We start from the raw sequence: 55,919 nt of genomic DNA, 5'->3' as shown, positions 1-55,919 counted from the left end.
GTTCGCCATTGTGCTGCCGTAGCCAAGCGACGAACGCCGAGAATTCGGCGTTGCGCCACATCCATGTGGGGAAGCGCCGGAACGGTCGAGCCTCGGGCCGCGCGCTCGGGCGCCCGCGCACATGCTCGTCGATGATCGCGGCGTCGGGCCAGTCGGCCTCCACCGCTATGATGTTAAAGCCATGCCGTTCGACCAGACGTCGCGTGACCGCGGCACGCGCTTCATAGAATTCGGCGGTCCCATGGCTTGCTTCGCCGAGCAATACCACGCGCTTGTCGGCAAATCGATCGAAGGCTGCTGCGAAATCCGGGGCGTCCAACGTAGGTAGACGTACGGCCGAGGCGCGTATTAGCTCAGGCAAGGAACGTAATGCCGGCTTCGCTACGTCGGGCTGGGTCGGTTGAACATCCGGCTCCTCGCTCCAACCAGCTGCGCCGATTAACGGCACGAACATCACGCTGCCGAGATCTTCTTGCTCGAAACCTTCATTACTAATGCGCGTTAGCTTGACAAGACGCTGCGCTTCACGCGCATCGCCCACCGGCATGATCAGCCGTCCGCCGATTTTTAACTGTTCACGCCAAGCGGGCGGAATATCGGGACCGCCGGCCGCAGCGAGAATCGCATCGAAGGGCGCCTGTTCGGGCAGACCCACAGTGCCATCCGCATGATGCACGGTAACGTTCGTTACGCCGATCGCCAAAAGCAACGCGCGTGCATCGTCGGCCAGTTTTCGATGGCGCTCGATCGTTTCCACCCGTGATGCGATACAGGCTGCAATCGCCGCTGCATACCCCGAGCCGGTGCCGATATCGAGGACGTTGTCATCTGGCTGCAAGGCTGCTGTCTCGAGCATCAGTGCGACGATGTAAGGTTGCGAAATGGTTTGATTCGCCGCGATGGGAAGGGGGCTGTCCTCATAGGCAAACTCGGCAAGCTCCGGAGCGACGAAAGCATGCCGTGGCAACGTGCGCATGCATTCGAGCACCCGGACGCTCGTAATGCCGCGTCCCTTCAGTTGGCGCTCGACCATTTGGTCTCGGGCTTTTGAAAAGGAATCCATAGTCTTTTCGGTCTGAAGGGCAGAGATTGACACGGAAGCAAACGGTGGTCCCATTGTCCGATGCCTCATCCTCCGCTGGTTGAGGTCGAAAATAATGAAAAGGCAATAGGTTCCATTAGGCTCACAGCCAAGCGCGGGCGGCGAGGGCTACGCATCGAAATTGCAGTGCGCCGTTTCCCAGCTTCCAATGCGTTTTGCCGGCAATGCGCCAAGCTCACTGGTTTCGGCACGGTTTATGCGCGCCGAAAGGCCATTGAAGTAGAAAGGGTAACCCTATGAATTTCGATCACTACTTGGACAGACAAATGCACGCGCCTGATGTGGATCCAGATCCGCCCTTGCCGCCAGACAGCGAACCCGATCCGGTCCCACCAGATGGCGCGCCGCGTCCGATCGGAGATCCGCCCGGCACGAAACCGCCCGAACATGCCCGATACCGTTTTTTGCCGCGACTTACGGCCCGCTGCATTTGTACGCCAGTACGATCACGCAACGGGCGCTAGGAATGTGAGCTTGAGGACATTCTCAGAGCACAGCGGTTGAAGACCGGCGCGACGGGCGCCCAGTTCGTGTCGTCCTTCCGACGCGTGACGAGATTGATTCACTCGCGTCCAGACTGACGGTCGAAACCATTGACGAATAGTGAATAAGCCTCCGTGGTACAGCCTCTCGGATGGAGCAAATCCGCAGCGCGTTTCGTTCAATCGGTACGATGGTGCCGACGAACTGCGCCGGGAATCGATGCTCGGGCTCGGTAACGGGCTACTTTTTGTTCGAAGCAGTGCGCCAGAGCAGCGGCTTACACGCGTCGCGTCGCCGAAGAATGCGAAGCAAGCGGATCCCATACGCACTATCCCGGCATATACCGCGCGGGTTTATATAACTCGCTGTCGAGCGAAACTGAGGGCGAGCCCGTGCGCGAGACGTTCGTGCCGCGTCTGCCGGATGCGAGCGTGCTCGCAGTCAGACGCGCAGGTGGGACGTGGCTTGGCACCGACACAGCCGAAGTGCTTTGCTACCGGCAGGCCCTTGACACGCGCAATGCGCGCGTCTTGCGCACGCTCGTGCTGCGAGAGGAAGATGTGACGACGCGCATCGATGAAATCCGGTTCACGAGTTTCGCGAGTCCTTCAATCTTCGTCATCATGTGGCGGGTCACCGCTTGCGACTGGAGTGGTGAGCTCGAAGTCGTCGATGGTATCGACGGCGCGGTTCGCAATTCGATCAATGAAAGAGAACAACAGTTTGGCGGTCGGCATCTCGGCCAGCTCGTTCACCATTTGGGACCGGACGGCATGCTGGTGCTGACAGCAAAGCTAACGGGCGCAAGCGTGGATATCGCGCTTGGCACGCGCACGAAAGTTCACTGTCAAAACCGAGACAATTCCGACACCGTTCACAGCTGGGCCGATGAACAAGCCTGCTTCCGATCCTCTTGCTCGCGCGTGGACGAAGGCGGGACGGTGACCATCGCCAAAACAGTCACGGTACATACATCGCGCGATCCGCTTGTGCTTGATCCCGTCGAAACAGCGCTGGCTGATCACAACGCGTATCCTTACGCCGCATCGCGTGGACTTGATAACAACGCTTACACCAATGTCATGGCGATGTGGACGCTCCTCACTGCATGCGAAGCGCTCGAGCGCCTGTCAAAAGCGGATTATGCCGCGCTCGCCTGCCGGATTGCATTGGGCAAGGACGAACCGCGGCGCTGGGCAGAGATCGCGAAACTACTCTTTGTGCCCTTAACCGAAAACGATGTAATTGAGCAGTTCGAAGGCTTCGATAGTTTGCGCCGCTATCACAACCCGAGACAGGCAACACCGCCATACCAGCGAACCGATTGGGCTTCCGAGCGCAACGGTGACACTGTCGATGCATGGCAGATCGTCAAGCAGCCCGATGTACTGATGCTGTTTTACCTACTCGGCCAGCGACGCGTCGTTGCTCTGCTGCGCAACGCAGGCTACAAATTCAGCGAGGCCGCTGCGAGACGCACGATCGACTACTATCTTGCGCGCATCACGCAGGAGTCGACCTTGTCAAAAGTCGTTTGCGCAGGCGCGATCGCGCCGTCTGACAAGGAGCTTTCGCTACGGTATTTAAGGCCGCACACGCGACAGATTTCATGCCGAGGAGGGGCAGCGCGAAAAAGGGCGTTCACTTGGGCGCAATGTCCGGAGTCCTGGATGTCCTTGTGCGCCAGTATGCCGGCATAGAATTTGCGAACGACGCGATTTTGCTCAGGCCATGCTGGTCACAAGACTTACCGCCTGTCCGTGTGTCGCTACGATTTCAGCAGCAATTGCTTCGGCTGCATGCGACTCCCGAATTCACCACGCTGCAGGCAGATAAAAAGAACCGCCGGACAGTAAAATTTGCACGGGTCACATCGCCCACGGGCTCGCGCCTGGAGGAACCTTTTCGTCGATGTGCTAGCCGCCAAGGCACGGCCTATGCTGCCTTCTAGTTCACTTTCCTACCTCCCTAGAGGAGAACATCGTGCCATTAAAGAAAGGTACATCTCGCGATACGGTCTCAAAGAACGTGAAGACGGAAGTGAAGCATGGGAAGCCGCAAAAGCAGGCGGTCGCTATCGCGTTAAACGAAGCTCGGAAGTCGGGAAAAAAGATACCAAAGAAGGACAAGTAAAAGCCGCCGACCCGACGAACGATCGATTTCCGCCAAAGGAACCGGTAAGAAGCGACGTGCATCATCATGCCAATTAACCTGCTCACCCCGACCGGCGCCACTCAGCCGGCGGTCCGACTGTCGGGGCTGCTGTGGTGCCAGATTCGCTCCTGATATGCACTGCCCCGCAATGCTGCGAAAGAGCCGCCTCAAATCGGCGGAATGCCATCGCATGAATATTGAACTCCACCTATTGCTGGCGCGGAGCTTGCGCGCCAGCAATTTCCGTTTGCCTTCTTTCGGAGCGACAAAATGAGCGCAGACGACGTAAATTTGAGCAGAGCGGGCGCGAACGTCTTGGGCGGCGAAATCGGCGGAGGCCCTGGACCAGAGATAACGGTAGCGGCCACGCTCGCCGGCATTTCGGTCCATTCAGCAGAGGGCGAAGAAATAGGAAAAGTCTCTGACATCATGCTGGAAGTACGCAGCGGGAGGATCGCATATGCGATCCTGTCTGAAGGCGGTCTCCCTGGCGTACGGCCCAAGCTACATGCCATCCCTTGGAGTGACAGCGCGGTCGGAGACATCGCGCTCGCTCTCATTGTGGCGATTGTCCTAGCGCCGTTGGCGCATTGGACCTGTCTAATGTCGGCAAATAAAGGCATACTTTTTGACTGTTAAACCATTAACGGTCCCGGTAGCTGTAGCTGCTCAAAAATGCGATGTTCTACAAAGCGTCTTTGCAAGTTAGCGAGGAGAGAGAGTTTGGCACGGCGGCCGCGGCAGCGCCTCTCCTTCAACGAACGCCACACCGCACCGCATTGCAAAAGAGTACGCAGCGTCGGAGCTTGCGAAGTAGCCAAACGTGCCCAGTGACGTTGACTCGCCATCCTCTTCGAGAATGAACACTTTGGCGACATACAGATTTCCTTCTCTTTCAACTGACGCTTCTATAGCAACGTCGCCGTGCTGATAGCGATGCATCGTTCATTTTCTCCAGAAGGGTCAAACCGGATAGTCGAAAACAGTTTCACGAATTTTCTGCAGAGCCAGTATTTTGAACACCACGACGTAGGACTGACGCGGCATCGCCGACCGCTGCAGCCGGAAAACGACGCGCGTTGTAGGATCAGTGGCTTGCTGCTGCAGGGGCGCCGCTCGACGGACCACGGGAAAACTTGTTTGCGATGATCGTCGAGGCTGTCGGTGCCGATGCTGCATATCCGGAGCTGTCCCCGCACCGGTTTCTGAATTGCGTTTGCTCCCTGCGGTAATCGACAAAAATTACAAGAATGATTGCAAGCTGACTGGATTGTTCGGGATGGCATCGGACATGCTCTCACCTCACGGATTTCACCGAACCGACGCTTTAACGCTTGGGTTCGGACGGCGATGAGACGGAGGATAACGTGGACGCTGCATCACCTTCGGCGCTAGTAGCGAGATCGCCTAGGGCGAGGATACCTAACCTATCAGACGCTTGTCACGATTGACAACGGGCACCCTTCGAATCTGAGCGTCTTCCATTTTCTTTTGGACGTCGCTGAGGTCGTCGTCTTCGAAGCACCAGTTGACGGACTCTGTGACGACCTCTTGCACGGATGCGTCGGGACCCGGCTTGAGCATTCCTTCAACAAGGCCAGTCCACAGCGAGCCGGCCGTTGGCTAGAGGGCAGGGCGCCCGCGGGTGTGATGTTTGCTACATTCAGGAGAGCCGCCCGCGCATATCAACTGCGTCGACTTCAGCGTCAAGGGAGCCATCGTGCAACGCGAACCCGATCCGGCTAGCACGGACAAGTCCGTCCCCAGCACTTCCCGTACCGACTGCCAAGATGCGCCCGTCGACGGCAATGACTCTTCCGGTACAAAGCAGACGCAACTGGATCAAAGCGTGAAACCAACGCATGAGCCATCGGAAAATGCACTGCCCTCGACGCAGGAAAGAACGCTCTGCCGCCGGGATATTAGACCGTGATTCCATGGCAAGCGCTCATCGCGGCCGCGCTCAGTTGCGCAGTCGTCTGCTATACGCACTACGAGATTCCGGCGTTTACTCGCGGGACAGGCAAACGACACAGTGCACATCTCGTTCTGGTCGCAGTCGGCCTGGCATTCGGCGCGATGCGTGCGCATACGCTTGACTTTCCGACGCCGGGGTGGCTGATCGTGCTGCTTGGCTTCGGCGCGGCCATATGCCTGCCGCAGCGATCCTTGCTCTCAAGCGATTACGCGGTTCAGGAAAGTCGTGAACCTAGCGTCGCAGTGGTCAATAAGTACCGACGCTGAGCCAGCATCTGCTCGCATTTACCGCCGCGCCGCGGTGGGTACGGCGGTTGCGCCACAGTAGGGTATCCCATCGAGGAGGAAAATCATGACCGTACAGAATCCGACAACAGGCGCAGGCGGCCAAGGCGCAGACATTGTGGGTGGCGGTGTGGGAGAAGGACCGGGGCCGGAAATCATGGCAGCCGCTACGCTGGATGGCAATCAGGTTCGCTCCTCCGACGGCGAAGATATCGGCAAAATTTCGGACATCATGCTCGACGTGCGGGGAGGACGGATCGCCTACGCTGTGCTGTCCGAAGGCGGTTTTCTCGGTATGGGCACCAAGCTTCACGCCATTCCATGGAACGCATTGACGCTCGATACCGCAGAAAAGTGTTTCCGCGTCAATCTCACCGCCGAGCAAATCAAGAACGAGCCGGGATTTGACAAGGATAACTGGCCTTCAATGGCAGACGTACAGTGGGGCACGAACCTTCACCAATACTACAATCGTGAGCCTTATTGGACGGGTCGCGGAGGGATCGGCACTGGCGTCGGGGACGTTTGACGGTGGATTCAAACATTGCCGTCTGTATGAGTGCTGCCCAAAGTTCCGGGCCCGTACTATAGGAGGAATCAAATGACCTCGGTAGCTGAAGTGATGACACGCGATGCGGTTACTCTCGGTCCGACGGAGAGCATGCGGCAGGCAGCTAAGATTATGGATGAGCTTAACGTCGGCGCCCTGCCGATCTGCGATGGAGAAAAGCTCGTCGGCATGCTGACGGATCGCGATATCGTAGTGCGCGGCGTTTCCGCTGGAGCGAGCGTCGACACTCCGATCGAATCGCTTCTCAGTGAGCCGGTCGCCTGGTGCTTTGAAACTGACGATGTCGCGGATGTGCAAGAACGAATGGCCCGAGAACAGATCAGACGTATGCCGGTCGTCGACAATCAAAAGCATCTAATCGGGATCATCGCGATCGGAGATATCGCAACGAACGCGGACGGGCAGATCTCTTCGACTATAGCGGCGGTATCGGCGCCGTCGAAGCCGGACCGCTGAACGCGACAGGACGCAACCGCATGTCAGATCCGACTATCCCTGAAGCGCCTCCGACGAATGCACCGCCGCCTCATCGGCCGGCTGATGTGCCGGATGTCGGCTAGCCGGAGCGGGAACCCGGCCAGCAGCGCGGTACGACAGGAAATAATGTGCCGCCGACAGCGCCGCGTTTGCTTTCTTTTCGCACGCGGCGCATGTCGAACCTTCAAGGAGCGTGCGATGCGGTCACAGGTGAGCATGAGATCCCGACGGATTAGTCAACACCAACAAGCTTATTCGCAGCGTCAATAAGTACCGACGGTACCAAGCGTCTGTTCGCTTCTAGCGCAGCGCCGCCGTGTGCTACCGGTCTCGGATACGCGCGACTGATTCCTTCGTCGGTATGCTTGCAAGGTGCCCTTTCGGAGGCGGGTCGGCGCAAGGACGTGTTTTTGGCGATCCTGGCCCACGAAGGCCGGAACCCGCTGGTACCGATCCGTAACGACGCACGCGACTTGGAAAGTCTGCCACCGCAGATCCAGTGGAAGCAGGGGCATCGTTGAACGGCAAAGCCGTACCTTTCCGATCTCGTTGATGGCCTGCTCGACGCGTCGAGGAGCCCAGCCGCTCGCTGATGCGCGGCGGCGTCGACGGTCAGTCGGTCTCGCCAGCGAGCACGTTCGTGTGGATGGTGATCTGACGCGGCTCACCGGTCGTCTTCAATCTGCTCGACAACGCCATCAAATATCCGGCTGATGGCGGCGACATCCGCGTCGGGATTCAACTTGTACAGCATGCGGCGATGTTGCTCGTGGAGGACATCGAGATCGGGGTTCCCGCACGCGATTTGCCTCACATCTTCGATCCTTTCGTTCAGGCTGGTTTCGTAGGCCAAGAACACCCAGCATGGTCGGACTCGTTTTGTCCGGGCCTATTGGATGCAGATCCCGCTAAGAGGGACCGTTCGCCGATATACATTCTTGTGCAGCCATGGTACGAAAGTGTACTCGTCGTACGCGTTGCTGCCGATAACTATCCAGTTATGCAGAGCATTCGCCATGACATTTTTCTCCCTGAAACAATGATTTGCCGCGGAACGCCGAATTGGATCCCTGGATTCCGACCCGCAGTAGGCGCCTCCGGCGGATTGTCTTCGCTTGCTGAGATCGCCGCAAACGGTGTGCCGCGTCGATGCAGCTTGCCTCGCGTCGCGATCGGCAACCTTGGCTCGTCCGCATCCCCATCCGGTTCAGCAACGCGGCGATGTCCTGATCAGGCCATTGGGTAACCCTGCCGCAGATTGCCGCAGATAACTGAAAGCGCTTCGTCAGAGGTGCTGCACCCATTCCAAACTATCTACCGCTTTCTGCCTCGCGGGTACGCTCGATCGCAGCGCTTCTCGAAAACTTTAACTCGAGAGTGCCGAGTTTGGCACAGTCTTGGGGTTATGTTGCCGGTCGGAATATCTCGAAGGTGTCAGGGTCCTGCCTTTCGGTGATGAATTTCGCGAAGAAATTGGTTTTGGCGCAATTCACGAGAAATTCGGGCAGGCATTGCCGTAGTGCATTGGCGACGACCAACTCCGATGGAGGGATGCCGGGGCGGGTCAAACAGCCGGCCGAGCCTGATGCGGTGTTGGTCGTGGATGTCAAAGAGAGTGAACCAAACCGTGCGAGGCCATTTCGGTCGGCTTGACCGCCGTCATAGACGGCGTGACGGCGTCGTACCCGATCGGATCTGGCGCGTGGAATCTGCGAAGCCAACGAAAAGAGGTCAGCGAGCCCGGCCGGCACGCTGGCCGTTTCAGCTACGCTGGCGACGTTGCCACCCGATCGGAGTTGTTATGCGACTGATCATCGAGGCTCGCCTAGAGGGCGGGGAAACGAGTGAGACTGAAGCGACGATTGTTGCTGTGGTGGAACGAAAAGACCGCAGCCTCACCGACTTGGGACTCACGCTTGCCGAAGGTCGCGCCTTGCTCGCCGAGGTTCAATCGTTTTTGGTGTCCGAGCAGACTTCCGGGTGGCTGCAAAGCCAAATGGCATGCCACCGTTGCGGCTCGGTGCTGGCACACAAGGACGCCCGGTCGATCGTGCTGCGAACCGTGTTTGGCAAGGTCGACGTCCCGAGTCCGAGGCTGTGGGCGTGCAGCTGCGCGGCAAAGCCAGGGCAACCGCGCCGCTCCGTGAGCCCGCTGTGCAAGGCCGTTCACCAGCGTGTGACGCCGGAATTGGAGTACCTTCAGGCCAAGTGGGCCGCGCATCTACCCTACCGTCAGGCCACTGAGCTGCTTCGAGAGGTCCTTCCGCTGGACAAAGGAATTTCCTTCGGTAGTACTCGCCGTCGAATCCTCGCCGTCGGTAGCGCGCTGGACGCGAGATCCAGCGCGATATCGCGTCTGGACCAAAAGCGGTCAGCGCAGAGCAGGTTCGCGAGTCGACCACCGTCGGCTGCGTGAGCGTCGACTCGGCGTGGCTGAGCTTCAGCAGCAGCCCCAAGAGCCGCAAGGCGGCGCGCGATCTTGCGGAGCTGACATCACCTTGGGCGCAGAAGTTGACGCGGAATCGACATGTCAACGTCGTGGCAGGTCGTGCAACTCTTGCAGATCGCACCCCGCGTCTCTACGCGTAGGTGCATAAGCTGGTGCCATCGGCGCCCGCACGGCTGGACCAATTTCTCTTTGCAAGCGGCGTGGCTCCAGACGAACGAGTTACCGTGATCAGCGATGACGCTGGCGAATTCGGCAAGGCTGTGGACGGCAGCCAGCTCGCCAGGGGAAGGGTCCTGGACTGGTTTCACATCGCGATGAAGTTCAAGGCTGCCAAGAACTCGGTTTTAGGAAGCCAGACGATAGTGCCCCACGAGCGAATCGCTGCAGAGACGGAGATCGATCACGCCAAGTGGCTAGTTTGGCATGGAAAGGGCCGGCAATCGGTGTCCCGCATCGAGGCCCTCGATGCCACGCTGTTGGCGAAGGAAGGCTATGAGTTCTCGACGTTGTACTGGAACCTGCGCCGCCTGTACTTCTACATCGAGAACAATGCCGGTACGCTGATGAACTATGGCATGCGCTATCACAAGGGGCTACCGATCAGCAGTAGCATTGCCGAGTCCGCGGTGAACCAGGTAGTCAGCCATCGCATGGCGAAGAAGCAACAAATGCGATGGACGGACGAGGGAGCGCACTGCCTGGCACAGGTCAGAGTTGCTGTTCTCAACGAAGAATTTTCGGTTGAGAAACTCGCCTGGTTGACCAAGCCTTCTGCAGCTGCAAACTCGCCGAGTGCGTACCGAGCGGCGTGAACTGACGTCCCACGGTTTGGTTCACTCTCTTTGACATCCTCCCGCGTGAGGAGATTCGATCATGAGTGACGTCTACTTCGGAACAAATTTCTTTGCCGACCTCGAGCGCATGCAGCGGCAGCTCTCGGGACTGTTCGATGGTCTACCCTCCAGTCTACTGGTCGACCAGCATCGGCACCTTTCTACGCATTAATATTGGTTCGACCGGCGACAAGGCTGACCTCCGAACCGGCGACGCGATTGACGTCGATCAATAAGTGCAGTCGATGCCATGAGGATAACTTAATTGAACGGGGCGCTGCCGGGGGCGCGCCTGTGATCGTTGCATACGCGGCGGTGTTCGCGAGCAAAACGCGTAAGTAGGGAGGTCTTGGTCATGAACACGCGACGGATAGCACTTGCGATCGCGGCTGCCGCGGCCGTTTTCTGGTCAAACGACGCACTTGCAGCCAGTTCGCCAGTTAAGACTTTGCCTCTGCAGGACGACATCTGGATTACCGGGACTATCCAGCGGAGCAACGGGCAGTATGCGCCGGGCGAGTCTACAACGATCCTTCTGGATCGGCCCGCGAGCTCGCCCTGCAATAACAAGGTGATTACCGATATCCTGCTCGGCGAACGCGGCGCGCCAGCCCCGACTCTTCTGCTTCCCTACCTGGACCAGCGGGTCGTGGTCAGGGGGCGCGTGACATGCCCCAAATCAGGCATTCAGTTTTCGCCGCAGCCAGACATCGTTTTTCCAGTTTGGTAGAGAGGCTCCGATGTGCGGGCCGAGCCGACCCGTCGCTCGTTCGATTTTCGCTGTCACTCGGCTGCGGATAGAGAAGTCGTTCCCTGGCGCCTCCCAGGCTAGCTGGGGACAGCCTGAAAAACATTGGAAGCGCAAAGTTGTGCGCGTTACTGCAGTGGCGGCACGACGCCCAGCTTCTCCGCCAGCATTCTTTCGTAGACACCGAAGTGCAGATTGACTTCTTCCTGGGTGACCGCGGTCACGGAGAGATTGATCTGCGCGGGCTGCAGGCCCAAGACCGTCGCGATCGCCGCCTCTAGGTGCGGGGCGCATAACCGGTCGTCGGCGAACGTCGTGCCCACCGCAATCTCGTATGCAGATTCCGGTTGAAGTACCACTTCGACCAGCCGCGCGCGGGCGCTCATGTTGTTGTCGATCGCTAGCCGGATCACTTCGACCGCCGTGCGCATCGTCTCTGTCGGGAAACCCTTCGTCGCGCGCAGCCGGAGCCGGTGCCGGCCCAGCGTCAGCCAATCGTTCTCGAACTCCACGGTATCCTCCCATCATCTGTCAGGCGCGTCGTCAAGAATAGGGACTCGGTCGGCGCAATTCAAGCGGCGAAATTTCACCGCAGCTACTTGAAATTCTGCGCTGAGAGCCTATCTTCAATACCGCTCAGTCAGTCGCGCCGGCAACGGCGCGCTGCGTGTTTCGATTTGTTTGCGGTGCAGCATGGCAGACGGACTGGAGCGCGTAGACCAGTTCGTCTTCCTGCTGGTACCAGGAGGAAATGACCATGAGCGATCTCTACTTTGGGACTGACCTTTTCAGTGACTTAGATCATCTGCAGCGGCAGATGGCGGGCGTCTTGGGCGGCTTCCCTTCCAGCATCCGGTCCGGGCGTTCTGGCGCCTTCCCACAGGTGAACATCGGTTCGACCGACGACTCGATTGAGATTGTTGCGTTCGCGCCGGGAGTGGATCCTAAGACTCTTGACGTATCGATCGACCAGGGCCTGCTGAGCATCAGTGGCGAGCGCGCGCCAGCGCAACCAGATGCCGCCAGTGAGGACCTGCGCACCTATGCGCAGGAACGGTTCGTCGGGTCTTTTCGGCGGATGATTGAACTGCCGGACCATGCAGATCCTGACCACGTCACGGCGCAGTACGCCAATGGCTGCCTGACGGTCAGTATCGGCAAACGCGAGACGTCAAAGCCACGGGCCATCACCGTTCAGTGATTCCGTCGCAAAATTGAGGAAAAGATCATGAACGATACGACAGAACTTGCCAGAAAAGATGAAACCGAAGTGGCCCGGCGCGACGAACCGTCTCAACGTCAGGTCACTCTGACGCCGCCCGTGGACATTTTCGAGAACAGTCAGGGCGTGACCTTGTGGGCGGACCTGCCTGGTGTGACGAAGGACCGGCTCGACGTAAAGGTCCACGACGGTAATCTGTTTATCGAAGCCGAGGCGGTGGTGCCGACTCGGGAAGGGCTGCGCTTGCAGCACGCGGAGATCCGCCAGCCTCACTTTGCCCGAGCATTCTCTCTGGGGGCGGACCTCGACCCGTCGAAGATCGACGCCAATTTGAAGGACGGCGTGCTGAAGCTGACCATCCCGCGCCGGGACGAAGCCCGTCCGCGCCGGATCGAGGTGCGCACGGACTGAGTCGGCAAGCGGGGACCGGCGGCAGGAGACCTCGGAGGTGGCGGCAAAAGGGTCGCCACCCACGAATTCAGCGGCCATGCTGACGACTCAAAAGGGGCGAGCCATGAGCACCGATCCGAGAAAGTGGAACCCATTTAAGTTCCTGCGCGGGGGGACGCGCAGGTCCGACGCGGACAAGGACGAGGACCCGCCGGCCAGCGAACAGTGGCGGCCCCCGTGGCCTGACACGCCTCGATTTTTTTCGCGCGATCCGTGGCACGCACTCGAAGAGTTCTTTCACGACCCGTTCGGTGGACGCGGCGCCCTCGACAGATGGTTCGGTGACTTCAGTTCATCGCGCTTCCAGCCGCGTATTGACGTGGTCGATGAAGGGACAGTGTTACGCGTGACCGCTGAATTGCCCGGGATGGAGCGCGACGACGTGAACGTAAGCGTCGAGGATGGAGCGATCGTCTTACGCGGCGAGAAGAAACAGGATGTTCGCAGCGATGAGGACGGCTGCTACCGGCTAGAGCGGGCCTATGGACGCTTCACACGGACCATCCCGATGCCAGAGAACGCCGACCCCGATCGCGCCTTGGCTAAATTTCACAATGGCGTACTAACATTGACCGTGCCGAAATCGGAGTCAGAACGCTCCGCGAGTCGCACAATTGATATCGGGTAGGACGACCAAGCCGGGGGCGATTCTAGCGGCACGTTAAAAGGCGAGTTGGCTGTTAGAGCAGCGGACTCCATGACGTTAATGCGATTATTTGTTGAGGTAAGGAATACTGATAGACGCCATTATTGGGATAGCCGTTCAGGGGTAGAATCCTTTAATTTCCATTTACGAGAGAGGGAGAGGGCCGTGACACAAGCCGTTCCGCCCGATGACCACGAATCGGACAGCGAACCGGACGACGAGCGACACGACGACGTTAGAGGCACACCCGACGAGGCGCCCGGCGACGGGTACGAAGCACTGCCGGATTCTTCCGTCGCGCGCCTCGTGCACGAACTCGAACAGGCCATCACCGCGAGTCGCCGCACCATCGCCATCCGTTACGCCGCCCACGGCGTGACGCTGCCGGTGGCACCGACGCTAGACCGCGCGGAATTGATGGTGCTGACTGCCCTGGTGCAGACCTACGGGGTGGGGGTATTTCGCGATGACTTCAGCGCTGTGCGTCAGCGCATCGCGGAATGTGGTGCCGTGGTCGTCCTGCACGAGGTGGTGTTCGCGGATCGCCCGCCCTGGGGCATCCAACGCTATGGGGCGGGGCCCCGCGGTGGTTCCATAGGCGGCGTTGCAGCGCGCCTCCAGGAGGCGCGCCCGCTATTCGAGACGCTGTGCGAGCGGTTTCCCGAGACGTTTCTGATTCAAGCGCGCGCGCTGCTTGCTCGCTTAGCGAGGCGACCGCTGCCGCCTGAGCCGCCGCTCGAATCGGAGGACGGAGAGCGCGACGATGCCTGACGCCCGGCGCGCCGCTTCCGGGGCCTCCCCGGAGAAGCTCATCCAGAGACGCTCACGTCAAGGAAGCTGACTCTCAAGCGCGGTTACCTGACCAAGATTTCAGGCGCTGCGTGCCTACGTGCGGCGTATCGCGCCCGCGGTGATCGCGCGCACCTACTAACGCGACGAAGCCCTGAAGCCGTTTTCGCTGGACGTGTGCGGGGGCGCATAGGTTGAATCGATGTGACGATGCGGCCATGTCCGGTGGCCGATCGACTTCAGGCGGTCGTCCACCGGACATGGCCGCCAAACGGCTTTTTGACCGTCAAGCTGTTGTTCACGGACGTCACGCCCCGCACACCTTTAACGATTTCGGTGACCCTGTCGATCTGCGACGCCTCGACGACGGTCCCGCCGAGCGGTACGTTACTGCCCTTGGCGACGATACTGATGTTCCCGGCGCTGATCTCCTTGTGCTTCACGATGGCCGCGTAGACCTTCCCGCGCAGCGCGCCGACGGAGGTGAGGTTTTTTGTGCTATCGCCGATGACTCGACGCCCGGTGATCCGGCCTCGTCACGCTCCTCCGATGGACGCAGGTCTTCGCGCCGGGCAAGAGTGGCCTCGGCGCGGCGCAGTCCGGAATCGCCCATCAACAGAATCGCCGCGCGCGCAACTCGCCATTGACGGCGTCGTCCTCGGCGTCAGGCATGTCGGAACCGACGTCCGAACTCGTGCCGTGCGAACCCATCGCGTCCGAACCGAACCCTTCACAGCGCTCATCGAGTGCCGCCCGAACCAGCGCCGCATGCAGATCCTCGTCGGGATCGTTCGTGAAAATCTTCGGGCTATCGACATCCATGGCACGGTGCCGCCGCACGCGATTGTCGCTGTTTCATTTGCAACACTACTACTGCTTACGCAGTCTTCAGTGTGTTGCGTCCACCGGTTGAATCCGCCACCCACATCAGTCACTCAACTTCACACGATGCAGCGACCGTTCATCGAGGTTCAGCGGCCGCATGCCTTCCATATTTTCGCCAGCCCAATCCTTACCCAAGGTGGCATATCGACACTTGGTCAACCTAGTGAGTTCTCTCCACGGCGCCTGCCATTCTCTCGGCGAAATGCACGGTGAAATTCGCCAAATCCGCAAAGCCGAGACGGCATGCAATTTCCGATACGACCAGATCAGTTCCGGACTCTGGAACCTGCGACTGCAGACGAGCTTCGGGCAAGCACGAAACGGGTCGCGAGGGCGCGCCGCCGTATGACATGGGCGAGGGGAGCGAAGCCGCAAGGCTTCCGTCACGAGGTCTCGTAAGAGACAAGGAAGAATAGTTGGCGGTCTTTGTACCAGATAAGCGCGGCAGGCCGCTGATGCCCTGCAGTGAAAAGCGAGCTCGCTTGCTGCTTGCATGCGGCCGAGCGCGCATACACCGTGTTCACCCGTTCGTCGCACGATTGACGGACCGTCTTGCTGGAGACAGTGCATTCCAGCCGCTATACCATGCAAACGCACGTTCACGAAGTGTTTGTCCGAGCAATAGAATCGGGGGCCGCGGCCGGACTGGCGCCGACGGCGGTCGCACCCGCCGGCGCGATGCACAAGGGGCACCGACCGTACGCGGCGATGAACACCCTCACGCACTTCTCTGGCGCGACGCATCGTGGCGAAGGAAGCCGAGCGCAAAGTACATTTGCCTCGGCGCGGCGATTCATATGGGCAGTGCGGTCTTCTGGGGGCGTGCTGTTCGAAGCGCTGTGTGAACGCCGATACCGTCGATCCGGGGCGATGAACGTCGCGAACGCGAGCGCAACGACTGCGCTCGTGGCCTACGTCGTCGACTATCAAGTCGTGCCCAAACGCGTCACCCCAGGATTCGAGAGCCACCTGCCGAAGGGGGGCTCGTTGGGGCTGACGTATGTCGCGCTTGGTGCGGGCTTCGCGCTCGCGGCGGTGCCGCAGCCGCCTGCATGACGCTGACAGGATCGCTGCGCTGCCCTCGACAGGTGGAACCGTTGCTGCGGCGGCGCGTCGCGCGCCGATGAAAGCGGTCGCTCGTGCCTGGCGCGGCCTTTTCCCTTTGAAAGAACGTAGCTGTCCTTCGGTGCGTCGGAAGCTTGTCCGTGGACATGGACGCGAGTTCGTTGATCAGTCGACTCGCGGCGTACTCAGTTTAGGCGTTATTGGCTGGCGCCCGAAGGCGTGTCGCTGGCCGCGGTAGCAGGGAAGCTCGCCGCAGTCGGAACGGATGCGCCCGATCCTGGCGCGGCGGCCGAGGTGTCGCTGGCCGCATTCCCCGTGGTAACGGTGGTGCGGTTGCGGTTGCAGCCCGCCATAAAGCAACTGCACGTCGTCAGTGCGATGATCAGCGAGATTTTGATGCGGTTGGAAGCTTTCACGGTACGCTCCTGGTCAGACGGCCATTGAACAGCAATGAGCCCATTGGGGCTGGTTTTTTGCCCGTACATTGCGTAGCACGGCGGTAACCCGTCTCTGTAAAGTAAAGCTCTGCCATGCACTTGGTCGACGCCGGGACGCGAAAGCCGCTATGTATGTTGCACGATATCGCGCTGAGTGGTCGACGTCGACGAACACAACATAGCTCGTTGGTCTTTGAGATCAGGAAGCACCGCGCGTACCCGACTTATGAGACGGCGACGCGCCGAACGCAAGCGGTTGACCGCCCTGGTGGTCGACGACTGTTCGTGGGCTGCGTCAGCGAGTCGCTCGCGGCAGCGTCGGACGCTTCGATGTACTATTACGCCGCGGCCGCCAGCACGCCGGAAAGATGTCGCCGAAAATTTACCAGACACGCGCACGACGGGCGTGCTTGAGTGAAAAGTTCCAGCTCCACCGTAGCGATCACGGGGGTATATGGCGAGCCGCTGCAGATATGATTCTCTTTTACAAACCAGATTGCGAGGCGAAATCGGATGCTGCACTCAGTCTGCGGGGGGTGAGGTTTCCCGCTCGGCATCGACGCTGTTGCCGCCCCACGAGTCTGGCGCCTGCGGCCGCCGGAGACTTCGTTTCACGCCCTGCTACGAGGGCGTTCCTGGTGACGTCATCTGACGCGCCCGCCCAATCTCGCAACGCGAAGACGACTTTGCGCCAGGGCTTTTTGTGACATGAGATTTTTCCGGTCCAACGACGCAAGTCTTTCGAGCGTCGACAGGGCTTGTCTGGCGAAATCCAAGGCTCGTGATCGATCTCCGAGTTGCTCGTACGAATCCGCCAGGCGGTCGAGCCCCATGAACAGCTCGCGTTGCCATCCGGTGTTCCCGGGGTCCGAACTCGCCACCCGTCTGATCGCCTCGAGCGACGCGAGATAAGAGGCAATGGCTTCCTGCGTCTTGCCGCAGTCGCGCAGCACATCGCCGATGCTCGCATGAAGCGCGCTGAGATCTCGGTGCACCGCCGCATCGGATGGATCCGCTTGAGCCAGCCGATCAATCAAGGACAACGATGCTTCGTATGAAGCCAGTGAACCTTCCGGATCATTTTCTGCTCGCAGCAGGTCGCCGATCCGCCACTCGATCGAACCGAGGCTCCTCGAGTCGGGGTCGACCTCGTGCTGACGCGTCGCAACCGACTGCAAATCGCGAAAGGCCGACAGTGCGCTGGCATTGTCGCCCCTCTGATGCAGCGCGTCTCCGACTCTGCGCCAGGCGAGGCACAGATTCAGTTGCCACAGCGGATTCGACGAATCGGCTTCGGCCAGATTTTTCATCAAAGCGAGCGAGTCGCGGTAGGCGGCGAGCGCCTCGCTTCGCTGACCCGTCTGCGTCAGCAAGTCGCCGATCTTCCCTTGCGTCGATGCCCGAACCCGCTGCCACTCCTTGTTCGAGGGATCGAGCTCCGCCGCCCGTGTCAGACTCGATAGCGATTCGCGGTAATGCGCAAGCGCCTCGAAAAGTTTCCCCCGGTCCGCGAGCAGCTCGCCGATTCTTTCGTGAACCGAGCTCAGGTCGCGCTGCCAGGTCGGGTTGGACGGATTTGAATCCGCCAGACGTTGCGCCATCGAACTCGACTCGCGATAAGAGGTCAAGGCCGTTTGCGCTTCGCCTTCGTCGTATTCCACATCGCCGACTTTCTTCAGGACTACAGCGAGATCTCTGGCCCACTCGTCGTTGGGCGAAATGGTCCCGGCGAAGCGCCTCAAGATGGACGCGGCCGACCGATAAGCGGTCAGCGCTCTGGTTCGGTCGCCCAGTCCATGCCGCACATCGCCGATCCGCAACTTGATCGCGACCATCTGGCGCAACGATTCCGCGCTGGACGCATCTTCTTCGATCAGACGCCTTGCAACGGACTGCGCCCGGCGAAAGGCCATCAGCGATCCCTTCAGATCGCCGTTTTCACGCAATAGATCGCCGATACTGATGTTTCGGCCGCACAGATCGCGCATACGCTGCGCATCCGACGGTTCGACTGCCAGGGCTCGCTGCGTTGCTGCAACGGACGCCCGACCGCACGACACATTCGCTTCGCTCGTCTGGCCGGCGACCCGCGGCACTTTGCTAGCCAGAACATCGGACACGCTGGCCTGGTCTCCGAGGCGGCTCGCCAGCGCGATGGCCTCGGATGCCAAAGCTTCACTGCGTTCGAACTCTCCTGTCATCCGCAATGCAAGCATCAGCCGATTCAGAAGCCGGCATCGCTCGACCGTTTCCGCGGTGCCGACGCAAGCCAGCGCCTCGCTCAACAACGCGACCGAAGCCGCGCCGGTGCCGCCGAGGAGCATCTCGGCAGTGACGAATCCCAGCGCTGCCGACACCAGGTACGAGGTGAGCTTTTCCGCCCGCGCGATCTCCGCGGCGCGCCGGAACGTTTCAATTGCGTTTCCGAGTCCCAGCCGGTGTTCGGCGCCCCCGCGTATCAGGAGAAGAGGCAGTGTCATAGCCGCCCGGTCCTGAACCTTTGCATTCCCAACTTCGGCGATCCGAAGTCCGCTCTGCGCATAGGAAATGGCCTCCTCGTAAGCTGCACGTGCGAGCGCCCGCTCACCCGCGCGCTGCCAATAGGCGATCGCCCGATCGGGTTCTCGGGAACAGGCGAAGTTCTCGGCGATCAGTTCAGGTTGCCGCTCGACGATCACGGGGTAATGCTCTTCGAGCGCGGTCGCGATGCGGTGGTGACAATCGCGCCGGCGCGCGATGAGCAGCGACTGGTAGGCGACTTCCTGTATCAGCGCATGCCGGAACAGGAAAGCGCCGCGCCGGTCCGGCGTCCCCGCATCCGGAACGATGATTTCTGCAGCCATCAGGCGATCGAGCATCCAACCCAATTCGCTTTCGGGCTTCGACGCGACCATGGCGAGAAGGCTCGCGTCGAACTCCCGCCCGATCGTCGCTGCAATCTGGGCGATTTCCTTGATGCCCGATTCGAGGCGGTCCAGCTGAGACAGCAAAGACCCCTGCAGCGTATCCGGAATCGCGAGGGACCGTCGCATGCCTTTCAGTTCGTAGCGGCTCCCGGCGTCATGTAACTGGCCGCCATGAATGACGGTCTTTGTGAGTTCCTCGACGAAGAGCGGCACACCGTCCGTCTTGGCGACGATCTCCTTCAGCACGACAGCGGGAACGGGCTTGACATCGGTCAGTAGCCGAACCATCGAGGCGCAATCGCGGTGGGAAAGCCGCTCGAGATCGATCCGCACCAGACGCGTGGAGGACCATTGCGGCTTGAACTCGGGCCGCGCCGTGAGCAGCACCATAAGGCGTACTGAAACTAGCCGCTCGACGACCAGCCGAACGAATTCGAGCGACGATGGATCAATCCAGTGCGCATCCTCGACGACGAGCAGCACTGGCTGAAGGCCCGCGATGCTTTCGACCAGCGTGACGAGTCCGCTCAGGGTCCGGCGCTTGAAGGACGGCGACGAGGCATCGATGGGCGGATACCGTTCTCCCGTCGGAATGCCGAGCAGGGTCGCGAACACGAGCACCCGCTCGTCGGCGTCGGTGCCGGGCGCGCCGAGTCCGGCGTCCAGCCGTTCGAGATCGGATGCGTCTGGAGTGTTCGGATCAAGGCCATAGGCGCGTTGCACCCATTCCAAGACCGGCCAGAACGGGCTGTTGCGATAGTACGGCGAGCAGTGCAAGGAAATGGGCGTGTGCACATTGCCGTGGATGCTGTCCGTGAAAGCGCGCAGCACGCGCGACTTTCCGATGCCCGGCTCTCCAAGCAGCGTCACGCAGCGCATCTCCCCTTTGATGCTTTGCTGCCAGCATCGCCGGATCGTGTCGAGCTCGACCGATCGGTCGACGAGCGGAGTCATCCCGCGGTTCGCTCTGATCTCGAAGCGGCTGCGCGCATCCGTCGCGCATAGCACTCGATAGACCGGAACGGCGGCGGAAATCCCCTTTAACTTGTGCGAACCCATGCTCTCGAGCACAAATGAGCCCCGGATCAAATGCTCGGTGGCTGGGCCGACCAGGATCGCGTCGGGCGGCGCCAGGGCCTGCAGTCTTGCGGCGACGATTGGCGGACCGCCGACGGCAGCGTGGCGGTCCAGCGACGATCCAGCGCCCAACTCGCCGGCGACGACGAGGCCCGTCTCGATCCCGATGCGCACCTGCAGGCGCGCGCCATGTTCCGCATCGATGCGATCATTGGCCGGCCCCAGCGTCGAGATCACGGCGAGAGCGGCGCGCACGGCGCGCACAGCGTCGTCTTCGTGAGCTAACGGGTAGCCGAAATAGACGACGATTCCATCGCCGACATATTGGGCGATATGGCCTTCGTGGGCATCGACGGCCTCTACGCAGACCTGATGGAAAACGCCCAGCATGCGCCGAAAATCCTCGGGATCGAAGCGCTCCGCGAGCGAAGTCGAATCGATGAGATCGATGAACATTACGGTCAGTTGTCGCCGCTCGGCCTCGGAGCCGCGAGCCGCGAAGGACCCGGCTTCTCCAGCCGGTCGCCCGACGACTGGCCCGTCCATCGGCGCGCGCTCGTGAGCCCGCGCCGCAAGCGCTTTGGCCAGCCGCTTGCGGTCCCCCAGAGGCAGCCCGAGAGCTTGCAGATCTGCCTCGGAGAGATCGCCGAGCACGTCCCAGTCGATGTTTTGGGCTGTGAACGTCTTCGCGTATGCGCCTAGGCCAGCGCTTATGAGCCATTTCGTCAGGTCGTCCGACATTTGTTTTCAGCGGGTTGGCTGGCGGCAGAGGTAGCGCTTCGCCGCGGCACGCATTTCATCGACTGCGGCGGCCGTTACGAGGCGAAACTCTGGGCGTTTTCTGCATGATAGGCGCGCGAAGGTATCGGCCCATTGAAGGCCAGAACTTTTCGAATGCCTCTGGTGAAGAAAAATCGACGCCTTGTTTTGTTTGCCGCTATCCGAGTGCGAACTTTTGCGTCATGCGGTGGCATCCCTTACCAAAGCGGGCGCGTCGCCACAGGACGCTAGCTTGCAAACCGGCCTCGGTTAGGGAGGCAGCGATCGGGCAGCGGTGCCACGGTGTTCAATCCTTCGCGAGGCGATATAAACGGGTTGAGCGTTTATTATCGAATAGTTTTAATCTATCAGAATCCTAAGCCTGTTAATGGCTATTATCGGGATAGTGTTTGCGGGGTAGAATGGGGCATTTCCGATTTACCTGAGAGGGCAGGGCCCGTGGCACAAGGCGCAGACGAGTTTGACGACGCTGGAGGCGATCGCGACAGCGCGGACGACGCCCAGCGCTGGCTCAGTGAGGCGCCGACCGCAGCGGTTGCGCGCGTGGTGCTCGAGCTCGATGAGACGATCACGCTGAAGCGCCGCGCGGCCGCCGCGTGGCTCACCGCCCACGGCGACGCCGTGCCGCTGCTGCCGGTGAAGCCCTCCCGCCTCGAACTGGCGATCATCATTGCGCTGGCCGAAACCTATGGGGCCGCCCTCAGTTCGGCGCCGCGCTTCCTGCCGGTGATCGACTGCATCACGGACCACGGGGCCGTGACACTCGTGCAGCGGGTGATGTATGGCGCGCGTGCCGTGACGGATTTTGATCTCACTGCCTATGCGGCGGAGAACGCGCGCCTCGCGGCGCTCTTGCGCGAGGCCCGTACGTCGTTTGAGTTTCTCTGCGCGACCTGGCCCGAGATGTTCATGGCGCAGGCGAGCGACGCGCTCGCGCAGCTCGGCTTGCCCCGCCTGCGCTCGCCGGCGCCGCCGTCCGCGCGAGGGAGAAAAGGCGAGCCAACCGGCGACGACGATGCGCGGGATCGAGGCCACGACGATGCGTCGGGCGAGGAGGATGGCGATGCCTGAGCGCGCCTCCTCGTCCCCGGAAAAGCTCACCTCAGAGAAGTTGTCTCAGGAGAAGCTCACCGCAGAGAAGTTGACTCAGGAGAAGCTCACGCTGGAGCGGGGCTACACGGCCAAGGACTTCACCGCGCTACGCGCGTACGTGCAGCGCATCGCCCCGGCCATCATCGCGCGCAGCTACTACGACCCGGACGAGGATCCGCATGCGGCGACGCCCGCCGCGATGGAGCGGTATCTGAATGCGATGCTCGACACGCTGGTGCAGCTCGCGCTCGCCCATGGGTCAATGGCACTCGCGGAGCACCTGCGCGCGTCCATCAAGCAGCACGGGCGACCGTTGCTCACCGCCGTCACGTTCCGCATGGTCACCGAGGCCGCGCAACTGGCCGCGGCCGCGCCGCACCCGGAGCATCCCGTCGGCGCGTGGCTGCGTCCGCGCATTGCGCGACGCCTGAAAGGGGAGGGCATCGCCACGCTCGGTGAACTGGTCGCGTTCTGCAACCGGCGGGGGCCGAGCTGGTGGCGCTCGATTCCGCGCATCGGTCGCGGACGGGCGCGCGCGATCGTCAGCTGGCTCCGAAAACAGCAGGCGGCCCTGCAGCTGACGGTCGACATCGACGTCGACTCCGAGGAGCACGACGGCGTGCCGCTGGTGGCGGACGCGCTGGTCGAGGTGGTGCCGGATTTTGCGAGCGAGCGCTGTGAGGGGCACCACCCCGGACGACTTGCCCTGGCGCCCTTGGAGCGGCTGGCCGTGCCCCACGCGCTCTCCGGCGCTGACGGCGAAAACCACTCGACCGCGTTCTGCTACATCCAGGCCAATCACGATCTCGATGCGGTGCGCGCCTATCTGAACCGCTTCCGCGATCAGCCGAAAACCCTGCGCGCCTACACCAAGGAACTCGAGCGGTTTCTGTTGTGGGCGGTGGTGCTGCGCGGCAAGGCGCTCAGCGATCTGCGCGTGGACGACTGTGAGGCGTATAAGGATTTCCTGAAAAATCCCGATCCACGCTTTGTGGGCGAGCGCTTTGCGCGGCACTCGCCAAGGTGGCGCCCGTTCGCCGCGAGCACCAACGGATCGACGTCGCTGTCGGCCGAGTCGCAGCGCTACGCAGTGCGCGCGCTGCGTACGGCCTTCACCTGGTGGGTCGACGTGCGGTATCTGGGCGGCAACCCTTGTAAGACCGTCAACGATCCGGTGGCCATCAAGCGCGAACGCGCGATGAAGATCGAGCGCGCCTTGCCCGCGGAGTTGTGGCGTAAGGTGCGAGCGGAGCTCGATGCGCGGTGCGCGCAAGCGGACGTCGGGCCGGGACAGGGCGCGAACAACGGCGTGCAGTGGCGCGCCGTGCGCGCGGCGATTCTGTTGATGGGCGATTCGGGCCTGCGACGCGAAGAAGCGGCAAGTGCGCGGCGCGAAAACCTGTGTCCTTCATCGTATGGGACGCTCGAGCGACCCGTTTGGGAACTGACCATCGTCGGCAAAGGGCAGCATGAGCGAACGGTGCCGGTGAGCGCGGCGACGCTGAGCGCGCTACGGGCGCACTGGCTCGACCGGGCTAAGGATTTCGACGGCGCGACCGAAGACCACCATCAGCGCGGGCCGCTGCTTGGTCCCGTCATCATTCCATGGACCGACAGGGCGCGGAGGGCGGGGGCGGGCAGCCTGTGAATGAGGCAGGCTACGCCGCTGATGGACTGAACCGGCTGATTAGTCGAATGCTCACTGAACTGGTCGAGACGATGGACGACTTGAGCCTCGATGACCGGCGGCGGCTCGGGCAGGCGAACGCGCATACGTTCCGCCATACGTTCGGATCCCAATCGGTCGCCGATGAAGTCCCGGTCGACGTCGTGCACAAAGTGCTGGGGCATGCGTCGCTGCAAACGACAACGATTTACGTCCAGGCGGAGAAGCAGCGGGTGGTCGAAGAAGTGGCTCGCTACTATGCGGGCGTCGCCGCGCGTCGGATGGCAACATAACTGCGCGCCGTTCTTCTCTGTCACGACAACTGTGTCAAAAGCAAGTCGGGGATGTGCCCAACCTATAGCACAGGAGGTGCCGCAACGGTTGTGCTACTCGTAGACGGGAAGGGGTGAAACGCGGGAGAATGGCAGCATGGACAAGCAACCGCTCATCATTTCGCTACAGGATGACTCGCCCGGCTACGAAATCAGCCCAGCGAGGGTTCCGCTCGCCACTTTGACCAGTTTTATGAGCGATGTGCGGGATTTCCTCAAAGGAAGCGGACGCGATGCGGACGCCGACACCACCGAGGTAGCAGTCGTGCATGGGTCACTAGCTGTGCAGGCCTCTAAATTCAGTTCGCCCAGTCTCATCAATGATCTGCGGATGCTCGAAAAGGGCGCAGACATTAGTGGCATCGATCCCAAGCGTCGAACCGTCATTCAAAAATGGCAGAATGCAGCTTCGAAAAAGGGGTCGGTTCGCTTCAAGATTTCCACGCCGAGCGGTAATGTGATCGCAATCACTAACCAGACAGCCTTCAGAGCACAAGTAGAGCGGACGCTGGTCAATGTTGAGCGATATATACGGGGCGAGGTCGTCGATCTCGGCGGTGCCACGCAAGCGAACGCACATATCAAGCTGCCAGACGGAAAGACACTTGTTGTTCAGACCGATAGAAATCTGATTCGCTCAGAAACAGAGAACCACTTATACAAAGAGGTTCATCTGCGCATTCGCGCGCACATGGATCTCGAAACAGGCGAGTTGATCGATGCGCAGCTTCTCGAGTTCGTCCACTATGAACCGAGGTTTGACCAGCAGCAGTTCACGCGTCTGACAAAGAAGGGAGAGGAGGCGTGGAAAGACATAGAAGATCCCTCCGCGTGGGTTCGTCACATTCGGGGAGTGACTGATTGAATTCGGTATCGGTAGACACAAGTTTCCTCATTTGTCTCAGCAACCCGTCCCGACCGCATCACGAAGTAGCCAAGGAGTATTTCCAAAGGTTCATCGGGGCTGGTGTCATCATGCATCTATCGACGATCGTGATAAGCGAATTTGAGGTCCGGCAACGCGTCACCGATCTAGGCTTGAACAATTTCATCGTCGTGCCGTTCAATATCGACCACGCTGTCATCAGCGCGAAGGTCTTCGATCGCATGCACGGAATGCGGTCTGAAAATGATTCTCGGGTAGCGGTGAAAGACGATGCGAAGCTTATCGGGCAGTGCATCGCCGGCGGAATCACTCATTTCATCACTGATGATGCAGCTTGTGCACGTCGGCTCAATGCGTTACGCCAATTGGGAACCCTGGCGGGACTTCCTCACGCAATCAACTTACACGAGCCCTTCTGGGAAGGCTGGTTCAACGACAATAATCAAGGCGGCTTGCTTTAACTGAGGCGCTTCGTGGTGAATCCTAGACGTTCTTCTTTGCTATTTCCACCTTCGGGACCATCACCCTGCGAGCCAGAGGCAAAAGACTGCAGATACGGCTAGGCGACCTCAGTCGGTCCAATCGCCGCCCTTCGCCGAGGCCATTAGTTCGGGTGCCTACCGGCCGCTGATGCCGCACGGCCGGTGACGTTTGAGGCGCCGCACGGCCCGAGCCCGAGCGAGACACTGCCGGCGCGTCGGCTGATCGAGGCGGAAGTCGCGGCGTTCGCTGCGACCGAGCGCAAGGACGCCGATCTCGATTCGATGCGCGAGCGCATCGACGACAAGGCCGCGGGTAGGATGCGCTCGACCGGCAGTTTCATGAAGAGGCCCGCGTGAATTCAGCGATTACCCACGACGGGTCGCCGCCGCAATGCCCAACACAGCCATGCCGAGCGAAGCTCGCTCTCTTTGAGCGGCTTGACGCGAGTAGACGCGGTTCGCTTTGCCTGGTATTCGGCGCCAAGTAGCCCGGCTTCTTCACTACATTAGTCCGCGTAAGCGTATGCGATGTAGTAAATCGCTGCGCCGCTTCCGATCGCTGCGATGAGCAGTGCCGCAACAACGAGGGTAATGATCCCGCGGCTTCGCATGGAAAGTCTTGAACGCAACTTCATTGCTTCACGAGTCGACTTTCGAAGATTTGAGTCTAGTTCCGGCCCTATCGATCGGCAAGAAGAGTCTTTAGTCCACATTGCCGCGTGCGGAAGATATTGATCGACTTCGCTAATGCATAGCCGGCATTTGTCGATCTGTTAAATTGCAGTCGGCCTGCCGCTGATCGGCAAGCCATTCAATGAGCCACGTTCAGCCCAACGAAGGTGTCTGCGGCTTCACTTGCTTCGCGGCCATTAGCGATGCTTGTCATCGATGTTGAATGCGTGCGCATGTTTACTCGGACCCATTCTTGGTCCCACGGCAAGATGTTCGTTATCTTCGGACTCCGTATGCTCGTATTCGACGATATCAGGATCGTTTGCGGGCCATAGCTTTCCATGCGATTCCCACTCCCACGGCGGTCAGCACCGCCAGTACGACGAAAGTCAATGGCACGCCAAGCCGCGCCCCGACAAACCCTGCTATCGGATAGGCAATCATCCAGCAGACCGTGTGGCAGAGAGAACTCGGCGGAGAAGACGGCAGGTCGGTCACCGCCAGTCTGCTTGGAGGACGCTCCGCTCGGCGCGCCGACTTCGTCCTCGTCGAGCCGCTCGCGGCCATCTACGGTCGCTCAGCCGAAGACTAGACGGACGTGCAGACGTCGCTCCGAACCAAATGATGACTACTCCAGCGATGACTGCCTGCGTTTGCCATGTTCTCAGCGATCGCTATCGTTTCGAATGGCCCATTCTTAAGCGACCGCTCGCAAGACTCTCTTGAAAGTGTCGAGCTGAAATCGGAGTGGCGGTTATCGCCGTCGCCAGGTTAGATAGATGCTCGAAACCACGAGGACGATGACGAAGTACGCGACGACGAGGACGGCGGTTATTACACCGGCGAAATCTGCCGTGACGATCAAAGCAATGCCGACGTGTCGGGACGCACAGGCGATGGCCAACGCCGTTCGGTCATCCCGGTGGGGCCCACCAAGAAGCTGACCGATCAATAGTGCGAAAGCCATCAACGCCGCGAGCGCGAGGACGCCTTGCCAGCTGACATCAAGCAGGAGCCGCCAACGGATCGCCAGAAGGATAAGCCCGGACGCTGCCAAGACGAATCCGGCGATCGTGATGAGCCGGTCTGACAGGCGTTCTGACCAGGCGGGGAAAATGATACGTAGCCCCATGCCGATCGTGATCGGTAGCAGAATCGTTTTAGCAATGACTAACACGACTGTGCTTACGGATAGCTTGACCGAGACATCGAAGTACGCGCTTAGCAATGCCACCCAGACCGGGACGGCGATAACGGCGACGAGTGAGGACGTGATCAGCAAGCAAAATATGTATTCCCGGCTCCCGAGTCTCTTGAGCTTCTTGGGAAGCAATGGGGCTCCCGCTGACACAGCGAGCACCAGCAACGCCGCCTTTACCCCTTGGTGAATGGGCAGAATCAGCACAAGGCCGAATGCGACAAGGGGAACCAGCAGATACATCGCTGTCAGGGATCGTAGTAACAATCCGGGTCGCCGCCACAGATAGGTCAGATCGGATGGCGCGGTTCCCGCACCGACGGACACGATGACTACGACAACCGATATCTTCAGCAACATCATCAGGATTTCATTCATGACGCTGATGCCTTCTATTAGCTGCAGCAACCATGCGATTCGGAGCATGTGGTCTGACGATGGCGACGTTGATCCGGAAAATCTTGGCGGGTGAAGCAGCTGAATGCTCGATCTTCGCGTACGCTCAGAGCGACCTAATGACCATGCTTGGAAAAATGAAGTTCGCTTCGAACACGACGTGCAAGGAGAACTCCCGTGACATGCGTAAAGGGCAAGATTGTGATTTCTGCCGTCGTTTCTTTGGCCCCGGCGCTTTGCCATGCGCAGGCGTCCCCGGACGCTTGGCAGTTCGAAGCCACCCCGTATTTATGGGCCGCAGGTTTTAGCGGCTGGGGACGCATCGGAGCCCGAACGCCAACGACGAACGTGGACGCGAGTTTCACGGACGTGTGGAAAAGCCTTGACGTCGGGGCAATGGGAGCTTCGAAGCGCGTAAAGGGCGATGGGCAGTCATTTTCGATGCGATCTACGTGCAGCTTTCCAAGACGTCCGATCCGCTGCTTGGCGGAGCACTCGGCACCGTACGATTCAGGGTCAAAGAGGCGATACTGCAGGTTGCCGGCGCCTATCGCGTGCTCGACAGCGAGTCGACGCCCGTAGATGTGTTGGCCGGTGCGCGGTACACCCATCTCGATGGCGACATGTCGTTCTCGCCAAGCCGGTTCTTGCCGGGCGGTGCCGGGCGCAACGGCAGCGTCGGGTGGACCGATGGGTTCGTGGGTGCGCGGGTGGCATATGCGTTGTCTAAAAAACAGCCATCGCGACCCGTCGCGGCCCCATGGGTAGAAACGCACCGTGGCATAGACTGAAGTGCGCACGGACAGTGGCCGCTATGATTTTGGAGGCTATACGACCCCGTCAAAAAACCTGGCCCAGGGGGAAGCTGCGGACCCGCTTGTGGTGGCGCTTCATTGCGACCCCGTTTAGGAATGTGATCCCGTCCGAGTCCCCCGTCCGGTGCGCCCAACCTGCAGGAGGTTTCGATCATGTCCAATTCCCGCAGCAAGCTGTCAGGCCTGCCCGTCATCAATGACAGGGCAGCGGCCATCGACATCGGATCCCGTTTCCATGTCGTTGCCGTACCGCCCGAACTGTGCGACCAACCCGTCCAGACCTTCCAGGCGTTCACTGGCGACCTCGAGCGCATGGCCGACTGGATCGTATCGCTGGGCATCACAACAGTGGCGATGGAATCGACCGGCGTGTACTGGATCGCTGCGTACGAAGTTCTCGAAAGCTGTGGCCTCGAGGTGATCGTGGCCAATGCACGCGAGTCCCGCGCTGTGCCCGGCCGCAAGAGCGACGTCAGCGATGCACAGTGGCTGCAGCGGCTCCATGCCTGCGGCCTGTTGCGCCCAAGCTTCAGACCCAGCGGCGACATCGCTGCGCTTCGAGCCTATCTGCGGCTTCGGGAACGACATCTGGACTACGCGGCCGCACACATCCAGCATATGCAGAAGGCGCTGACCTTCATGAACCTTCAACTGCACCATGTCGTCACCGACGTGACAGGAGCCACAGGGATGCGCATCATCCGCGCCATCGTGACCGGCGAGCGCGATCCCGGCGTGCTGGCTGCGATGCGTGATCGCAACTGCAGGTCCAGCGTCGAGACGATCCGGGCCGCTCTCGTGGGCAACTACCAGCCCGAACACGTCTTCGCGCTGCAACAAGCTCTGGCACTGTATGACTTCTACCAAGCCCGCGTCGACGAATGCGACGTCGAGATCGAACGTACGCTGACCATGATTGCGGCGCAAAACCCCGTACCGCAACAGCCATTGGGGAAGGTGCGGAGCCGCACTCAACAACCGAACGCGCTGAGCTTCGACGTGCGCATCCTCATGTACCAACTCGCTGGCGTCGATCTCACCCAGATCCATGGGATCGGTCCCTACCTGGCTGTGCGTCTCGTCGCCGAATGCGGCACCGATCTCAGCCGTTGGCCGACTGCCAAGCACTTCACCTCCTGGTTGACCCTCTCGCCAGGGTGCAAGGTTAGCGGCGGCAAGGTCCTGTCCTCACATACGCGCAAGACAACTAATCGAGTGGCTGCTCTGCTGCGGCTGGCTGCCGTCACGGTGGGAAAGACCAACACGGCGCTGGGTGCGTTCTACCGCCGGCTGGCTGCTCGCATTGGCAAAGCCAAGGCCGTCACCGCCACGGCGCGCAAGATCGCCGTGCTGTTCTACAACGCCATGCGCTTCGGCATGCAATATGCCGACCCGGGAGCCGACCACTACGAGCAGCGCTACAAGGAGCGTGTCATCAAGCAGTTGCACCGACGGGCAGCCGAGTTCGGCTTCTCCCTCCAACCCGCGGAGGGCGTTTCTTAGGAATGGTCAGTAGTCGGCTACGCCGATGCCGGGACAGGAGGCGACAGGCTTTCGTGGCAGCTGCTGGCAGGGGTCAACTACAATATCTCGAAGATGATCGTCGCGAAAGCTGGCTATCGGATCGTCAGCATGAACTATGAAAAGCCGGATTTCCTGTACGACGTGAAGACCGCTGGCGCTTACGTCGGGCTCGGAATACGCTTCTGAACTACCCCGCCACCGAACCGACGTTGGTACAGGTTGGGCGAACGACTTTCGCCGGCCTTCCGACAAGCTCGCTCATCCGGAGCGCCTGACGGAACGGGGGCGGTTGAGTCGCCGCGACGTCCCAAAAAAATGACCCGGCAGACTCGTACGTCACCGGTGCGTGGCCTGGTTTATCGTGCCCTCAATGCCCCTGGCTTCCCGCGGCGTCCTCCAATTGTCGTAGAACCGCGTCCAGATTAAACGAGGCCGGCTTCTGACGCGGTGGAAACGCCTTGAACTCGTCGATTTCTCCGGCCACGATCGCCTGCATCGCATACAGCAGGTAGGCATGTGAAATCATCCAGTCCCAGTACGTGTTCGAGCTTTCGTCTGCCCGCTCAAACGGATCGCGCCGAAGGTTGAACATTTTGGGGAGTCGCAGGCGGACAAACGGTTCCGCCCAGCACTGCAGTCCAGCCGCCCGCTGTTCCAGCAGCACCATCTTCCAGTCCTTCATCCGGATCGCCAGAATGTCCCCGTCATCACTGATGTAGAAAAAGGCCTGGCGAGGGCTTTCGTTCACCTCGCCGCTCAGATAGGGGAGCATGTTGAAACCGTCAACATGAACCTTGAAGGTCTTCTCGCCAGCCTCGTAGCCAGTGAGCAGCTTTTCCTTGATATCCGGAACGCCCGCTGCGGCGAGGATCGTCGGCAGCCAATCCTGATGGGAGACGATTCCGTTAAGCACGGTACCTGCGCGAATTTTCCCTGGCCACCGTACAAACGTCGGCACGCGCCAGCCGCCTTCCCAGTTGGTGTTCTTTTCCGAGCGGAACGGGGTGATTCCGGCGTCCGGCCAGCTGTTGTAATGAACTCCATTGTCAGTCGAGTACATGACGATGGTATCGTCGGAAATGCCCAGTTCGTCGAGCTTTCCGAGCATCTTGCCGATGTTCTCATCGTGGGCGACCATCACGTCGTTATAGTCGCCCTGACTACTCTTGCCCTTGTGTTTCTCGGCGCAATGGGTCCTGAAATGCATTGCCGTTGTGTTGTACCACACGAAGAAAGGCTTGCCTTCCTGATGAGCCTTGTCGATGAACGCCAAGGCGTGGTCGGTGGTCTCGTCATCAATGGTTTCCATGCGCTTTCTAGTCAGCGCACCCGTGTCTTCAATCTTCTGCCCTCCCTTTCCGTCGGACCAGCAGTGGAGCACGCCTCTGGGCCCGAACCGCTTCCTGAACGCTGGGTCCTTCGGATAGTCGGGGTCCTCTGGCTCTTCTTCAGCGTTCAGATGATAGAGATTCCCGAAGAACTCATCGAATCCATGCATCGTTGGCAGGAATCTGTCCTTGTCGCCGAGATGGTTCTTGCCAAACTGGCCGGTTGTATAGCCAAGTGGTTTCAGCAGTTCCGCGGTCGTTGGGTCTTCATCCAACAAGCCGATGTCCGCGCCAGGCATTCCGACTTTCGTCAGACCGGTGCGCATCGGGTTTTGGCCAGTGATAAACGCGGCCCGACCCGCCGTGCAACTCTGCTGCGCGTAGTAGTCGGTAAACGCCGCGCCTTCGTTCGCGATCCGGTCAATATTCGGCGTGCGGTAGCCCATCTGTCCGCGGCTGTTAAAACTGATATTCCACCACCCAATATCGTCGCCCCACAAAATCAGGATGTTCGGTTGCTTCGTCGCCATGAATGCCTCCTTTGCTTCCAGCAGGAGCCCGGTCACCTATGCGCAGGCGGGGCCGACAGTGCGTCGCTTGCGGACCAGACAGAGCAGTTTGCAGTCCGCTTACTCCGTTTACCCAACAAATGCGTGGTATGTCAGTTAATGCAGTTGACGTACACGGCTTAACCCACCGCTTCACAAGTCGCGCTGATGTCGAGTACCCACTGCGTCCAAGGAGGGACGCGGCGCGCGGTTGCCGTGGCAAAACCGGAACTTCTGGCCGCTGCCGCACGGACAGGATGCATAGGGACCGCGTCGCTTGTCGCTCGCCGCGGTGAAGGTCATGATGTCAGAGGGAGGGCGACCCTCACGAAGGAGTTTGGCCATCGTCTCCATCGCGGGGCGTGACCGGGTAAAGAACATTTCGAGACCGGGGCACAGATAGTTTTGTCCGGGTTCGCCATCGCGCGAGAGCGCGAATCGGTCCTTCGGGCAACCACCATTGCATAGCGCCCTGACGTCGCAGCGCCTGCATTGAGCCGTCAGGGAATCACGCTTGTCCTGACCGAACCTGCGCTGTTCCGGAGACGCCATGAGCTTCAGCATGTGCGTCTCGTGTATGTTGCCCAGCCGATAACCGGGCTCGACGAAGTGATCGCACGAATACAGATCTCCGTTGTATTCGAGCGCCGGGCCGAGGCCGCACGTCGGTGCATGAATGCACAACAGATGTCGACCGAAGAAGGCCTCCAGCGTCACGTCGAACAGTTGCACGAAGACGCGGCCTACATCGTGGCGGACCCATTCCTCGAAGACATCCATCAGGAACCGCCCATACTGTTCGGCGCCGACTGACCGTTCGGTAACCAGGTTGCCCGTCTGTGTGTACAGTACGCGCTTGCGGCCGGGGCGTTCGCTCCAGCCCTGATTGGCCATCTCGATCGTCTGCTCGGTGGCGCGCTCGATGATCGGGATGAACTGCACCCACTTTGCACCCAGTTCGTCACGGAAGAAACGGTAGATCGAACGGCCGTGGCACTCGTTGGCGGCGTTGACCGTGCACAGGATGTTGAATTCAATCCCATGCTTTCGCAACTGCTGCCATCCCTGCATCACTAGATCGTACGTACCCCGTCCGCGACGATCAACACGAAAAGCGTCGTGGAGCTCGCGTGGACCGTCTACGCTCAGGCCGACAAGGAAGTCGTGCTCCTTGAAGAAGGCGCACCATTCATCGTCGATGAGGATCCCGTTCGTCTGAAACGTGTGCTTGATTACCTGTCCTGGTTTGCGGTACTTGTCGACGAGTTCGACCGCGGTTCTGAAAAAGCCGACCTTCATCAGCGTGGGCTCGCCGCCCTGCCACGCGACGGTGACCTGCGGAGTGCGGTGCGACTCGAGCAGCTGGCGGATGTAGGTCTCCAGGGTAGCTTCCGACATCCGGTGTTTCTCGTTCGGGTAAAGCGCATCCTTGGACAGGAAGAAGCAATACTTGCAATCGATATTGCAGGTGGATCCACTCGGCTTCGCCAGCAGATGGAAACATGGTGGCGCATCAGTTGGCCGACCATCATCTCCTGTCGGGCCGCTGGCAGGCCCGATCTGCACAGCATGAGGCGAGGACTTGAAGTCCGTCAAGGCAATCTCCCCGGTGGATGTGAAGTGCTCGGTTGTTGCCAGATGCTGCCACCCTGCCAGATGCGTTGAATGAAACGTGACCGGCATGCTTTCGAACAGGCGCTTGCAGATAGAAAGCAGAACTGTCACAGCCCCGAGCGGAACGCAGACCGCATTGATGCTAAATCTAGCTACCCCAGTTTAGGAAAGCAACCCAACTTGGCCAAAATCAACCCAGATCTGAAACGCGGACGACTCGTCCGGCTCGTGAGGCTCGCCCTCCAAATCGGAGAAGTGGGGTTGCTGAGACATCCGCGATTCCCTGTGGCAGCGCTAAATGAAGTGGGCGTTTACAGACCAGCTGCGCCGGCGCAGCTGACCTTAGTATTCAACCTGTCATTCCTTTTGGGGCTTCGCAGGAAGAACGTTCTTGTAATGCGTTCGTTGTTTGCACTGATTCGGGTCCGCGTCCCCGTCGATCGTTGTGGGCGCGCCCTCGGAGCGATCTGTTGCGAACAATCTCCCAATAGTCCGTTATCCTTCTGGGCTCGACGCCCGCGTTGCCCGGGAGCGCTGATTTTGCCCCGGGACCAGCCTTGGGTCTCCGTCAGCGCCAGAGGATCTGTCGACACTTGCGGCTTCAAAGCCATGACGATTCATGCGGGGCCAGCACTGCCTGTGGACCGGTGCTGATGCACGAGGTCCCTCAAGGCAGCGTTTGGCCTGACCGCGTGGATCGAATCGCTCCGCTTCAAACAACGCGCCAAGGTGACATCGATCATGGAAGGACAACCAAGACTTCACGATCTATCCTTGCTCGGTGGTCCGCTTCATCGCCTAGGATGCCACTTGCATCTCGTCCGCGGGAGAGCGAACACCGTTGCGTTGGGGGTGGCGCTTGGCTTGCTGTTGTGGATCGTCCTAATGATGCTTGCCATCACGGATGGCGTCCTGCACCGGATGTCGTCTCTTCTGGTTGTTGGGGTGCATATCCGCCTGCTTGCCGCCATCCCGTTATTCTTTTTTTGTGAATCGGTCCTGGACCCACGCGTGACCTCATTTGTCCGCTCCCTCGTGCGTTCAGGCGTGGTCTCCCAAGATGCACTTCAGACCCTCACGATAAGCGTCGCACGCATCACCCGATGGAAAGACTCTTGGGTTCCCGAAACAATCTGCGCATTGTTGGCCGTTCTCCTTTGGTGGTATGGCACCCCGTTGAGCCGTTTCGGAACGACGGCGGAAAACGTCGTTGGCCACCCGGCGATCGGATTCTTGACCGGGCAATGGTACTGGACCGTATGCATGACGGTGTTCCGCTTCCTGATGCTGCGCTGGCTCTGGCGCCTATGCCTGTGGTGGTATTTCCTCTGGACTCTGTCGGCACTGCCTCTTCGTCTATTGCCTGCTCATCCTGACGGCGCGGCGGGCATCGGCTATCTGGACGTCGTTCATGCGCATTTCGCACCGCTGGTAGTCGCCATCTCGCTGATTCAGACGGCATCCTTTGCGGAGGGGATTACCGCGGGCATGATGCCGGTTGAAGCCGTCTACCCCGCAGTCGCAGCCACGCTTTTCGTGGACGCGCTGTTATTTCTTGCTCCCCTGCTTATCCTCACACCGAAACTCTGGGCTCGCCGGGTAAAGGGGCGAGACGACTTCATGAATCTCGCAGAGCGGTACCTAGGTCGGCTCGAGAGGAAGTGGGTGGGAGCCAGTGACGCACCATATGACCAGCTGCTCGGTACGCCGGACTGGGCCCCCCTGGTCGCGCTGAAGAACATATTTGGCGACGTATGTCGCGTGCGGTGGACCCCGGCGAGTCCGCGCCTGATAACGCAACTGACGATTGCGGCGCTGTTGCCAATGGCCCCGTTGCTTTTGATCAAATATCCGTTCGCCGAACTGATGCAAAAGTTCGTCGAAAGACTGGCGGGCCTCTAGACACCAGCCCGGCACCATCCCTCTCTCCCTGCTCTGGCCCGACTGACGGGGCACCGTCTTCACGATCCCGCATATTGAGTCGCAGGGTCTTCATGGCACAATCGGCTGAAGATCATCGCCCGGAGGGTCCCTGTGCCCGCTCGTGAATTACACACCGTTTCGTTGCGCATCCAGGCAGGCGAGATGCTGCTGGATGGTCTTGATGTGATGCATGTGTCACACGAGCTCGGCCTCTCCGAAGCCACGGTGCGCAAGTATCGCGCAATGATCGAGCGCGGTGGGATCGCCGCCCTTCGGACGCTTTCTTTGGGCGGCCGGCGATCGGCGCTCGATGACAGCGCGCGGGCGATGCTCCGCGAGGCGCTGGCCCGCTTGCCTCGAGACTACGCGATTGAGAATGAGCGTTGGACTATCGGCGCGGTCGGACAATTAATCCAGCGGGAGTTCGGGCTATCGTTTTCACGCGTCTATGTGCGGCAACTCATCATCGATCTAGGATTCGGTGATCGGCTGCGGCCAGTCAGTTTGTCCAGCACGCCAGGCAAACCTCCCAAGCTCGATGCCGAAGGCTTTGCCTGGCTCCTCGCAGTTCTGAAGCAGTCTCCGCGAGTATGCGGAATTGAAGCCGACCGCTGGACCAATGCCCGATTGCGGCTGGCTGTCGAAGCGCGGTACGGAGTGAGGTATTCGCACTCGCACATGTGGAAACTCATCTCAGAGCACGGTCTGTCATCTTTCGTCAGTCGCGGGCGTCACTCGGCCACCAACAGGTAAGTCGACCATTCCGCGATGTCCGCGATGCGAGGGAAGTCAACCACGAAAGCCAGGCCCTACACGTCCTCGAACGAAGTGGCTATCGGTGTGTGCCGGGCGAAGATCGTCCGGTCGCCGACAAGCCCATGAACGTCCCGGTTCGTCCCGACCAGCGGCTATCGGTTAACCGAGATAGCCGACAGCGCGTTCTGTAGCGTCACGCCTGGGGGCGAACCGAACCGCAAAACAGGAGGTCGACATGCAGTTATGCAGCCGCCGGAACTGGTCACGTCGCGCCTTGGGTCTCGTAGGCGCCATAGTCGTTGCCTTGAGTGTTGCCGGCTGTGTCGGCCAAAGCGCCTCTGACGCGAAGTCGCCCGCTGTGGCGAGCGCGACCAACGCCGCCGCTGCGCTACCTTCCTGGCGTGAGGGAACGGCGAAGAAGAGGATCGTGAAATTTGTCGCTGATGTCACGCGCGAAGGTTCGTCGACGTTCGTGCCGCCGGCCGAGCGTATCGCCGTCTTCGACAATGATGGCACGCTGTGGAGTGAACAGCCGTTGTATTTCCAGTTCCTCTTCCTGCTCGATCAGATCACGGCTGCCGCGCCGAATCATCCGGAATGGAAGGGCAACCCCGCATACCAGGCGATTTTGAAAAAAGACTATGGGGCGCTCGCCAGCCTGCAAAAGCCGTTGATGCGGTTGGTCGCAGTGGCCAATAGCGGTATGACGGTGGATCAATACGACAAGACGATTCGCAATTGGCTGGCGACGACACAACATCCGACGCTGAAACGACCATTTACCGAACTCGTCTACCAGCCACAACTGGAACTGCTGGCGTATCTTCGCGCTAACGGGTTTAAGACGTTCATCGTCTCGGGCGGCACCATTGAATTCATCCGACCGTGGGCGGAGACGATCTACGGTATTCCGCCCGAGCAGGTGATCGGATCCAGTCAGCTTGTCCAGTACGAAATTCGCGATGGCCACCCGGCGCTAGTTCGCCGGCCCAAGATCGACTTCGTCAACGATGGTCCGGGAAAGCCGATTGGCATTTATCGCGAAATCGGCCGCCGGCCCATCCTTGCCTTTGGCAATTCGGACGGCGACCTACAAATGCTGCAATACACCGCCGCAGCAAGCGGGCCGCACCTCGCATTGCTTGTGCACCACGACGACGCCGTCCGGGAGTTTGCATACGACCGTCGGTCGAAAGTGGGCAAGCTCGACAAGGCATGGGACGAAGCGGTAACCGATGGATGGGCCGTAGTAAGCATGAAAGACGACTGGACGACGATTTATCCGCTCCCGAGGCGGTGAGCGAGGGTTGCGCCGTCGGCAGAAGCGCGCTGGCAGCCCGGGAAGCGGGGCGCCGCGACGCCATCCCGGGTTATGCGAGCAGGTCAAGCCGGCAACGGCCAGTTCTGTTGTGCTCCGCCGCTGTTCTTTTGTTCTTTTCGCTTGAATGCCGTCAGCGATCGTTGGATCCTCCGGTTGCCGGGGAATGCGAGCATATTCTATTTGGGCACATCGATGCAGTTGACCGAGGATCCACCTTCGTCTGTTCCTACGATCACGGGTGGGCCGCGTTCATATCATTGCTTACGAGCTACCGGGCGGCGAAAGCCTGATTCATCTGGCGGGCGCGCTTGACCTCGTCGCTCTGCAAGTAAATCGAGGTGGTTGCGATCGAGGCGTGGCGAATTGACGCAAAAGATGGAATCTGGGCCCGCACAGTTGTCGGTCTGGCGCAGGGTTCAGCTCAGTTCAGGGTTTCATGTTTAGTTCGATTGACAGAAATCGATTGAATCGGTGAATGTTGCGCATGAACAGGGTCGGGCGCAAGATGTTCTCTATGACGACGGCGAAGAACCACATGCTCACCTTCGTTTGCTCTGCGCCCCACTCATGAAAAGGTGCAGCTCTATTGAGGTTCTTCAGAGTTTCTTCAGGTTTCGTCGATGGCCCCCGCGCGCCGCTCGGCGCATCCTGACGGCTAGACGCGAAGTCCAGCCACCCGCAGGCTTCTTCTACGCGCCCACGTCCACGGCTGGTTTCTCGACATCCGTGGCCAAATCCGGAACCGGAGTATGCCGAAATGAAAATGACCCAGGTCGTAGCGGTTGTCGCAGCGATGGTCGTCTCTTGCCACGTATGGGCGCAAGACAGACCGTCGACCCAGCAGCCCCAATCAGCCCAGTCCGCAAAGGATATCGGCGGCGTCGCAGATACGTCGGTCACGAGCGCAGGTTCGCTTTCGTCCCTGGACCGAAGTAAGTCCAGTCCTGGCGATTCCGCACGGTCGGATGAAATGCGCTTGCGGTCCGATACGTTTCGGCACCACTGAACGGTCGCACGGAAAGTCAGTGGCCGATGCGCCGTTCGACATTGCGGAAACGTCCCATCGAGCGGAAACGCCTGAACCACGCGTTCGTGCGAAGCTCGCAAAGCCGGGGCGAGCGTTCCACGAGCGCGATTTCAAGCCAGTGGAACATCTCGTCCGGCCGCTCGAGCCGCGCGTAGATCTCGGCGAGCAGGAAAGGCGAGGTATAACGGTGTCGTCGTCTTGCCAGCAAATCTTGTAGGTACCATTCGAGAACTTTTTTATAACCGCCCGAACACCACACTGTCCGAATCGCCTCGGCACGGGCGAATTCATTGCAGCGCGTGAGCGCGTCGATGGTCGCGTCGATCGCTTCCTCGAAATGCTCCTCGACCTCGAACGCGGTCGCGAGCAATTGATAAATGAGCGGCGAGCTAGGGCCGCGCCCCGCGCTGAGATACTCGCGAATCACTTCGTCATGCCGGCCCGACTGCACGAGCCCGAAGACGCGCGAACCTTCGAATCCGAGGGGATCGACTCTTTCGGCAAGTTCAAACTGGGCGCGTCCTTCCGCCTCTCGGCCGAGCACGAGCAACAGTCGCGCATAGAGGCGGCTGGTTTCCGCGTGGCTCGGATTCAGGCGCAGCGCCGCGAGAAACTCCTCTTCCGCGCGGCGCCAGTCCCAGTCGTAAAAGTAATGAACGCCCGCGAGGGCCTGATGCGCCTCGGGAAGGCTTGGGTCCAGCTCCAGGGCGCGCAGTGCCGCCTCGCGCGCTTTCGGATAGCCCTGCGAGGGCGCATAGAAGCCGTGGGTTGCCGTGGAGCCGTAGATGTTCGACATTCCCACGTAGCCCAGTGCATAGGTCGGATCGAGATCCAGGGCGGTCTCGAAGTAGCTGTGCGCACGGATGAAGTCCTCGTCGTTCAGCGCATGATGTGCGGCGAAGCCGGCATCGAAATGTACGCGGCGCGTCCAGTAATAGCGGCCACGCAGATACGCGTCGTGCGCGGCCGGATCGATCGGCAGCCTGCGTGACAACCTGTGTTGCTGCCGCTCGGCGAGGGAGGGCGAGACTTCCCTCGCGAGCGCCGCGCCAACTTCCTTTTGAATATCGAGCGCGCCTTTCGCCATCGGCTCGTGCGCGCAGCCGAGGAGCTGCACCTGATCGAAGGAGCGAATCAGTTGCGCCAGGATGCGGACCCGTCCGCCTTCGCGCATCAGCGATCCCTCCAGCACATAGTCGACATCGAGCTCGTGGGCGATCTGAGCGATGCTCTTGTTGGCCCGCTGATAGCGAGCGGCCGTGGTGCGTGCGATCACCAGGATGCGCTGCGGATCAAGCATGCCGACATTCGCGGAGGTCTCGTCAGCGAGCGCGGCGCAAAAACTGTCGAGGCCGATATCGTCGCTATTGTTCTCGAACGGCAAAACCAGAACGCGGATCGGTGCAGCGGTCGTAGCAGGCGTGGGTTGGGCGCCCGGCTCCCCGGTCACGGTTCGAATGCCTTCCAGGCGGTAGCCCTTGCCCTTGACGGTGATCAGATGGCACGGGACGTCGGGGTCTTCGTCGAGCGCGACACGGATCTTGCGGATGGCCGTGTTGATGCTGGTGTCGGTTTCACGGTACGCATTCGCGCCCCACAGCGCCCGCACGATGTCCGCGCGCGTGACGAGCTGCCCGTTGCGCGATGCCATCAGGATCAGCAGCTCCATCGGCAGACGTTCGAGCTTGACCGGTTCGCCGCGGCGCCGCAACTCGTAGCGGCGCGTGTCCAGTTCGACGTCTTCCATGCCCGCGGAGCCAGGCGTGTTCATGGGCGCTCTCTCAGGGGCGATCGGATGTTCACATCCGTTGCGTTGGCCGGCCGGGCGTTGCGCGCCATCCCGAACGATGCGGCGAACGACAGCAGCGCGCACGCCACCATGACGAGCGCGGGCGAAGCGCGCAGTCGCGCATCCAGGAAATGCGCGGCGAGGGGTGTCAGCCCGAGCGCCAAGGTGAGCCCGAGATTCATCGCGGTGGCGACGCCGCTGAACCGAACGTCGAGCGGAAACGACTCGGCGATCGCGCAAGCGTAAGTACCGTTCGCTAGCGATGCGATGACCCCGGCCATTACATATAGCGTGGCCAGGCTGCATGAACGATTCGTCACCGCGATGAAAAAAATGGGCGCGAAGAGTGCGGACAAAACCGTGCCGACTCTGAACACCTGACGGCGGGACACGCGGTCGCCGAGATGCGATGTAACGAGGATGCATGCTGCAACGACGATGAGATATCTGATTTGCGCGTCGATGATCTGGGCCTGCTCATAGTGGAGTCCGCGCAGATAGGACGGCAGATAACCGATCAAGATGCCGCTCGACGCACCTACCAGAAGGCACGCGCCGGTGCCCGTCACTAGGCGCATGGCATGTCGACGGCAGAGCATGCTGAAGGGCGCACGATGGCGCGCGCTGACGGCGCGCGCGTACTCGTCGGTTTCGGCGAGACGCCTGCGTATCACGAAGCTTAATAGACCGATCATGCCGCCGATGAGAAAGCCGAGCCGCCAGCCGTACTCGTCCATCTGAGGGGCAGTGAACAACCTTTGCACGATGAGATTGACGCAGGTCGCGAGCAGCAGGGCGAGATTGACGGCGACGAACACGATGCCGCATAGGAACCCCGGCCGCGCGCGGGCGGTTTCCACCGCATAGACGACCGCACCGGGAAGTTCTCCACCGAGACACAATCCCTGAATCAGTCGCAGCAGCACGAGAAGCACGGGCGCGGCAATGCCCCAGTCGGAATATGTAGGAAGGACTCCAATGAGAAAGGTCGCCACGGACGCAATCATCGCGGACGACAGGAAGGCAATGCGTCGGCCATACAGATCGCCCAGGCGCCCAAACAGGATGCCGCCGACAGGTCTCGACAGATAGCCGATAGCAAGCACCGTGAAGGACAGCATTTCGCCGGATGTGCCCGCGTGCAGGGAGAAAAACGCAGCGCCAATGTTGCGGGCGAAGAAGCCATAGATCACGAAATCGAAGACTTCGAGTGCGCCACCTGTGCTCGCCACCAGTATCGTCCAGCGTTGGCGGGCAGTCATGGTCATCGTGGGTCGTGAACGGTTGTCTGGTTTTTTCGACACGAGGCGCCCCCATGAATGCCGGCGATCCGTTTCGATAAAGAGTAGGGCAGTTTTCTTCCTCGCGAAGCCTGGAAAGCGCCCGCCGTTCATGATTTCTTCACCTCGTCTCCATTGTTCGCCACCCGCCGCCGCCGCAGTATGGACAAGTGTCGATGATGAAGGGGACCGAAATGAAACACCGATTCTGGAGTGCTTACACGGCCTTGGCGGGCGCATTGCTGCTCTCGGGCGGTGTCGCACGCGCCGATGATCACCAGTGCTCGAACGCTACCCTGAGAGGGTCCTACGCCTTTGCCGCGCACGGTTCGCTGGTCGGCATCATCGTTGGCGGAACGATCTATCCGTACGCGAGTCCGCAACTGATCGACGGCGTAGCCGTACAGACGTTCGATGGCAGAGGGTCGTTCACGCGCAAAGACTTCCTGATGAACACCGGGATGGCGCGACCGGGCGCGGTCAATTCGGCGGGTTTCGCGCAGGGGCAGACCGGGGAGTATCAGGTGAATAGTGACTGCACGGGCTCGATGCACATCGAGTTTCCGGGAGCGCCGCAGGCGGGTGCGATACTCGATGTGCAGATTGTGGTCGAGCGCGACGGTCGCGTCGTCAGAGGGGTGTTGAGCCGCGAGCAGGTTCCCGGCTCGATGCCATCCGGAAACGGCACAGCATGCGGCTCTCCATGCCTGCTGGCGCCGCAGATTACTCTCGAAGGCACCCGAGGGGACTTCGACGGAGGAAGGTGAGGCTCGATCGCTGAAGCCGGGTGATGCGGACCGCGGGAAGCGGCAGGGACACCGCAAGCTAGCCTCGCGGTGAACCGCTTCCTTCTAAGCCACGAACAAGACTGGAACTGGTGGCGAAACTTATCCACAGATTCCGTTGAAAAGCTTGTGGACAACTCGCGCAGTACCTTATTAAGTGCTTGAAGTATGGGAGGTTTGTCACTCTGCGGACGAAGCATTCGTCGATCAGCCGGGCGGCGTTCGACGAGCGCAAGGCTCTCTTGCCGACGGCCCAGCATTGTTTGATATCGACTGCATCGTCATCAGCAAGTCGACGGCTTTGTCAATACTGTTCCCGTCCGCTTTCGTTGTTTGATCGGCGCATCTTGCCGTTGCATACGGCTATATCGCCTCCCGAATGGCGCATCGGCCTTAGCGATGCCGCTTACCGCAGCGCACGGAGCACAGACACGCAAGTCAAGAGAAAGTGGTTACTATTGCGTTTCGTAGGTACTTTTTTCGCAACTGGTAGTGGCCGAACCGGATCGGAGCTTGATGCGTTGCCGTTCTTTGCTATAACCGATTGGAAAGCTTCGACGCCTGATATTGCGATTTCCCGGAACCGCCCATGTTCTCGCCAACGACCGGAGCGGTCGGTTTCTTCATCGGCCGTAGTGACGAAATGCAACTGGCAGAGGCGTCACTACGTAAGGCTGCGGACGGGGCCGGCCGGCTCGTATTGCTCGCTGGATCAGCGGGAATCGGCAAGAGCAGGCTTGCGCAGCAGATTGGTTGGTCGGCGGCTCGGGATAATTTCTCCGTCTACTGGGGTCGCTGCCCGGAAGAACCGGGTGCGCCTGCCTACTGGCCTTGGCGCCAAATCTTCCGTGCTTTTCTCGAGACAGATCCCGGAGGCGGGGTCGCGCATCTGGTCGGAGCAGACGCGCTCATCATTGGCGCGGCAATTCCCGAGGTCCTCGTGCATGACGACGCGGACAACATGTTGCCCCGACCGATTGATACCGCTCAGGCGCGCTTCGAACTGTTCGACGCCATCACACGATTCTGGCGGAGCGCCGCGCGGGGGCATCCGATCCTACTGGTATTCGACGACCTTCACTGCGCCGACCCGACATCCATCCGGCTCCTGGCCTTCTTTGCCGGCCAGCTCGCCGACACATCGATCATGGTGCTCGGCACGTATCGCGACACCGACGTCGAAGGCGATCATCCGCTCAACGACGCTTTCGCCGATCTCATCCGCATGCCCGGCTTCCGCCGCCGTCATCTGAAAGGGCTGAATTGCCACGAATCGGGTCAGTTTTTTCTGGCCGCGAGCGGCGTGGCGGCCGATACAAGGCTCGTAGAGGCGTTGCACGTTCGCACCGAAGGCAATCCGCTGTTTCTGCAGGAGACGGTGCGCCTGCTCATGGAGCATCGCGAACGAACGGGCGTCTGGGCGCACGATGATCCGGTGCTCCTCACGACCATTCCCGAGGGGGTGCGCAATGTTGTCGCGCGACGCGTGCGGCATTTGCCGGAGCGCGCCAGAAGCCTGCTTACGCTGGCGGCGTGCATCGGCCGAACTTTCGAAATTGAGCTGCTGATCTGGCTTGCGGCAGACGATGAAGAAACAGTGCTGTCGAATCTCGAGGTGGGCCTGCACGCAAACTTGCTGGAATCGACCGCTGAAAGGGGCACGCTCAGGTTCAGCCACGTGCTGATTCGTGACATGTTGTACGAGGATCTCCTCGCCGCGCGTCGCGAGCGCTTGCACGGTGCGATCGGCGGATGGCTCGAAGCACCCGAGCGCGGCAATCGCGAGCCCCGGCTTGCGCAACTCGCGCACCACTTCTCGCAGGCGGGACGTCACGGCGATACGGCCAAGGCGCTGGATTACGCGCGTCAGGCCGCGCGTGAAGCCGCCCGCGCGTATGCCTATGAAGAAGCAGCGAGATTGTATCGACTGGCGCTCTCGTTGCAAAACGAGCATTGTCGCGAGGACGCTGCGCTGCGTTGCGAATTGCTGCTGACGCTCGGCCGAGTCGAGGCCGATCTCGGCGCGGCCGAGCCCAGCCGTGCGGCGTTTCTTGAAGCAGCTGAACTCGCGGGCCGTCACGCGATGACGGCTCAGTTCGCACAAGCCGCCATCGGCTTCGAGCATGCCAACTTTCGCACTGCGCGCTCCGGAGAAACATCCGTCGCGCTCCTGAGGAGAGCGATCGAAGCGCATCGGCGCGCGGACCCGATGCGGGTCGAGCTGCTGGCGTGCCTCTGCCGCGCGTATGTGTACTGCAACCTCGCGGACGAGGCGCAGTGCATGTGGCGCGAGTGCGTGACCCTCGCGCGCGAACTCGCCGACCCGCGCGGGCTCTATCTGGCACTCACGTCGATCACGTCGGCCGGCTACTGGCCGTCTTTGCTGCAGGAGCGTCTCTTGGCTGGCAACGAGGCATGGACTATCGCTCAGTCGTCGAGCGAGCTCAAATGGACGCTTGCCGATTTGATGGCGTATCGTCTATGCGACCTTCTTCGAGTCGGGGACATCGCCGCGCTGCGCGACGCCTTGAATGCCGATCGCCGTGTCGCGCGCGCGACGAACTCGCTCTATCACCAAGCCGTCGTGCTGTGCTTCGAGACGCTTCTATCGATCAACGAGGGTGCGTTCGACCGCGCCGAGCGGCAGGCGGAAGAAGCACTCGCTATCGGCGAGCGCGTCACGCAAGACGCGGCGTCCACGGCATATGGCATGCAGATGTTTTGTATCCGGCGGGAGCAGGGGCGGCTCGCTGAAGTACTGCCGGCGATGCAGCTCATGGTTCGCAAGAGTCCGACTGCCTCGCTTTGGCGGCCCGGCATCGCGCTGATCTACGCCGAGCTCGACATGCGCGATGCCGCGCGGGAGGAATTCCAAGTGCTGCGCATCGAGCAGATGCATGCCGTGCCGGATAATGCAGACGCTCTCACGCGCGCCTGTTTTGCTGCGGAAGTCTGCGTCTATCTAGAAGACGCGCCCCGCGCCGCTTGCCTGTACCGGATGTTGCAGCCCTACGCAGGCACGACCTTGTTGCTGGATATTGGAGGGCCTTGCCTAGGCGCTGCTGACCGTCTGCTGGGCATGCTGTCGATGGTCGGCAAGCAATGGGACGCGGCACAGAAGCATTTCATGGCCGCGATCGACATCGACTCTTCAACGGGCGCGCGTGCGTGGCTCACGCACGGACGCTACGAGTACGCGCGCATGCTTCATGCGCGCGGCAGCGCGGATGACCGGCCGCGCGCGCGCTTGCTTCTCGTCACCGCACTCGCCGACGCCAGTGCACTCGGCATGCAGGCGCTCGCTGCTCGTGTCGCGACGCTCTCCGCTGCGCTCGACGCGCCGGGCGGCGGAACCGTCTACCCATGCGGCCTGACGAACCGGGAGGTGGAAGTGTTGCGGCTGGTCGCGATTGGCCGGAACAATCGGGACATCGCGCGGGTTCTCGATATCAGCGCGAACACCGTTGCCAACCACATCAGGAACATCCTCGAGAAAACGTACACGGCCAATCGCACCGAGGCCGCCGCTTTCGCGAGCCACGCCGGATTGCTCGACGAACGAGAGACATCGGTCGAGGCTAACCGGACAGGAAAGCGAGCAGAGCCGCGTTGAATTCCTTCGGCTTCTCGACGGGCGCGAGATGCCGTCCGTCCTGAATCAGGACGAGCCGCGAGCCGGGAATACATCGGTTGGCGGTGTCCGCCGCGATGCGAAAGAACGGCCTGGTGGACGTGCCGCGCGCGATCGCGACCGGCGCCGAGATTCTGCCGAGGTCAACGCAGGTGATTGCTGGAGGCGGCGGGGCGTTGAGTTGCAGCGGAATCGTGCGGGCGTTGTCCGAGAGCACCGTCTGAACGGACGCGGGAAGCTGATCGAAGGTACCGGGCGCGCCGTTCACGCCATCGACGAAGGGGCGCAAGGCGGCCTGCTGATCGCCGCGCTTCGACGCCACGAAAGCCGCGCCAAACGCCTGCTGCTGATCCGTGGAAATCGACTTGCGATCGGCTGCATTCGTGACAAACGTTGTGAGCGATGGCTCGAAGGCGAACACGCTCTTCACGAGTTCGGGATGCTGTACCGCAACGACAAGACAGAGGTCCGCGCCGTACGACCATCCGACTAGATTCACGGGACCGACGTTCAACGCGCGAATGAATACGGCCAGATCGTCCGCGTGAGTCTGCATGGAAAATTTACCGCCGTTGTCGGGCCACGCGATGGTGCCGAAATAACGGTTCGACGGCGCAATGACGCGATGGTGCGCCGCGATCGCATCGCGGGTTGCATCCCAGGCGCGGTAGTCGGCGATGGCACCGTGCACCAGCACGACCGTTTCGCCTGTTCCCTGCTGCTCGTAGTGCATGGGCACGCCGTTGACGCTCGTCTCGCGGATCTGAACGCCGCCCGTGGTGAGCCTCGAATCTGAGCACGCGGCGAGCAACGACATCGCGAGCGACAGCCAGAAGAACATGCGCGAATTCATGTCGCTACTCCCCAATGAAACGGGCCATGCCGCGTTTATAGCCGATGAATGGGGTCGCGCAGAATAGTCAATTCTGACCATCGCGATCCGGCGCCCGACAGTACCTACTCAGCGAGCCGGCAGCAGCCATTCGGGCCGATGCTCCGTCACCTCGATGATTTCGTCAGCGGGAATATCCGCTCGACGCGCCGCTTCCCGGATCGCTTCCATATTGTTCGCCTCATACAGGCAATACGTCTTGCGCTTGTCGGCGGTGAGAAAAGAGACGAGCCATTTGACGCCGACATCGTTGTTTATTTCCGTCACCTCTTCGGCGCCCTCCGCCGTGAAATCAAGTTGCTCGGCGAAATTGCGCTCGATCATGAAGAGAGTCATGGCGTCTCCTTACCAGGCGGTTAAAGCAGCCGTGCACGATATTCGCAGTTCGACGGCGTTCGTCGTTAGCGCTTCGGGAAAACGACGTGCGATAGCGAGGCAAACGGGTAAAGGAAGTTTAGTCCACCCGAACACTGTTCGTTCCAGCCGGAGCAATGAATTCTGCTGCCGTCCGGCCCGATGGTCATTTCTTGCCATTTCCACCCGTCTTTGCGCGATTTACAACTGGGGGTAAGCGTTGACGGATCGAAGCGGTATCGCGATCGGTCGTCGGTTGAGAACGGCATCGGGAGACAAGCCATGAGACGAGATTGGATATCTGGAATCTTGTTGGCGCTCGTGCTGCGTGCGCCCGTCTCGTCATTGTCGGATGGTCGAGTCCCGAGCGCGCTGTTTCCCTCGAGCGGTGTCTGGGCTGTCGCAGGGCAGGCCGGTTTGTTTGGCGCGCCGATGGCGTCCGGCCAGGATGCCGCGCCGAAGTAGCGATTTGCCGGGGCAATGACGCGATAGCGCGCTGCGACTGCGCTACGCGTAGCATCCCACGCCCGGTGATCGGCGATGGCGCCATGCACGAGCACGACCGTGTCGCCCACGCCTTGCTGCTCGTGGTGCAGCACGACTCCATCCACGCTCGTTTGATGGACTTGCACCTGGCTCGCACCGAGTTTCGACGATCCGCATGCGACGAGCCATGGCACCATGATCGTCGCTACGATAAGCACGCGCCAGTTCATGGCATCTCTCCTTGGCCGAGCAGTGCAGGTCCCATTCTAGGGGGAGCGGCGGCTTGCGGAAATAGTCAATTTTGACCATCACGGCGGCGCTTTGCCACGCGATGCCCGTCAGTGCGCGGGAAGCAGCCATTCCGGCCGGTGCTCAGTCACTTCGATGATTTCGTCGGCCGGAATGTCCGCGCGCCGCGCCGCCTCTCGAATCGCTTCCATATTGTTCGCCTCATAGAGGCAATAGGTTTTGCGCTTGTCGGCAGTCAGGAAAGAGATGAGCCACTTAACGCCAACTTCATTGTTGATTTCCGTCACCTCGGCGGCGCCCTCAGTGGTGAAGTCGAGTTGCTCCGCGAAATTGCGCTCGATCATGAAAAGCGTCATGGTTTGCCTCCTCCTCAAAGATGCAAGAGCGGGGCATCGACGTTCCCAATGACGCCCTGAGTTATCCGAAATGTATTTGCGCGGAAGCATCGAATCCCGGTCGCGATGCGCCGACGCTCAAGTTTATCTCACTGAGGGACTTGCCGCGCAATGAGCGCGAATCACTGGGCGCACAGCGACGGATAGTCAATCCTTGCCATTCGCATCGCGGCTTTCGGGCTGTATAAATGAGTCAAAGCTGGCGACCGGCTGACTTGCGTTCAAGATCGGCCGTTTTACTTACGCGGGAGACGTCACCATGAGGCGAGACCTGATCCCCGGAATCATTGTTGCGCTTGTTTTGCGCGCGCCGGTCTCGCAGTTGTCGGACGGCCAGGTGCAGATCGTCAAGCCGCGGCAGAACTTCGCGTTGCCTGTCATCGAGCAAAGCAACTCACTCGGCGTCACACGCGTCGCGGCGTGCGAAAAGGCTTTGCTTCGCTTATGACGAGTGTACGGATCTACGGCGATGACATGCCGCGATCCAAGCTTCGATCTCGGCCCAGCAGAGGCAACTCACCATGAAACGCGCAGGTCTTGCGACAATCCTTTTTGTCGTATCAATATTCGTTGCACAAGTCGTTCACGCCTACTCGCAGGAGGAGGTCAATATGTTCGACGAAGAAGCGAGCACGAGCGGCGGTTTGAAAAACGACCGCGTTCCACCCGGGTCTGCTCACAAGACGGAAAACAACAAAGCGGCAGCAGATAAGCAGAAAGGAGACAGCAACACGGGTGATGCGGGTTCGAGCGAACGGAGAAAGGAGCCTTGAAACGACCTCAGTTTGCGAAAGCAGGCGAGGGCGTGCCTAAATTTACAAAAGTTGCCGGGCCGTGTTCGTAAGCTCATCTAAATGGGCGGCGCCAGCCCTTACCAAAAACCGGCTCATCCGGCTAGCGCCCACCGCCGCCACGCGCGCTTTCACATGACGAACACGCGTGTCGAATTTACAGGAGATATATCATGAAAACATCGTTCGCATTTTCCGTAGCCTGCAGCACCTTTGCGGCATTCTGTGCTACGGGCGCCGTGTTCGCACAGGGTGGCGGAAATGGTAATGGCGGAAGTGGAGGAGGCAGCGCCCATGGTGCGGCGACAGCAGGAATGACTTACCAAGGAGACCCTGTCTCTAGTCATTTGGGTGCGATGTCCAGCAATATGGAAAACGGCGCGGCCGAGTACGGTGGCGCCTTCGGAACCACCAGTGCAAGCGGTAACTTCAATCGGGGCAGAGCGGCGACCTGTGGTCATCTGTTCCAATGCAACGCCGATAGCGGTCGCTAAAGAAGAGGAGTCGAGAGCGGTGAACTGAATTGCCCCGAATGTCAGCGTGCACTTCTCATTGCCCGAACACACGTCGTGTTCGTCACAGAGAAAGCCGCGCGAGCGGAGTGCTTTAATGACGCCATGCACCCCGGCAACCGTGGCGATTCGTATGAGTACCGCATCGCTGCGCGAGAAGCACGGTTCGACATCCTAAAGAGTGGCTTCGCGATCGAAGAATCCCAAAACGCGGGCGTCAACCTTGTATAGTTAGGAAACCGGACAAGGATTATTATTTGGATAGGGTTTCAGCGGTAGAATTGGTGTTTGTTTGATTTAGCTAAGAGGTGGGGCCTGCCGTGGCTCGCGTCCGCTCACGAGAGCACATGGTTCCGCGTGTAAAAAAGCGCTCCTGAGGTTTCGCAGTGTTTCTTTTACTTCTGAGTAAGGTATTCCTAACGCGCACCGTCGTCGCGGCACGCCGTGACACCCGACGCTATAACCGGCCCCTGACGCGATACACCCGCGCGTCGCCCTCGACGCCGCGAAGCGGCGCGTCGAACTCCTCGAGATTGCTGCCCACAAGCAGTGGGCGAACACCTGGCGCCGTGTAGAGCGCTTCGGTCAGACAGATTTCGCCCGCGTCGGCGAACGACTGCACCCGCGCGGCTATGTTCACGGTCTGGCCAAAGTAGTCGAGATTCTCGTTAAGGATCGCGGCGATGGACGGCCCGCAGTGCGCGCCCATCTTGAGAATGATGGCGGGCTCGCCATGCTGGTGGTTGAACAGGCCGATCTCCTGCAGGATCTCGAGTGCCGCCGCCACCGTGTCGACCGGCCGCGAGAAGGCTGCCTTGACGGCGTCGCCGATGGTCTTCACGATGGCACCGGCATGCCGATGGGCGGCTGCCTCGAGAAGGGCGAAATGCTCCCGGACCAGGGCATAGGCATTGAGATCGCCGAGGCGCTCATAGGGCGCAGTCGAGCCCTTCAAATCGGTGAAAAGGAACGTCACCTGCCGAATGCCGAGGCCCTCATTTTCATCCACGCGCTCAGAGCGGAAAAGCTTGCGGAAAGCCTGACGCGTCAGCAGCATGCCGCCCGAGAGGTAGGGCTCGAATTCGAACCTAGTGTGGTGAGTTACAAGTTCATTGAATTATTTTCGCCGCGTACTAAAGTGCTATGTGTGGCACTGATACGAGGAGGCGGCGATGAGCGGACGGCCCAAACGAGAACTCGTGCTGAGTGAATCGGAATTCAAGCAACTGAAGGCGCTCACGATGCGGCGCAAGACAGCACAGGCGTTGGCGTTGCGAGCGCGCATCGTGCTTGCCTGTGCCGAAGGGATGGACAACAAGACGGTCGCGGCGAAACTGCAGCTTACACAGCAAACTGTCTCTAAATGGCGCGCGCGGTTTGTCGCGGACCGTGTGGACGGACTGCTTGACGCGCCACGCCCCGGTGCGCCCAGGACAATCGACGACACGCATGTCGATGCTGTTATTGCGAGGACGCTTGAGTCCGAACCTGCCGGGGCGACGCACTGGAGCACTCGAACGATGGCCCGAGAGATGAAGCTCTCGCAGACGGCAGTGTCGCGGATCTGGCGTGCCTTCGGACTGCAACCGCATCGGCAGGAGACGTTTAAGCTCTCTAGCGATCCGTTGTTCGTCGATAAGGTGCGGGATATTGTCGGCCTGTACCTGGATCCGCCGCTCAAGGCGATCGTGCTGTGCGTCGATGAGAAGAGCCAGATACAGGCATTGGACCGGACGCAACCCATATTGCCGTTGGCCCCAGGCATTCCCGAGCGACGCACTCACGACTACATGCGTCACGGTACGACCACGCTCTTTGCTGCGCTGGACATTGTCACTGGCGAAGTGATCGGCGAGGTGCACCGGCGCCATCGCAGCAGCGAATTCCTGCGTTTCCTGCGCACCATCGAAGCCAGCGTGCCGCCCTACTTGGATGTGCATCTGGTAATGGACAATTACGGCACACATAAGACTCCCTCGATCAAGGCGTGGTTCGCTCGTCATCCCCGCTTCGAGGTTCACTTCACACCCGCTTCGGCGTCATGGCTCAATCAGGTCGAACGCTGGTTCGCCACGCTTACCGAAAGATACCTTCGTCGCGGCACGCATCGTTCGACGCGCCAACTCGAAGACGCAATCCGGCATTACCTTGACGTCTACAACGCCCACCCCCAGCCGTTCATTTGGAGCAAGTCGGCCGACGAGATCCTGGCTAGTCTCGAACGGTTTTGTGTGCGTGTTCAGAAGGCCGCGGGATGAGTGTCATGAATATCAATACCGACGCGATCGACGAAGCCGCCCTGGCACTTCTCTACCTGACCCTGCACGATCAGTACCGCGCGTGGAAAGGCCTCGACTGGGACGTGCTGAATCGCCTTTACGAAAAGGGCTTCATCTGCGACCCCGTCAACAAGACGAAGTCGGTGGTCTTTACTGAGGAAGGGTTATATGAGTCCGAGCGCCTATTCAGGCAGCATTTCGTTATCCCGGACCAAACGAGCAATTAATGTAACGAACTTCTAACTCACTACACTAGCAAGATTTCCGCTAATGGTTATAAGGTCGCCTTGTAGATCCGACAAATCCGCGAGCGCTGCGTTACGAGGTGTCACCGCTTGGCGTGCGACGCGTCCTCACGATGCGGACAGTTCGCGCTCCCAGCCGAGATCAAGCATCGGAAAGTCTGCACCGAGCGTTTGAACCAGCCTCGCCAACAGATACCGGCCCCGGCGCTCGCAACGAGAACAGTCCACGTCGATATGACTCGCACGAGCTGCCACGTGGCCAAGGTCAATGCTCCCGTTCGTCATGCCTTTGCCCGCTTTCCATAGTTCTGCCGCGTGCCGACGATGCGCACGATTTCGATGATGGCCTTGCGCTTCAGGATCCGATACACCAGCACGTAATTGGGTGCCAACACCATTTCGCGCGTGCCGCGCACACGGCCGATGCGGTATAGCTCGGGATGCTCGGGTAGGGCGTCCGTTTTCTGCTCTATCTCGTCGTCCAGCTCGAGCGCGGCCGTGAGGTTGTCCTCGGCGATGTAGTCAAAGATTTTGTTGCGGTCCTCGTGCGCCCGTGCGCGCCACTCCACGATCAAGATTTAGCTCCGTTCGCTGCGATCCGCTTGCGCAGTGCGGCCTTCTTCTCCGCCATCTCTTTTTGCACTTGGGTATGCGGGACGTTCGGCCGCGGATCCTCCAGCGACTCCTTGACCTGCTCCCGGAACCACTTTTCATAGGCGGCGGCGTTCGAATGCGTCTGCTTCATGGCTTCCGCGCGATCGGGTCGGCTCGCCCGCTCGAGCCCGGCTTCGTCGGGTCGCCACGCTTCGAGCGAAAACCGCCCGCTCTGCAAGCCCAGCTCGCGGATCACTTCGAGCGCCTTCACCGGGTTGCGGAACGCACGCGGCCGGCGATTGTTCGAGGTCACCAGCACGGCGATGCCCGCGGAGCGGGTTTCCAGTTCGATAAAGAACTGGCCGCCGTCGGCTCGAAGGATGGCGGTGAGCACGCCACCGGCCTGGGCGGCGGCGGTTGCCTGGGAGACGTCGAGCGTTTTCATCGCGCACTCAATAGGTGAGTTTCCACGATCAATAGTATATCGTGCCTCGCGCAACCGTCGTCAGTGCCGCTAGGTTGTCATAATGCCTCTCGCGCGGGCCGAGCGCTGTAGAAGCAATATACAAATGTCGGGTTCTGTACCCACTGGCAAGCTGGCGATTTACTGCAGCATTGCAGGAGCCGTCCATGAAGCCAGCAACGTTGGTGACATTGAACATGCGCGAACTCGACCGTCTGAAGGTAATCCAGGCCGTGGTGGATATGGGACTCAAACCCGGTCGAGCCGCGGAGCGTCTCGGCCTGACGGTACGCCAAGTCGAGCGGCTGGTGTGGCGATATCGCGAGTCGGGCGCGGCGGGCCTTACGTCACGCAAACGCAACAAGCCGGGCAATCGGAAGCTTGACGAAGGCTTGGCCTTACGTGCGCTGACCCTTATTCGCGACCGCTACTTGGATTTCGGACCGACGCTGGCGTGCGAGAAGCTGCGTGAATGCCATGGCCTCGTGCTGTCGAAGGAAACCGTGCGGCACCTCACCGCTGCATAGTGCCGCCAGCAGTCGCTCGAAACCGGGTCGATGGACGCCTGAGCCGGAGCGTCCAAGATCGTCATCAATCACCGAAACGTCTGGCCAGCCAAGGTTTCGGGCGCGGTCCGCGAGACCGTACTGACGCAGACGGCTCTCTCGATTGTTCTGCACCTGATCGAATGTCGACTGCCGGACGTAGACGCACGCCTTGCGTGCAAGGTGCTCAGCGCGGATCTTCGTCATCTCGCGCCTCCCGCTTTGCCGCGTCGACCACCGACTGAATGAGCAACGCCAGTTGCCTCGTCACTTCGTCCTTCAACTCCTCCGACATCTGATCGTCGCCGCCGGTTTCCTCGAACAGATCCTGCTGCTTCCGCATCGGTTTGCGCATCGCCCGTCCCCTTGTGAGTGGACAACCCCGCACAAGATAATGCGGCGCTCAAAAGACGCCGCAGTTCGTATAACACCTCAAGCGGTAGCGTCGGCTGAGCGACGATGTGCATATGAGCGGCATCCTCCGATGTCATCCACGGCGGAAGATGTGTACGGGTGCCGTCCGGTTGCATGATGATCAGATACGACTCACCGCGAAATCGATTGACGCCGATTACATTGATGCGCTCACCCGCTCGCGGATGGAAGGGATACCGGACGACCACCTCATCTACATGATCATGGGCAGTGTGTTGCCGGTTCGCCGGGGTCCGGGAAATCGCATCTTGCGACAGCCATCGGCGTATCCGGCATCATGCACCAGGGCAAGCGCGTGCGCTTACTACTCGACCGTAGATCTGGCCAATGCATTGGAGCAGGAGAAGGCGCAGGGCCGCGCCGGACGGATCGCCGCGAGCTTGCTGCGTCTCGACTTGGTCATTCTGGATGAACTCGGATATTTGCCCTTCAGCCAGGCCGGCGGAGCACTGCTGTTCCATCTTCTAAGTCGGCTGTACGAGCACACGAGCGTTGCCATTACAACGAATCTGGACTTCGCCGAATGGTCCAGCGTGTTCGGCGACGCGAAGATGACCACGGCGTTGCTGGATCGGCTGACGCATCACTGCCATATCGTGGAGACCGGTAACGAAAGCTATCGCTTCCGGCATAGCAGCGCGAGTGCAACGAAACGCATCCGGTCGCGTGAAAAGGCGCGCAAAGGCGAGTCTGCCGGGGCCGGCGAATCCGCATGATGTCGTTCGCCGCGCAGGGGAAGCTGCTATGGGCTACGCCCTCCACAGCTCCCCTGCAACGCACTCTCACACGAAGGAGGACAGCGACCCCGGAAATTCCATACACTTATCCACAACCGGTCCCGCTTTAGACCGGCCTCCACCCCGGCTCTAATTTCAATCGGCGCGGTGGCTCAAAATTCAGTCGGCGCGGACAATGCAATTGAATTGTGCTTCCTGTCAAGGCAAGGACAAGGCTCGTCATGACTTGATACAGCGACAAGCAATTCAACGCGATCGATAGCGTCAAGTCGATCCAGTTGGATCCGCGACAATGGCGTAGAATTCCAACACACATCACCGTCAAAAAAATTTAGCATGGTGAAAGCGAATCCTCTTTGGTGGTGAATAGCGTTGATCGGGAGGAGCAAGGCGCAGATCAGCGGTTCGTCCAACTCGCTGATGAGCCTGAGCCCGGAAGCTGTCTTCTCCCCGTCTTTGCGTCACCAGTTCAACTACTATGTGACGCCCGTGCTACGTGACAGGTTGCAGCTTGGTTGCGTATAGCTTTCCGCGATCACGA

55 protein-coding genes and 6 pseudogenes (2 of these 61 only partly in view) are annotated in these 55,919 nt (G+C 60.4%); 36 read left to right on the top strand and 25 right to left on the bottom strand.

Annotated features, from left to right (window positions below; all coding sequences use genetic code 11):
- On the bottom strand, positions 1-1,063 hold the 5' portion of the coding sequence (locus tag ACEN42_RS39885) for a protein-L-isoaspartate(D-aspartate) O-methyltransferase (RefSeq protein ID WP_371884564.1). 932 nt of this gene lie to the left of the window's left edge; only the first 1,063 of its 1,995 coding nucleotides appear in the window; it begins with the start codon at positions 1,061-1,063; its stop codon lies beyond the left edge, outside the window.
- A gap of 860 nt (positions 1,064-1,923) precedes the next feature.
- Here ACEN42_RS39885 and ACEN42_RS39880 point away from each other — a divergent pair.
- From ACEN42_RS39880 to ACEN42_RS39870, 3 genes are all read left to right on the top strand, one after another.
- Positions 1,924-3,285: a hypothetical protein gene (locus ACEN42_RS39880; RefSeq protein WP_371884675.1), complete on the top strand. Its 1,362-nt coding sequence runs from the start codon at positions 1,924-1,926 to the stop codon at positions 3,283-3,285.
- 283 nt (positions 3,286-3,568) lie between these two features.
- Positions 3,569-3,718, top strand: a complete 150-nt coding sequence (locus ACEN42_RS39875; protein ID WP_371884563.1) for a DUF6496 domain-containing protein — start codon at positions 3,569-3,571, stop codon at positions 3,716-3,718.
- A 291-nt stretch (positions 3,719-4,009) separates the two neighbouring features.
- Positions 4,010-4,378: a PRC-barrel domain-containing protein gene (locus ACEN42_RS39870; RefSeq protein WP_371884562.1), complete on the top strand. Its 369-nt coding sequence runs from the start codon at positions 4,010-4,012 to the stop codon at positions 4,376-4,378.
- A 66-nt stretch (positions 4,379-4,444) separates the two neighbouring features.
- Here ACEN42_RS39870 and ACEN42_RS39865 read toward each other — a convergent pair whose 3' ends face one another.
- Positions 4,445-4,681 (bottom strand): hypothetical protein, encoded by a 237-nt coding sequence (locus tag ACEN42_RS39865; RefSeq protein WP_371884561.1) that lies wholly within the window; start codon positions 4,679-4,681, stop codon positions 4,445-4,447.
- Between the two features lie 385 nt (positions 4,682-5,066).
- Positions 5,067-5,308, bottom strand: a pseudogene (locus ACEN42_RS39860) (CBS domain-containing protein); the annotation flags it as partial.
- A gap of 760 nt (positions 5,309-6,068) precedes the next feature.
- On the opposite strand from ACEN42_RS39860, the gene ACEN42_RS39855 reads away from it, so the two are divergent.
- The 7 genes from ACEN42_RS39855 (at position 6,069) to ACEN42_RS39825 (ending at position 11,061) form a co-directional block, all read left to right on the top strand.
- Positions 6,069-6,530, top strand: a complete 462-nt coding sequence (locus tag ACEN42_RS39855) for a PRC-barrel domain-containing protein (RefSeq protein WP_371884560.1) — start codon at positions 6,069-6,071, stop codon at positions 6,528-6,530.
- Between the two features lie 72 nt (positions 6,531-6,602).
- Positions 6,603-7,028 carry a CBS domain-containing protein gene (locus ACEN42_RS39850; RefSeq protein ID WP_371884559.1) on the top strand — a complete coding sequence of 142 codons (426 nt, stop codon included), beginning with the start codon at positions 6,603-6,605 and terminating at the stop codon, positions 7,026-7,028.
- 703 nt (positions 7,029-7,731) lie between these two features.
- Complete coding sequence (locus tag ACEN42_RS39845; protein WP_371884674.1) at positions 7,732-8,295, top strand: ATP-binding protein; 564 nt, start codon at positions 7,732-7,734, stop codon at positions 8,293-8,295.
- Between the two features lie 555 nt (positions 8,296-8,850).
- Complete coding sequence (locus tag ACEN42_RS39840) at positions 8,851-9,465, top strand: hypothetical protein (RefSeq protein WP_371884558.1); 615 nt, start codon at positions 8,851-8,853, stop codon at positions 9,463-9,465.
- A 257-nt stretch (positions 9,466-9,722) separates the two neighbouring features.
- A complete protein-coding gene (locus ACEN42_RS39835; protein ID WP_371884557.1) occupies positions 9,723-10,310 on the top strand; it encodes a hypothetical protein in 588 nt (195 codons plus the stop codon).
- Between the two features lie 61 nt (positions 10,311-10,371).
- Entirely contained in the window at positions 10,372-10,503 is a 132-nt protein-coding gene (locus ACEN42_RS39830; protein WP_371884556.1) for a hypothetical protein, read from the top strand.
- A 183-nt stretch (positions 10,504-10,686) separates the two neighbouring features.
- Positions 10,687-11,061 carry a hypothetical protein gene (locus ACEN42_RS39825; protein WP_371884555.1) on the top strand — a complete coding sequence of 125 codons (375 nt, stop codon included), beginning with the start codon at positions 10,687-10,689 and terminating at the stop codon, positions 11,059-11,061.
- A 146-nt stretch (positions 11,062-11,207) separates the two neighbouring features.
- Here the strand turns inward: ACEN42_RS39825 and ACEN42_RS39820 are convergent, their stop codons facing one another.
- Both ACEN42_RS39820 and ACEN42_RS39815 read right to left on the bottom strand, forming a co-directional pair.
- The gene (locus tag ACEN42_RS39820; RefSeq protein WP_371884554.1) at positions 11,208-11,591 is read right to left on the bottom strand and encodes a hypothetical protein; all 384 of its coding nucleotides are present in this window, start codon (positions 11,589-11,591) and stop codon (positions 11,208-11,210) included.
- 124 nt (positions 11,592-11,715) lie between these two features.
- Entirely contained in the window at positions 11,716-11,838 is a 123-nt protein-coding gene (locus ACEN42_RS39815; protein WP_371884553.1) for a hypothetical protein, read from the bottom strand.
- Here ACEN42_RS39815 and ACEN42_RS39810 point away from each other — a divergent pair.
- The 4 genes from ACEN42_RS39810 (at position 11,837) to ACEN42_RS39795 (ending at position 14,168) form a co-directional block, all read left to right on the top strand.
- The gene (locus tag ACEN42_RS39810; protein WP_371884552.1) at positions 11,837-12,280 is read left to right on the top strand and encodes an Hsp20/alpha crystallin family protein; all 444 of its coding nucleotides are present in this window, start codon (positions 11,837-11,839) and stop codon (positions 12,278-12,280) included. The genes ACEN42_RS39815 and ACEN42_RS39810 overlap by 2 nt on opposite strands.
- A gap of 27 nt (positions 12,281-12,307) precedes the next feature.
- Positions 12,308-12,712 (top strand): Hsp20/alpha crystallin family protein, encoded by a 405-nt coding sequence (locus tag ACEN42_RS39805; protein ID WP_371884551.1) that lies wholly within the window; start codon positions 12,308-12,310, stop codon positions 12,710-12,712.
- A gap of 103 nt (positions 12,713-12,815) precedes the next feature.
- Entirely contained in the window at positions 12,816-13,379 is a 564-nt protein-coding gene (locus tag ACEN42_RS39800) for an Hsp20/alpha crystallin family protein (RefSeq protein ID WP_371884550.1), read from the top strand.
- Positions 13,380-13,562: 183 nt separating this feature from the next.
- The gene (locus ACEN42_RS39795; protein ID WP_371884549.1) at positions 13,563-14,168 is read left to right on the top strand and encodes a hypothetical protein; all 606 of its coding nucleotides are present in this window, start codon (positions 13,563-13,565) and stop codon (positions 14,166-14,168) included.
- Positions 14,169-14,425: 257 nt separating this feature from the next.
- On the opposite strand, the gene ACEN42_RS39790 is transcribed toward ACEN42_RS39795, so the two are convergent.
- Positions 14,426-14,629 carry a BON domain-containing protein gene (locus ACEN42_RS39790; protein WP_371884548.1) on the bottom strand — a complete coding sequence of 68 codons (204 nt, stop codon included), beginning with the start codon at positions 14,627-14,629 and terminating at the stop codon, positions 14,426-14,428.
- Positions 14,630-14,798: 169 nt separating this feature from the next.
- Positions 14,799-15,008, bottom strand: coding sequence for a hypothetical protein (locus ACEN42_RS39785; RefSeq protein WP_371884547.1), 210 nt, complete (start codon positions 15,006-15,008; stop codon positions 14,799-14,801).
- Positions 15,009-15,487: 479 nt separating this feature from the next.
- On the opposite strand from ACEN42_RS39785, the pseudogene ACEN42_RS39780 reads away from it, so the two are divergent.
- Both ACEN42_RS39780 and ACEN42_RS39775 read left to right on the top strand, forming a co-directional pair.
- Positions 15,488-15,652, top strand: a pseudogene (locus tag ACEN42_RS39780) (RRXRR domain-containing protein); the annotation flags it as partial.
- A gap of 289 nt (positions 15,653-15,941) precedes the next feature.
- The gene (locus ACEN42_RS39775) at positions 15,942-16,127 is read left to right on the top strand and encodes a hypothetical protein (RefSeq protein WP_371884546.1); all 186 of its coding nucleotides are present in this window, start codon (positions 15,942-15,944) and stop codon (positions 16,125-16,127) included.
- 206 nt (positions 16,128-16,333) lie between these two features.
- Here ACEN42_RS39775 and ACEN42_RS39770 read toward each other — a convergent pair whose 3' ends face one another.
- On the bottom strand, positions 16,334-16,552 hold the full coding sequence (locus ACEN42_RS39770) for a hypothetical protein (protein ID WP_371884545.1): 219 nt from the start codon (positions 16,550-16,552) through the stop codon (positions 16,334-16,336).
- Positions 16,553-17,217: 665 nt separating this feature from the next.
- Entirely contained in the window at positions 17,218-21,297 is a 4,080-nt protein-coding gene (locus ACEN42_RS39765) for an AAA family ATPase (protein ID WP_371884544.1), read from the bottom strand.
- 477 nt (positions 21,298-21,774) lie between these two features.
- On the opposite strand from ACEN42_RS39765, the gene ACEN42_RS39760 reads away from it, so the two are divergent.
- From ACEN42_RS39760 to ACEN42_RS39735, 6 genes and pseudogenes are all read left to right on the top strand, one after another.
- Complete coding sequence (locus ACEN42_RS39760) at positions 21,775-22,407, top strand: hypothetical protein (protein WP_371884543.1); 633 nt, start codon at positions 21,775-21,777, stop codon at positions 22,405-22,407.
- Positions 22,400-24,076 (top strand): phage integrase family protein, encoded by a 1,677-nt coding sequence (locus ACEN42_RS39755; RefSeq protein WP_371884542.1) that lies wholly within the window; start codon positions 22,400-22,402, stop codon positions 24,074-24,076. The genes ACEN42_RS39760 and ACEN42_RS39755 overlap by 8 nt, the downstream gene beginning before the upstream one ends.
- Positions 24,077-24,123: 47 nt before the next feature.
- Positions 24,124-24,387, top strand: coding sequence for a tyrosine-type recombinase/integrase (locus tag ACEN42_RS39750; protein ID WP_374191236.1), 264 nt, complete (start codon positions 24,124-24,126; stop codon positions 24,385-24,387).
- 136 nt (positions 24,388-24,523) lie between these two features.
- Positions 24,524-25,291, top strand: a complete 768-nt coding sequence (locus tag ACEN42_RS39745) for a hypothetical protein (protein ID WP_371884540.1) — start codon at positions 24,524-24,526, stop codon at positions 25,289-25,291.
- Positions 25,288-25,773, top strand: a complete 486-nt coding sequence (locus ACEN42_RS39740; RefSeq protein ID WP_371884539.1) for a type II toxin-antitoxin system VapC family toxin — start codon at positions 25,288-25,290, stop codon at positions 25,771-25,773. The genes ACEN42_RS39745 and ACEN42_RS39740 overlap by 4 nt, the downstream gene beginning before the upstream one ends.
- A 162-nt stretch (positions 25,774-25,935) precedes the next feature.
- A pseudogene (locus ACEN42_RS39735) lies at positions 25,936-26,168 on the top strand (FadR family transcriptional regulator); the annotation flags it as partial.
- A gap of 1,052 nt (positions 26,169-27,220) precedes the next feature.
- On the opposite strand, the gene ACEN42_RS39730 reads toward ACEN42_RS39735, so the two are convergent.
- Entirely contained in the window at positions 27,221-28,042 is an 822-nt protein-coding gene (locus ACEN42_RS39730; RefSeq protein WP_371884538.1) for a bile acid:sodium symporter family protein, read from the bottom strand.
- A gap of 470 nt (positions 28,043-28,512) precedes the next feature.
- Between ACEN42_RS39730 and ACEN42_RS39725 the strand changes: the two genes are divergently transcribed.
- Both ACEN42_RS39725 and ACEN42_RS39720 read left to right on the top strand, forming a co-directional pair.
- Entirely contained in the window at positions 28,513-28,851 is a 339-nt protein-coding gene (locus ACEN42_RS39725) for a hypothetical protein (protein WP_371884537.1), read from the top strand.
- A 177-nt stretch (positions 28,852-29,028) separates the two neighbouring features.
- Positions 29,029-30,378: an IS110 family transposase gene (locus ACEN42_RS39720; protein WP_371884536.1), complete on the top strand. Its 1,350-nt coding sequence runs from the start codon at positions 29,029-29,031 to the stop codon at positions 30,376-30,378.
- Between the two features lie 388 nt (positions 30,379-30,766).
- Here the strand turns inward: ACEN42_RS39720 and ACEN42_RS39715 are convergent, their stop codons facing one another.
- Positions 30,767-32,257, bottom strand: coding sequence for an arylsulfatase (locus ACEN42_RS39715; protein WP_371884535.1), 1,491 nt, complete (start codon positions 32,255-32,257; stop codon positions 30,767-30,769).
- A gap of 171 nt (positions 32,258-32,428) precedes the next feature.
- A complete protein-coding gene (locus ACEN42_RS39710; RefSeq protein WP_374191235.1) occupies positions 32,429-34,000 on the bottom strand; it encodes an anaerobic sulfatase maturase in 1,572 nt (523 codons plus the stop codon).
- A 774-nt stretch (positions 34,001-34,774) separates the two neighbouring features.
- Between ACEN42_RS39710 and ACEN42_RS39705 the strand changes: the two genes are divergently transcribed.
- The 3 genes from ACEN42_RS39705 (at position 34,775) to ACEN42_RS39695 (ending at position 37,868) form a co-directional block, all read left to right on the top strand.
- Entirely contained in the window at positions 34,775-35,791 is a 1,017-nt protein-coding gene (locus tag ACEN42_RS39705; RefSeq protein ID WP_371884533.1) for a hypothetical protein, read from the top strand.
- Positions 35,792-35,923: 132 nt separating this feature from the next.
- Positions 35,924-36,565, top strand: a complete 642-nt coding sequence (locus tag ACEN42_RS39700; protein ID WP_371884532.1) for a transposase — start codon at positions 35,924-35,926, stop codon at positions 36,563-36,565.
- A 238-nt stretch (positions 36,566-36,803) separates the two neighbouring features.
- Positions 36,804-37,868, top strand: a complete 1,065-nt coding sequence (locus ACEN42_RS39695; protein WP_371884531.1) for an HAD family hydrolase — start codon at positions 36,804-36,806, stop codon at positions 37,866-37,868.
- 447 nt (positions 37,869-38,315) lie between these two features.
- Here ACEN42_RS39695 and ACEN42_RS39690 read toward each other — a convergent pair whose 3' ends face one another.
- From ACEN42_RS39690 to ACEN42_RS39680, 3 genes are all read right to left on the bottom strand, one after another.
- Positions 38,316-38,789 carry a hypothetical protein gene (locus tag ACEN42_RS39690; protein ID WP_371884530.1) on the bottom strand — a complete coding sequence of 158 codons (474 nt, stop codon included), beginning with the start codon at positions 38,787-38,789 and terminating at the stop codon, positions 38,316-38,318.
- Between the two features lie 122 nt (positions 38,790-38,911).
- Positions 38,912-40,687, bottom strand: coding sequence for a winged helix-turn-helix domain-containing tetratricopeptide repeat protein (locus ACEN42_RS39685; RefSeq protein ID WP_371884529.1), 1,776 nt, complete (start codon positions 40,685-40,687; stop codon positions 38,912-38,914).
- The gene (locus tag ACEN42_RS39680) at positions 40,684-42,099 is read right to left on the bottom strand and encodes an MFS transporter (RefSeq protein WP_371884528.1); all 1,416 of its coding nucleotides are present in this window, start codon (positions 42,097-42,099) and stop codon (positions 40,684-40,686) included. The genes ACEN42_RS39685 and ACEN42_RS39680 overlap by 4 nt, the downstream gene beginning before the upstream one ends.
- An 80-nt stretch (positions 42,100-42,179) precedes the next feature.
- On the opposite strand from ACEN42_RS39680, the gene ACEN42_RS39675 reads away from it, so the two are divergent.
- Together ACEN42_RS39675 and ACEN42_RS39670 are read left to right on the top strand one after the other, a co-directional pair.
- Positions 42,180-42,752 carry a hypothetical protein gene (locus tag ACEN42_RS39675; RefSeq protein ID WP_374191234.1) on the top strand — a complete coding sequence of 191 codons (573 nt, stop codon included), beginning with the start codon at positions 42,180-42,182 and terminating at the stop codon, positions 42,750-42,752.
- Between the two features lie 607 nt (positions 42,753-43,359).
- Entirely contained in the window at positions 43,360-46,383 is a 3,024-nt protein-coding gene (locus tag ACEN42_RS39670; protein WP_371884526.1) for an AAA family ATPase, read from the top strand.
- Here the strand turns inward: ACEN42_RS39670 and ACEN42_RS39665 are convergent.
- The 4 genes from ACEN42_RS39665 to ACEN42_RS39650 form a co-directional block, all read right to left on the bottom strand.
- Positions 46,349-47,254 carry an alpha/beta fold hydrolase gene (locus tag ACEN42_RS39665; protein WP_371884525.1) on the bottom strand — a complete coding sequence of 302 codons (906 nt, stop codon included), beginning with the start codon at positions 47,252-47,254 and terminating at the stop codon, positions 46,349-46,351. The genes ACEN42_RS39670 and ACEN42_RS39665 overlap by 35 nt on opposite strands.
- A gap of 108 nt (positions 47,255-47,362) precedes the next feature.
- Positions 47,363-47,629 carry a DUF4242 domain-containing protein gene (locus ACEN42_RS39660; RefSeq protein ID WP_371884524.1) on the bottom strand — a complete coding sequence of 89 codons (267 nt, stop codon included), beginning with the start codon at positions 47,627-47,629 and terminating at the stop codon, positions 47,363-47,365.
- Between the two features lie 65 nt (positions 47,630-47,694).
- Positions 47,695-48,363, bottom strand: a complete 669-nt coding sequence (locus tag ACEN42_RS39655; RefSeq protein WP_371884523.1) for an alpha/beta fold hydrolase — start codon at positions 48,361-48,363, stop codon at positions 47,695-47,697.
- A 108-nt stretch (positions 48,364-48,471) separates the two neighbouring features.
- On the bottom strand, positions 48,472-48,738 hold the full coding sequence (locus ACEN42_RS39650) for a DUF4242 domain-containing protein (RefSeq protein ID WP_371884522.1): 267 nt from the start codon (positions 48,736-48,738) through the stop codon (positions 48,472-48,474).
- A 298-nt stretch (positions 48,739-49,036) separates the two neighbouring features.
- Between ACEN42_RS39650 and ACEN42_RS39645 the strand changes: the two genes are divergently transcribed.
- The 3 genes from ACEN42_RS39645 to ACEN42_RS39635 all read left to right on the top strand — a co-directional run bounded on the left by ACEN42_RS39645 (position 49,037) and on the right by ACEN42_RS39635 (position 50,062).
- Positions 49,037-49,225: a hypothetical protein gene (locus tag ACEN42_RS39645; RefSeq protein ID WP_371884521.1), complete on the top strand. Its 189-nt coding sequence runs from the start codon at positions 49,037-49,039 to the stop codon at positions 49,223-49,225.
- Positions 49,226-49,298: 73 nt separating this feature from the next.
- Positions 49,299-49,550 carry a hypothetical protein gene (locus tag ACEN42_RS39640; RefSeq protein ID WP_371884520.1) on the top strand — a complete coding sequence of 84 codons (252 nt, stop codon included), beginning with the start codon at positions 49,299-49,301 and terminating at the stop codon, positions 49,548-49,550.
- Between the two features lie 191 nt (positions 49,551-49,741).
- Positions 49,742-50,062 carry a hypothetical protein gene (locus ACEN42_RS39635; RefSeq protein ID WP_371884519.1) on the top strand — a complete coding sequence of 107 codons (321 nt, stop codon included), beginning with the start codon at positions 49,742-49,744 and terminating at the stop codon, positions 50,060-50,062.
- A 475-nt stretch (positions 50,063-50,537) separates the two neighbouring features.
- Here the strand turns inward: ACEN42_RS39635 and ACEN42_RS39630 are convergent.
- A pseudogene (locus ACEN42_RS39630) lies at positions 50,538-51,167 on the bottom strand (adenylate/guanylate cyclase domain-containing protein); the annotation flags it as partial.
- Positions 51,168-51,252: 85 nt separating this feature from the next.
- On the opposite strand from ACEN42_RS39630, the gene ACEN42_RS39625 reads away from it, so the two are divergent.
- Both ACEN42_RS39625 and ACEN42_RS39620 read left to right on the top strand, forming a co-directional pair.
- Positions 51,253-52,338, top strand: a complete 1,086-nt coding sequence (locus tag ACEN42_RS39625) for an IS630 family transposase (protein ID WP_371884518.1) — start codon at positions 51,253-51,255, stop codon at positions 52,336-52,338.
- Positions 52,339-52,343: 5 nt separating this feature from the next.
- Positions 52,344-52,586: a DUF6429 family protein gene (locus tag ACEN42_RS39620; RefSeq protein WP_371884517.1), complete on the top strand. Its 243-nt coding sequence runs from the start codon at positions 52,344-52,346 to the stop codon at positions 52,584-52,586.
- 299 nt (positions 52,587-52,885) lie between these two features.
- Here ACEN42_RS39620 and ACEN42_RS39615 read toward each other — a convergent pair whose 3' ends face one another.
- Both ACEN42_RS39615 and ACEN42_RS39610 read right to left on the bottom strand, forming a co-directional pair.
- Positions 52,886-53,179, bottom strand: a complete 294-nt coding sequence (locus ACEN42_RS39615) for a type II toxin-antitoxin system RelE/ParE family toxin (RefSeq protein WP_371884516.1) — start codon at positions 53,177-53,179, stop codon at positions 52,886-52,888.
- Positions 53,176-53,643 (bottom strand): hypothetical protein, encoded by a 468-nt coding sequence (locus ACEN42_RS39610; protein ID WP_371884515.1) that lies wholly within the window; start codon positions 53,641-53,643, stop codon positions 53,176-53,178. The genes ACEN42_RS39615 and ACEN42_RS39610 overlap by 4 nt, the downstream gene beginning before the upstream one ends.
- Positions 53,644-53,828: 185 nt before the next feature.
- Here ACEN42_RS39610 and ACEN42_RS39605 point away from each other — a divergent pair.
- Positions 53,829-54,176 (top strand): annotated as a pseudogene (locus tag ACEN42_RS39605) (helix-turn-helix domain-containing protein); the annotation flags it as partial.
- Here the strand turns inward: ACEN42_RS39605 and ACEN42_RS39600 are convergent.
- A complete protein-coding gene (locus ACEN42_RS39600; protein WP_371884514.1) occupies positions 54,060-54,413 on the bottom strand; it encodes a recombinase family protein in 354 nt (117 codons plus the stop codon). The pseudogene ACEN42_RS39605 and the gene ACEN42_RS39600 sit on opposite strands and share 117 nt — an antisense overlap.
- Positions 54,394-54,561 carry a hypothetical protein gene (locus ACEN42_RS39595; protein WP_371884513.1) on the bottom strand — a complete coding sequence of 56 codons (168 nt, stop codon included), beginning with the start codon at positions 54,559-54,561 and terminating at the stop codon, positions 54,394-54,396. The genes ACEN42_RS39600 and ACEN42_RS39595 overlap by 20 nt, the downstream gene beginning before the upstream one ends.
- Before the next feature lie 300 nt (positions 54,562-54,861).
- Between ACEN42_RS39595 and ACEN42_RS39590 the strand changes: the two are divergent.
- Positions 54,862-55,357 (top strand): annotated as a pseudogene (locus tag ACEN42_RS39590) (ATP-binding protein); the annotation flags it as partial.
- A gap of 513 nt (positions 55,358-55,870) precedes the next feature.
- Here ACEN42_RS39590 and ACEN42_RS39585 read toward each other — a convergent pair.
- A protein-coding gene (locus ACEN42_RS39585; RefSeq protein ID WP_371884512.1) for a gamma carbonic anhydrase family protein crosses the window boundary here: on the bottom strand, positions 55,871-55,919 show its final stretch. It continues 476 nt past the right edge of the window; 49 of the gene's 525 nt are visible here — the last part of the coding sequence; its start codon lies off the right edge, out of view; the stop codon is at positions 55,871-55,873.

Source organism: Caballeronia sp. S22 (assembly GCF_964261745.1).
Classification (GTDB): domain Bacteria; phylum Pseudomonadota; class Gammaproteobacteria; order Burkholderiales; family Burkholderiaceae; genus Caballeronia; species Caballeronia jiangsuensis.
Note: the sequence above shows the minus strand (reverse complement) of the source record. Positions and strands in the feature narration are given on the sequence as shown.

Excerpts from the sequence above, each read along its gene's own strand:
- ACEN42_RS39870 (WP_371884562.1), top strand. The coding sequence starts at position 4,010 with ATGAGCGCAGACGACGTAAATTTGAGCAGAGCGGGCGCGAACGTCTTG.
- ACEN42_RS39865 (WP_371884561.1), bottom strand. The coding sequence starts at position 4,681 with ATGCATCGCTATCAGCACGGCGACGTTGCTATAGAAGCGTCAGTTGAA.
- ACEN42_RS39855 (WP_371884560.1), top strand. The coding sequence starts at position 6,069 with ATGACCGTACAGAATCCGACAACAGGCGCAGGCGGCCAAGGCGCAGAC.
- ACEN42_RS39850 (WP_371884559.1), top strand. The coding sequence starts at position 6,603 with ATGACCTCGGTAGCTGAAGTGATGACACGCGATGCGGTTACTCTCGGT.
- ACEN42_RS39840 (WP_371884558.1), top strand. The coding sequence starts at position 8,851 with ATGCGACTGATCATCGAGGCTCGCCTAGAGGGCGGGGAAACGAGTGAG.
- ACEN42_RS39830 (WP_371884556.1), top strand. The coding sequence starts at position 10,372 with ATGAGTGACGTCTACTTCGGAACAAATTTCTTTGCCGACCTCGAGCGC.
- ACEN42_RS39825 (WP_371884555.1), top strand. The coding sequence starts at position 10,687 with ATGAACACGCGACGGATAGCACTTGCGATCGCGGCTGCCGCGGCCGTT.
- ACEN42_RS39810 (WP_371884552.1), top strand. The coding sequence starts at position 11,837 with ATGAGCGATCTCTACTTTGGGACTGACCTTTTCAGTGACTTAGATCAT.
- ACEN42_RS39815 (WP_371884553.1), bottom strand. The coding sequence starts at position 11,838 with ATGGTCATTTCCTCCTGGTACCAGCAGGAAGACGAACTGGTCTACGCG.
- ACEN42_RS39805 (WP_371884551.1), top strand. The coding sequence starts at position 12,308 with ATGAACGATACGACAGAACTTGCCAGAAAAGATGAAACCGAAGTGGCC.
- ACEN42_RS39800 (WP_371884550.1), top strand. The coding sequence starts at position 12,816 with ATGAGCACCGATCCGAGAAAGTGGAACCCATTTAAGTTCCTGCGCGGG.
- ACEN42_RS39785 (WP_371884547.1), bottom strand. The coding sequence starts at position 15,008 with ATGGATGTCGATAGCCCGAAGATTTTCACGAACGATCCCGACGAGGAT.
- ACEN42_RS39775 (WP_371884546.1), top strand. The coding sequence starts at position 15,942 with ATGAACGTCGCGAACGCGAGCGCAACGACTGCGCTCGTGGCCTACGTC.
- ACEN42_RS39765 (WP_371884544.1), bottom strand. The coding sequence starts at position 21,297 with ATGTCGGACGACCTGACGAAATGGCTCATAAGCGCTGGCCTAGGCGCA.
- ACEN42_RS39755 (WP_371884542.1), top strand. The coding sequence starts at position 22,400 with ATGCCTGAGCGCGCCTCCTCGTCCCCGGAAAAGCTCACCTCAGAGAAG.
- ACEN42_RS39750 (WP_374191236.1), top strand. The coding sequence starts at position 24,124 with ATGCTCACTGAACTGGTCGAGACGATGGACGACTTGAGCCTCGATGAC.
- ACEN42_RS39745 (WP_371884540.1), top strand. The coding sequence starts at position 24,524 with ATGGACAAGCAACCGCTCATCATTTCGCTACAGGATGACTCGCCCGGC.
- ACEN42_RS39730 (WP_371884538.1), bottom strand. The coding sequence starts at position 28,042 with ATGAATGAAATCCTGATGATGTTGCTGAAGATATCGGTTGTCGTAGTC.
- ACEN42_RS39720 (WP_371884536.1), top strand. The coding sequence starts at position 29,029 with ATGTCCAATTCCCGCAGCAAGCTGTCAGGCCTGCCCGTCATCAATGAC.
- ACEN42_RS39715 (WP_371884535.1), bottom strand. The coding sequence starts at position 32,257 with ATGGCGACGAAGCAACCGAACATCCTGATTTTGTGGGGCGACGATATT.
- ACEN42_RS39705 (WP_371884533.1), top strand. The coding sequence starts at position 34,775 with ATGATGCTTGCCATCACGGATGGCGTCCTGCACCGGATGTCGTCTCTT.
- ACEN42_RS39695 (WP_371884531.1), top strand. The coding sequence starts at position 36,804 with ATGCAGTTATGCAGCCGCCGGAACTGGTCACGTCGCGCCTTGGGTCTC.
- ACEN42_RS39685 (WP_371884529.1), bottom strand. The coding sequence starts at position 40,687 with ATGAACACGCCTGGCTCCGCGGGCATGGAAGACGTCGAACTGGACACG.
- ACEN42_RS39680 (WP_371884528.1), bottom strand. The coding sequence starts at position 42,099 with ATGAACGGCGGGCGCTTTCCAGGCTTCGCGAGGAAGAAAACTGCCCTA.
- ACEN42_RS39675 (WP_374191234.1), top strand. The coding sequence starts at position 42,180 with ATGAAACACCGATTCTGGAGTGCTTACACGGCCTTGGCGGGCGCATTG.
- ACEN42_RS39670 (WP_371884526.1), top strand. The coding sequence starts at position 43,360 with ATGTTCTCGCCAACGACCGGAGCGGTCGGTTTCTTCATCGGCCGTAGT.
- ACEN42_RS39665 (WP_371884525.1), bottom strand. The coding sequence starts at position 47,254 with ATGAATTCGCGCATGTTCTTCTGGCTGTCGCTCGCGATGTCGTTGCTC.
- ACEN42_RS39660 (WP_371884524.1), bottom strand. The coding sequence starts at position 47,629 with ATGACTCTCTTCATGATCGAGCGCAATTTCGCCGAGCAACTTGATTTC.
- ACEN42_RS39655 (WP_371884523.1), bottom strand. The coding sequence starts at position 48,363 with ATGAACTGGCGCGTGCTTATCGTAGCGACGATCATGGTGCCATGGCTC.
- ACEN42_RS39650 (WP_371884522.1), bottom strand. The coding sequence starts at position 48,738 with ATGACGCTTTTCATGATCGAGCGCAATTTCGCGGAGCAACTCGACTTC.
- ACEN42_RS39645 (WP_371884521.1), top strand. The coding sequence starts at position 49,037 with ATGAGGCGAGACCTGATCCCCGGAATCATTGTTGCGCTTGTTTTGCGC.
- ACEN42_RS39640 (WP_371884520.1), top strand. The coding sequence starts at position 49,299 with ATGAAACGCGCAGGTCTTGCGACAATCCTTTTTGTCGTATCAATATTC.
- ACEN42_RS39635 (WP_371884519.1), top strand. The coding sequence starts at position 49,742 with ATGAAAACATCGTTCGCATTTTCCGTAGCCTGCAGCACCTTTGCGGCA.
- ACEN42_RS39625 (WP_371884518.1), top strand. The coding sequence starts at position 51,253 with ATGAGCGGACGGCCCAAACGAGAACTCGTGCTGAGTGAATCGGAATTC.
- ACEN42_RS39620 (WP_371884517.1), top strand. The coding sequence starts at position 52,344 with ATGAATATCAATACCGACGCGATCGACGAAGCCGCCCTGGCACTTCTC.
- ACEN42_RS39610 (WP_371884515.1), bottom strand. The coding sequence starts at position 53,643 with ATGAAAACGCTCGACGTCTCCCAGGCAACCGCCGCCGCCCAGGCCGGT.
- ACEN42_RS39600 (WP_371884514.1), bottom strand. The coding sequence starts at position 54,413 with ATGACGAAGATCCGCGCTGAGCACCTTGCACGCAAGGCGTGCGTCTAC.
- ACEN42_RS39595 (WP_371884513.1), bottom strand. The coding sequence starts at position 54,561 with ATGCGCAAACCGATGCGGAAGCAGCAGGATCTGTTCGAGGAAACCGGC.